The sequence below is a fragment of the Kribbella sp. C-35 genome (assembly GCF_046549195.1).
Lineage (GTDB): Bacteria > Actinomycetota > Actinomycetes > Propionibacteriales > Kribbellaceae > Kribbella.
On record NZ_JAJPWG010000006.1, the window covers coordinates 1 to 56,849 of the forward strand.

A 56,849-nucleotide genomic window follows, 5' to 3' on the forward strand; every position below is an offset into this window, starting at 1 on the left:
CCGAGCAGCGCCGCGCGGACGTGGCCGCCGACCTGTTCGAACACATCCTTCACAACGGCCTGGACTGGCTCGGCCGCCGGCTGCCGGACCAGCACCGCCGTCGCCCGCACATCGAGGTCGTCGTTCCCGCCTCCAGCCTGCTCGGCTTGGACGACGACCCCGCGGAACTGACCGGCTACGGACCCATCCCGGCCGAAATGGCCCGCCGCATCGCCGCCGACGGCACCTGGCGACGGCTCCTCACCGACCCCACCAACGGCGCCGTGCTCGAGGCAGCCACCACCCGCCACGACCCGGGTGTGCTGGTCACCGAGACCCTGCTCGCCCGCCACCCGGTTTGTGCCTGGCCCGGCTGCAACCGCACCTCCCGCGACTGCGACCGCGACCACCTCACCCCGTTCGCCCAGTCGGGTCGCACGAGTCTGACCGGAATGGCGCCGTACTGCGAATATCACCACGTCATCAAGGACACGAGAACCTGGGGATGGAAAACTACCGCCCACCCCGACGGCTCCCTTACCCTCACCACACCCACCGGCCACCGCTACACGACAATCCCACCCGCCCGCGGTCCCGTCACACGACAAGCCGACGCAGGTTCCGCTACCCAACAGCCTGGCCCCGGCACCGAATCAAACGCCTCTGCCGGCGCCATTGCGCGCACCGCTGCCGGTGACCCAGCTCCCTTCTGACTACGAACCGCGTCGGCTCGTCGGCGGTCCCACAGGACCCATGTACGCATCTAGCCACCAGCTCGCATGGGACTGGCCCACGCCCTCACAGCCGCCGAACTCCACCGCCGCGCCCAACGGTGTAGGCCCTGGTCAGACCGTTGCGAGGTATTCTTGAGTGTCGGGCTGCTTGAACCATTGCGCCCATCCGCGGACGTCGGCGTTGAACCGGGAGTCGGTCAGCGACAGGTCCGCGCCGTTCTCGACCAGGAACCGAAGGGTGTCGAGGGTGCCTGTTCCGGCTGCGAGGTGGGCTGCGGTGACGTTGTCCGCCGTCGGCTCGTTGACGGCGAAGCCCAGGCCCGCGAGTTGCGGGATGATCTCCCAGCGCTGTGCGGCAGCGGCCTCGGCGAGTAATGCGGGGTGGTCGGCCGGTGTGAGCTCACCGGCAAGGGCAGCCGCGAACGGGTCTTCGGCGCGCGCACCGCGGTAGAAGTCGCGAACGGTGCCCACCTCGGCGCCGTGGTGGATCAGCTCGTCGAGAATGTGCAGCGCGAACGAGGCCCCGTCGTTGTCGGCGTACGGGCCCGCGATCTCGCCCATCGGCCGGTCGAGGTCCTCTTGGCTGAGCGCGGCGAGGCGCCTGCGCCAGATCGCGTACGCGTGGTCCAGCGCTTGAAGGGCGTGCTCGGCTGATCCCGGAACCGCGGCCGCAGGGTCTGTGGCGGCAGGTTCGTGCCCGAACCAGGTCGCCGTCCGTTCGGCCTGCAATAGGTCGGCGATGTGTGTGATCCGCCAGGCCAGAGTGGTGAACGGCGGGGGAGCAGGAGGGATCCAGGCCCAGTCGGCCGCGTACCCGTCGTGGCTCTTGTGAACCGACCAGCAACCGTCGAACGGTTCCCAGAAGTACTCCGCGTCGGTCAAACCTTCGACCCGGTCCCGCAGTCGTTGCCAAGCGAAGTCCGAGAGGTCCAGCAGGTTCTGCGTGAGCGTCGTCATGTGATCACCGTAGAACGACCTGCGGACAGGGTCGGTCCGCAGGTCGAGGCAGAATGGATCCACGATGGATACCGCGGCCCGGCTGCTCCGTTTGCTGTCCTTGCTCCACTCGCGCCCTCAGTGGGACGGCGCTGAGCTGGCGGCGAGGCTCGAGATCACGCCTCGCACGGTACGGCGTGACGTGACGCGGCTGCGGTCGCTCGGCTACCCGATCGACGCCGAGGCCGGGATCGGCGGTGGCTATCGCCTCGGACCCGGCGGACGCCTGCCGCCGCTGCTGCTCGAGGACTCCGAAGCTGTGGCAATCGCGGTCGGCTTGCTCGTCGCGACGACCACGACGGTGACCGGAGTCGAGGAGGCGGCCATCTCTGCCCTCGCGAAACTCCATCAGGTACTGCCCGTGCGACTGCGCGAGCAGGTCGCCGCGATCGGGGCACACACCACGCAGTTCCCGCAGGGCGAGCTGCCGCCGGTGGACGGCGACGTACTGGTCACGCTCGCAGCCGGCTGCCGGCACATCGAAGGGATCCGGTTCCGCTATCGCACCCATGACGGCAGCGAATCCGAACGCAGCGTCGAGCCCTTGCAGATCGTGCACACCGGCCGGCGCTGGTACCTGGTCGCCCGCGACCGTGACCGGCAGGCCTGGCGAACCTTCCGGGTCGACCGCATCGAGCAGCCGGTGCTCACCGGCTCCCGATACCGCTTCGACGACCCGCCGGACCCGGTCGCACTGGTTGCCGAAGGCACCGGAGTCGCGCCGTGGGACATCGTCGCCCGCATCCGTGTGCAGGCCGACGCTGCCACGGTGACCAGGGCGATCCCGCCCGGCCAAGGCGTGGTCGAGCCGATCGACGCGGCCACCTGCGAGCTGCGCATCGCCGCCAACGAGCTGGGACCCCTCGTCGCCCAGGTCACCCGCATCTACTGGCCGTTCGAAATCCTCGACCCACCCGAACTCCGTGCAGCCCTCCACGAACACGCACGCCGGCTGCTCGACTCCTAGCTGTCGGCCAAGGCCTTGCGGATGCGCTTCTCGGAGACTGGGTACGGCGTGCCGAGGGTTTGGGCGAACAGGCTGATGCGGAGTTCCTCGAGCATCCAGCGAACCTCGAGCAGCTCGGGGCTCGGGTACTTGCCGGTCGGGACCGCGCGGAGCCTCTTGCGGTACTCGTCGGTGAGCATGTCGACGACGGCCATGCCGGAGCGGTCGCGCGCGGCGTTGGCGCCGAGCTTGTCCAGGCGCTGCTCCATGCCGCGCAGGTACCGCACCAGGTCGGGCAGTCGCTTCGCGCCGGTCTCGGTGATGAACCCCGGATGCACAAGCCCTTCGAGTTGGCCGCGAACATCCGACAGGGCGGCGAGCAACGCCGGGCTGGCCGCGCGGGAGATCTGCTTGTCCACGGTCCGCGCGTGCCCGAGCACCTGCTCGACCTGCTGCAGGATCGTCAGCACAGTGTCCGCGAGGTCCGACCGTACGGCGTCCCGCAGGATCGAGAATGCGGTGAGGTTCCACGCCGGCCCGCCCGCCGCTGCCATCAGCTGATCGACAGCAGCCGCGATCGCGTCGTCGAGCAGCTCGCCGACGTTCCGATGCGGCCCCGCCATCAACGTCATCTTCTGCTGATTGCTCAGATTCCGCTGTACGACGTCGATCACCGAGGGCATCGTCAGTAGCAGAAGCCGCCGCGTACCTGCCCACATCGCCGCAGCCTGGTCGCGTTCGGTCTCCTGCAGGCGGATCGCGACGCTCTTGCCCTCGTCGACGAGCGCCGGGTAGCCCGCGACCGTCAGCCCGTTGCGGTGCTCGGAGAAGCTACGGGGGAGGTCGCCGAACGTCCAGTCGGTCAGCCCGGCCTTCTCCAGCCCGCTGACGGCCTTGGACGCGACCTGCGAGATCGCGGCCTTCGTCTTCGGCTTCAGTTTCTCCTTCAGCTTGGCGAGATCCTTGCCCTCGGCCACTGTCTTGCGCTTGTCGTCCTCGACCCGGAACGTCATCCGCAGGTGCTCGGGCACCCGCGTCCAGTCCCAGTCCTCCGGCTCGATCACCACGCCGCGCAGCTCCCGCAGGGCGCGCGCCATCGCGTCGGTCAGTGGCCCGGACGCCGGGTCGAGCTCGGGAAGGATCTGCCGCGCGTGGTCGGGCGCGGGCACGATGTTGCGCCTGATGGTCTTCGGCAACGACTTGATGAGGGTTGTGACGAGCTCCTCGCGGAACCCGGGCACGCTCCACTCGAAGCCGTCCGAGGTGACCTGGTTCAGCACGAGCAGCGGAATATGCACTGTCACGCCGTCGGCGTCCGTCCCAGGCTCGAAGGCGTAGGTCAGGTCGAAGGTCATCCCGTTCTGCGTCCAGCGCAGCGGGAACTCGTCCTCCTTGACGTCCGCGCCCTCGCGGACGATCAGCGAACGCTCGAAGTCGAGCAGGTCGGCGTCGCGCTGACGTGCCGTCTTCCACCAGGTGTCGAAGTGCCGGCCGGTGACGACCTCGGGCCCGAGACGCTCGTCGTAGAACGCGAACAGCGTCTCGTCGTCGACGAGCAGGTCGCGTCGCCGGGTGCGCTCCTCGAGCTCCTCGACCTCTTCGATCAGCTTGCGGTTCTCGTGGAAGAACTTGTGGTGGGTGTCCCAGTCGCCCTCGACCAGCGCGTGCCGGATGAACAGCTCGCGCGACACCTCCGGATCGACTGTCCCGTAGTTCACCTTGCGCCGGGCAACGATCGGTACGCCGTACAGCGTGACCTTCTCGTACGCCATCACGGCGCCGGCCTTGCGTTCCCAGTGCGGTTCGGAGTACGAGCGCTTGATCAGGTGCGGCGCGAGATCCTCGGCCCACTCCGGCTCGATCTTCGCGTTCACCCGCGCCCACAGCTTCGACGTCTCGACCAGCTCGGCGGCCATCACGAACTGCGGCGGCTTCTTGAACAGCCCGGAGCCGGGGAAGATCGCGAACTTCGTGCCGCGCGCGCCGAGGTACTGGTGCTGGTTCGCGGGGTCCTTCATTCCGAGGTGGCTGAGCAGACCGGACATCAGCGCGATATGCACGCTCTGCGGGTCGGCCGGCTCGCCGCTGTTGAGTTTCACGCCGATCTGGGTGGCGACCTGACGGAGCTGCGCGAAGATGTCCTGCCACTCGCGGACCCGGAGATAGTTCAGGTACTCGCTGCGGCACATCCGGCGGAACTGGTTGCCGGACAGCTCCTTCTGCTGCTTCTTCAGGTAACCCCAGAGGTTCAGGTACCCGAGGAAGTCGCTGTTCGGGTCCCGGAACCGGGCATGCGCCTGCTGGGCCTGCGCCTCGGCGTCGGTCGGGCGTTCGCGCGGGTCCTGGATCGAGAGTGCGGCCGCGATCACCATGACCTCGCGGACACAAGCGTGTTTGTCGGCCTCGACGATCATCCGGGCCAGCCGCGGGTCGAGCGGGATCTGCGCGAGCTGGCGGCCGATCGGGGTCAGCCGGCCGCCCTTCGGTGTGTCGATCGCCCCGAGCTCAGTCAGCAGTTGCAGGCCGTCGGTGATGCTGCGCTTGTCGGGTTCGTCGATGAACGGGAACGCGGCGATGTCGCCGAGTCCGATCGCGGTCATCTGCAGGATGACGGACGCGAGGTTGGTACGCAGGATCTCCGGGTCGGTGAACTCCGGCCGGTTGGTGAAGTCCTCCTCGGAGTACAGCCGGATGCAGATACCGTCGCTGGTCCGGCCGCTGCGGCCCTTGCGCTGGTTCGCGCTGGCCTGCGACACCGGCTCGATCGGCAGGTGCTGGACCTTGGTGCGGTGGCTGTAGCGCGAGATGCGCGCCGTACCGGGGTCGATCACGTACTTGATGCCGGGCACGGTCAGCGAGGTCTCGGCGACGTTCGTGGCGAGCACGATCCGGCGGTTCGCGTGTGGCTGGAAGACCCGGTGCTGCTCCGCGTTGGAGAGCCTGGCGTAGAGGGGGAGGATCTCGGTCGTACGGCGTTCGCCGCGGAACTTGTCGTTCAGCGCGTCGGCGGTGTCGCGGATCTCGCGCTCGCCGGACAGGAAGACCAGTACGTCGCCGTCCGCCTCGTACTCGAGTTCGTCGACGGCGTCCAGGATCGCCTGGGTCTGGTCGCGGTCGATCGTGCGCGGGTCCTCGGGGTCGTTGACCGGGCGGTACCGCACCTCGACCGGGTAGGTCCGGCCGGACACCTCGACGATCGGCGCCGGGGTGCCGTCGGCGGCCGCGAAGTGCGCCGCGAACCGCTCCGGGTCGATGGTCGCCGAGGTGATGATCACCTTGAGGTCCGGGCGGCGGGGGAGCAGGCGTTTGAGGTAGCCGAGGATGAAGTCGATGTTCAGGCTGCGCTCGTGCGCCTCGTCGATGATGAGCGTGTCGTACCGCGTCAGGTCGCGGTCGCGCTGCAGCTCGTTCAGCAGGATGCCGTCGGTCATCAGCTTGACCAGCGAACGCTCGCTGACCTTGTCGGTGAACCGTACGGCGAAACCGATCGTCTCACCGAGCTCGGTGCCGAGCTCCTCCGCGATCCGCTCCGCGACGGTCCGCGCAGCGAGCCGGCGGGGCTGGGTGTGGCCGATCATCCCGTGGACGCCACGGCCGAGCTCGAGGCAGATCTTCGGGATCTGGGTGGTCTTCCCGGACCCGGTCTCGCCCGCGACGACCACGACCTGGTGGTCCCGGATCGCAGCGGCGATCTCGTCCTTCAGCTGGCTGACTGGGAGCTCTTCCGGGTACGTGATCTCGGGTACGGCGTTCCGTCGTACCTCGACCCGCCGCTCGGCCTGCTCGACCGCCCCGGCCACACTCTGCAGCTCGGCGGCCCGCTTGCGAGCATCCGACGTACGCCGAACCCGCTCGAGCCGCCGCCCGAGATGCTCCCGGTCGTACGCCGTCAGGTCGTCGAGCCGAGCCGCGATCTCACCGAGGTTCACGTCGGTGACAGGAGTCTCATCTGAGGACGGCTTCCGCCCACCACGCCGCCGCGACGGACGACGCCGCTTCGCTGGGTCCTGGGTGGGGGCTGGGGATGGACTCGTGGACTCGGTCCGGGCATCAGGCATAACCAGACCAGTTTAGGCGTCCCACCCCAGCACCTCACCCGGATTTCAGTCGTGGGGGGACGGGACCTTGACGGCGAGGACCGGGACGGGGGACTCGAGGAGGACGCGTTGGGCGGTGCTGCCGAGGATGAGCTTGCCAACCGGGCTGCGGCGACGCAGGCCGAGGACGATCAGGCCGACGTCCTCGGCCGCGGCCGCCTTCAGGAGCGCGCCGGCCACGTCGCCCTCGGACACCGCCTGCTGGATCGTCACCTCGACGCCGTGCTCGCGCAGCTTGGCCTCGGCGGCCGCCAACTCGTCGGCGTTGGCGTAGCGGGCGTCGATGTAGGCGTCGCCCCGGCTCGTGTTCAGCAGCAGGATCGAGGCCCCGCGCAGCTCGGCCTCGGCCGCCGCGGCGGTCAGCGCGGCCTCACCCTCAGGCGTTGGTACGTATCCGACGAGAATCTTCACGGCTCCACTCTCCCATCAATCGTCCTCGCCGAAGGTCAGGCGGTCGCGGGTGGGTTGGGTCCCGCGGATGCGCGCGACGATCCGCGGCAGGTACGGGACGAAGAGCGCGAGCACCGTCAGCACGATGATCACCGCGCTCAGTGGGCGGGTGACGAACACGCTCGCGTCGCCGTTCGAGATCACCAGCGACCGGCGGAACTGCTCCTCCATCGTCGGCCCGAGGATCACGCCGAGGATCACCGGCGCGATCGGGAAGTCGAGCTTCCGCATGAAGAACCCGACGACGCCGATCACGAGCGCCATCAGCACCTCGTAGCCGGAGCCGGACAGCGAGTACACCCCGAGGCACGCGAAGACCAGAATTCCGGCGTACAGCAACGGCCGGGGGACCTTGAGGACCTGGACCCAGATCTGGATCAGCGGCAGGTTCATGATCAGCAGGATCAGGTTGCCGATGTACAGCGAGGCGATCAGCGTCCAGACCAGCGTGCTCTGGTCCTCGAACAGCTGCGGCCCCGGCTGCACGTTGAAGATCTGGAACGCCGCGAGCATCACCGCGGCCGTCGCCGACGTGGGCAGACCGAGCGTCAGCAGCGGCACGAGCACGCCCGAGAACGACGCGTTGTTCGCCGCCTCCGGTCCGGCCACACCCTCGATCGCCCCGTCGCCGAACTCGTCGCGGCCCTTCTTGCGCGCCTGCCGCCGCTCGATCGAGTACGACAGGAACGTCGGTACTTCGGCGCCGCCGGACGGAATCGCCCCGAACGGGAACCCGAGCGCAGTGCCCCGCAACCAAGGCTTCCACGACCGGCCCCAGTCCGACTTGTTCAGGTACCCGGTCCGCAGCCGGCCCTTCTCCAGTACGGCGGGACGCTCCGGAGTCGACCGCAGCTTCGACGCGACGTGCAACGTCTCGCCGATCGCGAACAACCCGACGATCACGATCACCACGTCGATCCCGTCCAGCAGCCGCAGCGTGCCGAACGTGTACCGCGGCGCGCCGGACAGGCTGTCCAACCCGATCAGCCCGATGAACAGGCCGACGGTCAACGACAGCAGACCACGGACGAGTGAATGGCCGACGAGAGCGGTCACCGCGACCATCGCGAGCAGCGTGATCGCGAAATAGTCGGTCGCCTGGAAGTGGCTCGCCAGGCTCCCGATCGGCTTCGCGACGAACGTCAGCAGCACGGTCGAGATCGTCCCGGCCACGAACGACCCGATCGCCGCGGTCGCCAGCGCCGCCCGGGCCCGGCCCTTCAGCGCCATCTTGTGACCCTCGATCGCGGTCGCCACCGAGGCCGACTCGCCGGGGGTGTTGATCAGGATCGACGTGGTCGAACCGCCGTACATCGCGCCGTAGTAGATCCCGGCGAACATGATGAACGCGCCGATCGGGTCCGAGAAGTTGAACGTGATCGGCAGCAGCAGCGCGATCGTCAACGCCGGGCCGATCCCGGGCAGGATGCCGACGAGCATGCCGAGCGTCACGCCGAGGACCGCCCACAGCAGGTTCATCGGGTCGAGCACGGTGCCGAAGCCGTGCATCAGGTCGCCGAAAACACTCAAGCCGATCACAGGCCCAGCACCCCTCCCGGCAACGAGATGTCGAGGAACTGCGTGAAGGCGATGTACACGACCACGGCGAGTACGACGGCCACCACGATGTCCCGCACCAACTGCCGGCTGCCGAGCACGCGGGCGGCCGCGAAGAACAGCAAGGCAGTCGCGATGAGATAGCCGAGCGGTACGACGAGCAGCGCGTACAGGACGAGCAACGCCGAGACGGTGACCGGCTCGAACCAGCTGCGATCGGTTGTGCGGGCCGTCCTTGGCGACCGGAGTCCTTCGATCAGGTAGGCGATCGACAGCACCAGCCACGCCGACGTCACGAGCAGCGGGAAGAACCGCGGCCCGGCCGGGTCGAAGCCCTTCGGGCTGCGGATGTCGAACACGCCCACCAGGAACGTCACGCTCAACACGATCAGCACAAGGGCCGCGATGATCCGCACCAGCCGCGACGCCTCGACCTCGACATCCGAAGCCTTGACTGTTTCTTCGACTGCTTCCTCTGAAGTTCTCACAGGATCCCTAGCTCTTTCTCCAGGCCCTGGACGCGGGTGGTTTCCTCGGCGATGAACTTGGTGGCGTCGTCACCGGTCTTGAAGAAGTCGGTCCAGCCGTTCTTCTTCCGGATCTCGGCCCACTCGGAGGACTGGTTCACCGTCGTCACGAAGTCGATCAGCCGTTGCCGGTCCGCGGCCGGTACGTCGGGCGGTGCGACGATCGCGCGCCAGTTCTGCACCTCGGCGTCGTACCCCTCGGACTTCATCGTCGGGAGCTGCTTGCCGTTGAGCGTGACCGGCTCGGCGCCGGAGGTCGCGAGGACCCGCATCTTCCCGGCGGTGATCTGCTCCTCGAACTCGCTCAGCCCGGAGATGCCGACCGTCACGTCGCCGGACAGGATCGCCGCGGTCGCCTCGCCGCCGCCGGAGTAGCTGATGTACTTCACCTTCGACGGGTCCGCGCCGGCCGCCTTCACCAGCGTGCCGGCGGTGATGTGGTCGGTGCCGCCGATCGTGCCGCCGCCCCAGCTCACCTTCGACGGGTCGGCCTTGTACATCTCGACGAGGTCCTTGAGGGACTTCAGCGGCGAGTCCGACTTCACCACCAGCACCTCCTGCTCCGCGGTGAGCGTCGCGATCGGCGTGGTGTCCGAGACCGTGATCTGGGACTGGTTCAGGGTGAGCGCGCCGACCATCACCAGGCCGGTGATCATCAGTGTGTGCGGGTCCTTGCGGTTCTTCGTGACCAGCTTGGAGATGCCGACCGCGCCGCCGGCGCCGGTCACGTTCACCACGGAGACCGCTTTCTCGCCGAGCAACTTCTTCTCCTGGACCACGTGCTGGAACTGCCGTGCGGTCAGGTCCCAACCACCACCAGGCGCGGCGGGGACCATGATCTCGACGTTGCGGCTCGGGAAGTCGCCGGCGACGCTGCCGCCGTCGAGGGTCTTCTCCAGGGCCGAGCAGCCGCTGGTCAGCAGGCTGACCGTGAGACCCGCGGCGACCAGCACCGTTCGGGGTCGCGACATCACGAGCTACCTCCTACGGGGCGATGGTACTGCGGTGGACCGTAGCAGCATTCCACCAGGAGGTACAGAGATTCCGTTGTGTGGCACGCCAGGCTAACCTTCGGGGTATGAGTGAAGGTGACGGAGTACGGAGTGTGCACCGGGCGCTGGACCTGCTCGAGCGGTTCGACGACGAGCATCCGACCTGGTCGCTGGCGGCGCTGACGGCGGCGAGCGGGCTGCCGAAGACGACGGTGCTCCGGCTCGTGACCACGCTCGAGCAGCGCGGTCTGGTCGCGGCGATCGGTCCGGGAAAGTATGCGATCGGTCCGGGTTTTCTGCGCTGGTCGCGGCTGAGCAGCGCGACGATGGAGATCCCGCCGGCGGTTCGCGCGGCGATGGGCAAGCTGTCGGCCGACACCGGCGAGACCGCGAACCTGTACATCCGCGTCGGCCGGACCCGGGTGTGTCTCGCGCAGGCGCCGGGTTCGTTGAGCGTCCGGCACATGGTGGTCGTCGGTTCGTCGATGCCGTTGTGGGGCGGGGCTGCGTCGAAGGTGCTGCTCACGGATCCTCCGGTGCTCGACGTCGATCCGTCGTTGATCGAGGAGCTCGCGCTGGAGGCGCCGCGGCAGCCGGGGTTCGCGAAGAAGCTGCGGGCCGCGGTCACGGACGCGGCGGCGCGTGGGTTCGCGGTCAGTCACGGGGAGCGCGAGCTCGGTGCGTCGGGTGTCGCGGCTCCCGTACGGCGTGCTGACGGGCGGGTTGTTGCGGCGATCGCGATCGGCGGGCCGACGACCCGGTTCAGCGACGACCGGCTACCGCCGTACATCACCGCCGTACGCCGCTGCGCCGAAACGATCATCCGAACGGGGTGGAGCGGTTTCAGTGCCTCCTGACGCGGATTTGCTGGCCGGGGTGCGGGTGCTTGATCTGACCAACGTGCTTGCGGGGCCGTTTGCCGGGTATCAGTTGGCGTTGATGGGGGCCGAGGTGATCAAGGTCGAGGTGCCCGGGTCGGGCGACCTCGCGCGGAACCTCGGCGGCGACCCGGACCTGTCCAAGGACGGGCTCGGCATCTCGTTCCTCGCCCAGAACGCGGGGAAGCGCTCTCTCACGCTCAACCTGAAGAGCGCCGACGGCCGCGAGGTCTTCGAGCGGCTGGTCCGCGAGGCGGACGTGCTGCTGGAGAACTTCCGTCCGGGAGTGCTCGAGCGCCTCGGCTTCCCGGTCGACGTACTGCGCTCACTGAATCCCGGGCTCGTGTACTGCGCGGTGTCGGGCTTCGGCCAGACCGGCCCGATGCGCGGACGCCCGGCGTACGACCAGATCATCCAGGGACTGTCCGGGATCATGAGCGTCACGGGAACCCCGGAGACCGCGCCGATCCGGACCGGTTTCCCGATCGCGGACACGCTCGGCGGGTACGCGGCGGCGTTCGCGATCTCGGCGGCGCTGGTGAAACGAGCACGCACCGGCGCCGGGAGTTACCTCGACGTCTCCATGCTGGAAACAGCAGTCGCCGCGATGGGATGGGTGGTCTCGGACTACCTGGTCGCCGGCCGGAAACCCGGTGCCATGGGCAACGAGAACGCGACGTCGGCGCCGTCCGGCACGTTCCGGACCGCGGACGGGGCGCTGAACATCGCGGCCAACAAGCAGGAGCAGTACGTCGAACTGTGCACAGTGCTGGACCGCCCGGAGCTGCTCACGGACGAACGGTTCGGGTCACGGGAAGCTCGGAAGGTGCATCGAACCGAGCTGAAGGAAGAACTCGAGAAAACGCTCTCTCAGCGTTCCGCGGCGTACTGGGACGAGTTGCTCGCGGAGTCCGGCGTACCCGTCGCGCCGGTGCTGAACGTCGAGCAAACGCTCTCTCTGCCGCAGCTCGCAGAGCGCGAACTACTGCACACGGTGGAGATGCCCGACGGCCGGGACCGCGAGCTGCGCGTCCTCGGCAGCAGCGTGCACGTGAACGGCGGACCGGTCGGACCGTCAACGCGTCCACCCCGTCTCGGCGAGCACACCGACGAGATCCTCGCCGAACTCGGCTACACCCCGAACGAGATTGCAGACCTACGCACAAAAGGAGCCACATGAGTACTGAGGCTGCTGATTGGTGGGCTACGGGGATCTCGGATATCGAGCCTGGGGTGATTCGGTTTCATGGTTACCCGATTGAGGAGTTGATCGGGGGTGTGAGTTTTCCGCAGATGATCTGGTTGATGGTGCGCGGTGAACTGCCGACGCCGGGGGAGGCTCGGCTGCTCGAGCAGACGCTCGTCGCCGCGGTCGACCACGGCCCGCAGGCGCCCTCGATCGCCGCCGCCCGGATGGCCACGTCCTGCGGGCTGCCGCTCAACAACGCGATCGCCACCGGCGTGAACCTGCTCGGCGACGTCCACGGCGGCGCCGGACAGCAATGTCTCGAAGTCCTGTACGACCTGCGCAGCACCGTCGACGCCGGCACCGACCCGACGACCGCCGCGCGAGAGCTCGTTGCCTCGTACAAGGAGCGTAGGGCGTACGTCCCCGGCTTCGGCCACCGCTTCCACCCGCACGACCCACGCCGCGACCCCCTCATCGCCGCCGCCCAGCAAGCAGTTGCCGACGGCACCATCAGCGGGGAACACCTGGAGATCGCTCTCGCGCTGGAAACCGTCCTCGCTCCGGTCCCGATGAACGTGGACGGCGCCACAGCGACCATCTACGCCGAGCTCGGCCTCCCCGCCGACCTAGCCCGCGGCCTCTTCATCCTGTCCCGCTCCGTCGGCCTCCTCGCACACGCCCGCGAGCAGCAACAAGAACCCACGCGCATCAAGGGCCCTCTCCCGAAGTCCGTCATCCCCACCTACACCGGCCACCCACCCCGCTCACTCTGATCACCGCGGCCGGTTAGGGTCGAGCGCATGGTCGAACTCCAGGTGGTACTCCCGGACGAGTCGGCGTCGATGCCGCCCGAGCGACTGGTCGAGCTGGCGATCGCTGCAGAGGACCTGGGCTACGGCACGGCCTGGTTGCCCGACCACCTCCTCCCGCCAGGTGAGTTCGGCTCGACGTACGGCGGTGTGTACGAACCTCTCGTCGCGATCGGGTACCTCGCGGCCCGCACGACCCGGATCCGGTTCGGTACCTCGGTGCTCGTGCTGCCGTTGCGAAGCCCGTACGTGGTCGCCAAGCAGGCGGCGACGCTGCACCGCTTGTCCGGCGAGCGCGTCGTACTGGGGATCGGCGCGGGGTGGGCGAAGGCCGAGTTCGCGGCAGTCGGTGCCGTGTTCGAGGAGCGTGGCCGCCGGACGGACGAGTCGCTCGGGATCATCCGCGATCTCTTCGAAGGCCGGGACAGCGGCGGCGTGTTCGAACCCACGCTCCGGGCGCCGCTCCCGCTCATGATCGGCGGTACGACGGTGCCCGCGTTGCGCCGTGCTGCGCGGTACGGCGACGAGTGGCAGGGGCTCAACCTGGACGGTGCCGGATTCGCGGCGGCGGTGTCGCGACTCAGGTCGTTCGGAGACCGGCCGATCAAGGTCGGGACGCGGCTCGACTGGTCCGGCGGGGATCCCGATCCGGTCGTCGCCATGGCTCACGAGCTCGTCGACGCCGGGGCGGAGACAGTGGCGGTGTCCTTCGGCGATCACACCAGCGCGTTGGATCGCATGACGAGGTTTCGGGAACTGTTCACGGCGGGCTGAGTTTGCCGCGCAGGACCTTCCCGGTCGCGTTGCGCGGGAACTCGTCGAGAATCACGATCTGCCGCGGCGTCTTGTAGCGCGCAAGATTCGCCTTCACGTGCGTCAGCAACTCGTCCTCGGTCGTCGGCGAGTGGAGTACGACGTACGCGATCAGCCGCTGGCCGAACTCGTCATCGGGGACTCCGGCGACGACCGCTTCGGCGACGGCGGGATGTGCCGCGAGGCACTGCTCGACCTCGACCGGGTACACGTTCTCGCCGCCGGACACGATCATGTCGTCCTCGCGACCGTCGACGAACAAGCGCCCGGCAGCGTCGACGTGACCGAGGTCGCCGGTGCTCATCCGCCCGTCGACAACGGTCTTGCTCGAACCGTCGGAGTACCCGCCGAACACCAGCCCGCCGCCCGCGAAGATCCGGCCGGTCGTGCCGGTCGGCACCGAGCGGTCCTGGTCGTCGAGGATCCGGATCGTACTGCCGAGACAGGGCCGCCCGACGGTGCCGGGTGCGGCGAGCAGGTCGGCGGAGGTCGCGATCGTGGCGATGCCGACCTCGCTCGACCCGTACGCGTCGCACAGCACCGGCCCGAACCGTTCGATGAACCGCTCGGCCAGCGGCGCGCCGAGCTGGGACGCGCCCGAGATGACGGCTCGCAGGGAACGCAGGTCGTACTCCGCGATGGCGTTCGGACCGAGATCGAGCAGCCGGCGCAGCATCACCGGTACGGCGACGATCGCGCCCGCGCGGGTGGCTTCGACGTCGGCGAGCACGGTGGGGGCGTCGAACCGCGGGCGCAGGACGAGTGGCGAGCCGAGGAACAACGCGAGCATCGAGGTGAGCAGACCGAGCCCGTGGAACAGCGGCGGGCACACGACCATCGGCTCACCTGCCCGCAACCCGAACCGGCTGAGCGCACTCCCGGTCAACCCCGCCAACCCCGCCGCAGTCGGCACCCGAGGCGCCGCCTTGGGAGTACCAGTAGTCCCCGAGGTCAGGATCGTAATGTGCCCAGCAGCCTGAGGCGGCGGTGCAGACGGCGCAACATTCTCGGCAAGCTCGGCCAAATCAGAGACAACTGATGGGATGCCTGCCGGTGGGGTGAACTCGGAGTCATGCACCAAAAGATCCGGGCGGTGCCGTTCGAGGACGGCCTGGAGTTGGGGTGGGGCGAACTCGGTGTTCACGAAGAGGACGTCCGCGCCGACGCGGGACGCCGCGAGCGTCGCCTCGAGGAAGCCGCGGTGGTTCCGGCACAGCACCGCCACCTTGCTCCCGGCAACGATCCCGTACTGCGCCTGCATCCCGGCCGCGATCCGCTCGCAGCGCCGATCCAGCTCGGCGTACGTGATCTCGTCGTCCCCGGTGATCACCGCCGCCCGCTCCGGATACCGGATCGCCGCGATCACCCCCAGCGCCGCCATCGACTGACCCCAGGTCCGCAGCGCCCGCTCGATCCGCACGAGCTGCGCCGGCCCGGCCGACCGCCATACCCCGGACTTGATCAGCGCGACCGACAACCCACCGACCTCGGCCGCACTCTGCACCAGCCATTCCGGCGGCCGCAGCGGTGGGATCGGGCGGATCGTCCTCATCGCTTCTTCCCGCCTCCGGTACGCCGGAAGTACTGCTCGAGCAACCGATCCGTCGGCACCCGCAACAGGTTGCCGAGAGCATCGGCCGGCCGGACGAACGGCGGAGTGATGTTATGCGGGCGCTCCGCCACCGCCGTACACACCTGATCGGCGGCCTGCTCCGGCGTGAGCCCCGGCATCTTGTTGAGCAGCGGCGTCGGCTCACTCATCCGCGTATGCACCAGCCCCATGTAGACCGTCGACGTCGTCACCCCGTCGCCGCGGACCTCCTGCGCGACGCACCGCAGCCACACGTCGAACGCGCTCTTCGACGCCAGGTACGCCGACCAGCGCGCCATCGGCGGCGTACGGACGCCGGCCGTTGACACGTTCACGATGTGGCCGGACCCGCGTTCGCGCATCGACGGCAGCAGTTCGAGCACGAGCTTGGCCGGCCCGAGGTAGTTGACCGCGTTGGTCCGCTCGATGTCGTGGAACCGCTGGTACGTGTCCGCGACCGATCGCCGGATCGACTTGCCCGCGTTGTTCACGAGTACGTCGACCCGCCCGTGCTCCGCGAGCACGGTCCGCACGAGCTCCTCGACCGCGGCCGGCTCGGCGAGGTTCGCCGGGTACACGTACGCCGTACCGCCCCGCGACCGGATGTCGTCCGCCACGAGCTGCAACTGGTCCGCCGTCCGCGCCACGAGCAGCACCGTCGCCCCGGCAGCGGCCAGCCGCCGCGCGGTCGCCTCACCGATCCCGTACGACGACCCGGTCACCAGAATCACCTTGCCCCGAACGGCCGCGGCCAGCCGTTCGTCGGAGATCCCGGTCCGCCCATTCGTCAGCGCAACGAGCAACGGCCACCCCAGAGGACGCTTCCCATTGACCATGAGCCTGAGATTACCCGCTGTTGACATCCTCCCCGTCGTGATTGACGGAGACTCCTACGCGTCCCGGACAACGATCCGGATCCGTTCGGCGGGTTCCTGCTTCGTCCCCGTCCGCGCACGCGAGCATGCGTCTGATGTCGGGTCCACAGGCGTTTAGGGTCTCCGCAAGTCCTGCGGCGACCATGACGTTGGCTGCCGCGTTATAGTCGCGGTCCAACCGTAATCCACACTCCTGGCAGGTCCACTCCCGCACCGAAAGCGGTTTCCTGCCACCGAGGGTCCCGCATACCGAGCAGGTCTGCGTGGTCGGCTCCCAACGTCCGGCCTTCAGCACTGTGCGGCCTTGGGTCTCGGCCATCTCAGCGATGAGGCGGTACAGGAGCCCGATCCCTGCGTCGTGGACGGATTTCGCCAGTCGCGTCCTTCCGAGACCGGCCAATGACAATGTTTCGATGGCGATGATCGAATTGGCGGCAACGAGGCGATGGGCGAGCTTGCGATGGTGGTCCATCCGCGCGTCTCGGATATTGCGGTGGGCGCGAGCAACCCTCATCCGCTGACGCTCTTGGTTCGCCGATCCCGTGTTCTTGCGTGAAAGGGCGCGTTGGAGTCTCTTGAGCTTCCGCGCCCGGGCGCGCAGGTGGCGCGGATTCACCACCTTCTCGCGGGTGCCGTCCGAATAGGTGATGGCGAGGAGATCATTCCCCACACCCGCATCCAGGCCAGCCGTGCGGGCAGCCTGCGGCTCATGAGTGTGCACATCGGTGGGGGCGTCGACGACGAACGACACCCAGTCGGTGCCGTCGGGCTCTCGAATCACCGTCACCGATGTCGGCGTTGAAGGGAGTGGTCGCGTGGACCGGAGCTTCACCTCGCCCACGCCCGGCAGCCGAACCCAACCCCACTTGCATCCCTCTGCGGTACGGATCTTGAACTTTGCGTTGCGGGTGAAGCGTGCGGTCTGTCGGTGAGTACGCTTCTTGAACCGGGGTCTTCCGACCTTGCGCCTCGTCTTCGTAACTGTCAGGGAAGCGAAGAAGTTGGTGTAGGCCCGGACCATATCCCTCACCGCTTGCTGCAACGGCACGGCCGAGACCTCCGCCAGGAACGCCCGCTCGGGGGTTTGCTTTGCGATGGTCGTCACCAGGCGAGCGGTCTCATCGAACGACACACGCTTGTGCTCGCCCGCCCGATACAGGCGCTCGCGCTCAGCTAGGAAGTCGTTGGCGACGACGCGACAACATCCGAAGAGGCGAGACAGCGCTTGGTGCTGGCCCGCAGTCGGATACGCACGGTAGATATACCGCTTGGTCGCCATGACTCTTGTCCTTTCCTCATCAACGTCGATTCACGGTTGGGTCGGACGTGGGAGCGTTGGCTTGAGGACTCATTGGCGGGCGGCATCGAGATCGACCCGGTCCAGCCACTCGTTCACGAAGGCGCGGAGTAGCGCGGGTTGTTCGAGTTGGAGGTTGTGACCGGCGACGTCGAGTACGGCGTACGTCGCGCGCGGGTAGTGGGGGAGTAGCTCGTACAGATCCTCGTACCCGGTCACGGCGTCCTGCCGGCCGCAGACGATCAGGGACGGTCCGTCGTACGGCGGACCGCTCTCCGGTGCCGTCGTCAGCGCCCAGTTCTTCTGGATGCGTTCCATCGCCGCCGTGTCCGCGACCGCGAGACCGGGCGCGACATCCGCTCGGTACGCCGCCAGCGCGGCGGCGGTCTGTACGACAGCCAGGTCCGTGAAGTCCTCGCCCTCGGTCAGCGATTCGAGCACGCCGGGCTCGGTCCGCAGTACGGCGTGCTCGGGCAGCTTCCGGTCCTTGTGCCACAGCTCGCCGGTCGGACAGATCATCGCAAGACCGCGAATCTGCGACGGGCGCTCCGCCACCAGCCCGCGCGCGAGGTACCCGCCGTACGACTCGCCGATCAGCAGGAACGGCTCGTCGCCGATCTGCTCGTCGATGAATGCGCGCAGGGCCGCCATGATGCCGTCGGAGCTGTCGATGTCGCCGGCGGGACTTTGACCCATCCCCGGCAGGTCGGGGTAGAGGCGGCGGTAGCCGGGCAGCTCGGTGAAGATCGGCTCGAGGCAGCCCGTCATCAGCCGGTGGTCCGGCGTCCAGCCGTGCAACGCGAGAACCGGTACGCCGTCGCCGTGGGACAGGAAGTGCAGTGCCATGGAAATGCCTTTCGCCGAGCAGGGGTTGGAGCGAAGCCCAGTTGTAGCAGGCCGTTCCGACAGTTTTAGAGTCTGACCATGGCCCGTCGCTCAGTACTCCCTCCCGTCCTTGATGTCGCCGTCCTTCGTGCCCGCCTGGACCGTGCCCGCGAGGCCGCGGCCGGCACCGGTCTGGTGATCGCGCCGGGCTCGGACCTGCGATACCTGATCGGCCGGCCGGGCGGCTCGCTGGAGCGCCTCACCACGCTGGTGATCCCGGCCGACGGCGCCCCGGCACTCGTCGTACCGAAGCTCGAAGCGCCTGGGTTCAACGGGTTGGAGGAGCTAGGCGTCGACGTCGTGACCTGGGTGGACGGCGTGGACCCGTACAACCTCGTGGCCGAGCGGTTGAGCGGCGCCGAGCGGGTCGCGGTCAGCGACTTCACGCCGGCGCTGCACGTCTTCGGGTTCCGGGATGCGTTGCCGAAGGCGGAGCAGGTCCTGGCCGGGCCGATCGTCCGTGAGCTGCGGATGCGGAAGGACGCGGCGGAGATCGAGGCGCTTCGGAAGGCGGGCGCGGCGATCGACCGTGTGCATGCCCGCGTCGGTGAGTGGCTGCGTCCCGGCCGGACCGAGGCCGAGGTCGGCGCCGACATCGCGGCCGCGATGGTCGAGGAAGGCCACACCGCAGCGGACTTCGTGATCGTCGGCAGCGGCCCGAACGGCGCGAGCCCGCACCACGCCCTGTCCGACCGTGTGATCGAGGCCGGCGACGTGGTGGTCGTCGACATCGGCGGTCCGGTTGCCGAGGGCTACAACTCCGACTCCACGCGCACCTACGCCGTGGGTACGCCGCGGGACGCCGACGTCGCCGCGACGTACGCCGTACTGCAGGAGGCTCAGCAGGCCGCGGTGGATGCTGTTCGACCCGGTGCGACCGCGGAGTCGATCGATGCCGCCGCGCGGGACGTCATCGCGGCGGCGGGCTTCGGCGACTACTTCATCCACCGGACCGGGCACGGGATCGGGCTGGACGTGCACGAGGAGCCGTACATCGTGGCGGGCAACGACCTGCCGCTGGAGGAAGGTATGGCGTTCAGCGTCGAGCCGGGCATCTACCAGGCGGGTCGCTGGGGGGCGCGGATCGAGGACATCGTCGTGGTGACGGCGGACGGCGTCGAGTCGATGAACAACCAGCCTCACGACCTGGTCGTTCTGACCTAGCCCGCCCGGAACGTCTTGCGGTACGCGAGTGGAGAGACGCCCAGCTCAGACCGCAGGTGGTGTCGCAGCGAGGCCGCCGTACCCAGGCCTGCCTCCTCGGCGACGCGGTCGACGGAGAGGTCGGTGGTCTCGAGCAGCTGGCACGCGTGCCGCACGCGCTGCTGCAGCAGCCAGGTCCCGGGCGACTGTCCGGTCTCCGCCTTGAAACGCCGGCTGAACGTCCGCACGCTCATCCGCGCATGCTCTGCCATCGCCGCGAGACTGATGTCCTCACTGAGCCGTTCGAGCGCCCAGGCCCGCGTCGGCGACGTACCCTCACTGCCTTCCTCGGGTACGACGCGCTCGATGTACTGCGACTGCCCGCCGTCACGCCACGGCGGTACGACGCAGTGCCGGGCCGCCCGGTTGGCGACCTCGCTGCCGAAGTCGCGGCGGATCAGGTGCAGGCAGAGGTCGACGCCCGCGGCCAGGCCGGCCGATGTGAGTACGTCGCCGTCGTCGATGAACAGCTTGTCCTCGTCGAGCTTCACCTGCGGGTACACGCTGCGGAACAGCTCGGCCCGCTCCCAGTGCGTCGTCGCGGGCCGCCCGTCCAGGTAGCCGGCCGCGCCCAGGACGAAGGCTCCCGTGCAGATCGAGGCGATGCGGGTGCCCGGGCGGATGGTGGCGAGTGCGGCGGCGAGGTCGTCGGGCAGCGTGCCTTCGTACCGCGGCTGCGGGATGTAGGTTCCTGGGACGATCACCGTGTCCGCTTCGGCGAGGGCCTCGGGACCGTGGTCCGGAACGAGGTTGAACCCGGCGCCGGCCCGCACCGGTCCGCCCAGTCCGCAGATGCGGACGTCGTACAACTTGGTGCCGTCGGCCTTGGTCGCTGCGCCCAGGACCGTCGGCGGGATGGTCAGGTCGAACCCGACCACCGGCTCGAGCGCGAGGACGGCGACCACGTGCGGACCGACGGCGGCCAGATGACGACTCATGGCCATATCTTGACATAGGTTGTCTATCTGGCCACTAGTTCGATGACGGTCGAACCGTCATCCTTGGTCGGGTGACGCAGATTCTGGAGACGAAGAAGACCCCTCGGGTGCACCTGGCCTGGGCGGTCGCTGTGGTCGGATTCGTGACGCTGATCGGCGCGGCCGGGTTCCGGTCGGTGCCGAGTGTGCTGCTCGATCCGCTGCATGAGGAGTTCGGCTGGTCGCATGCGACGATCTCGGCGGCGGTGTCGATCAACCTGCTGCTGTTCGGCGGGATCTCGCCGTTCGCCGCCGCGCTGATGGACCGGCTCGGGCTGCGGAAGGTGGTCAGCGGCGCGCTGGTCCTGATCGCGTTGGGCAGCGGCCTGACCGTCTTCATGACCGCGTCCTGGCAGCTGCTGCTCTGCTGGGGTCTTCTGGTCGGTGTCGGCACCGGGTCGATGTCGATGACCTTCGTGGCGACGATCACCGGGCGCTGGTTCGTCCACCGTCGCGGTCTGGTGACCGGGATCCTCACAGCGGCCGGTGCGACCGGTCAGCTGATCTTCCTGCCGTTGATCGCGTCCCTGGCGTCGAACTACGGCTGGCGAGTGCCCGCGCTCGTAGCAGCCGGTGCAGCGCTGGCCGTCGTACCACTGGTGCTGTTCTTCCTGCGGGACTACCCGAGTGATGTCGGGCTGCGTGCGTACGGCGCTCCGGAGGGCAGTACGGCGGGGCAGCGGGTCGAAACGACCGGTAGTAGTGCCATGCGAGCGCTCAACGCTCTGCGGATGGCAGCACGGCGGCCCGCATTCTGGATGCTGGCGGGCGGGTTCGCGATCTGCGGCGCGTCGACGAACGGTCTGATCGGGACGCACTTCGTGACGGCGGCGCACGACCACGGTATGCCGGTTACGACCGCTGCGTCGTTGCTGGCGCTGGTCGGTGTGTTCGACGTGGGCGGGACGATCCTGTCCGGGTACCTGACCGACCGATGGGACCCGCGGTACCTGCTGATCGCCTACTACTCGCTCCGCGGCCTGTCGCTGCTGGTACTGCCGTCGCTGCTCGGACCGACCGCTGCGCCGAGCACCTGGGTGTTCATCATCTTCTACGGGCTGGACTGGGTGGCGACCGTGCCGCCGACCGTGGCGCTGTGCCGCGAGTGGTTCGGCGAGGACGGGCCGATCGTGTTCGGCTGGGTGTTCGCGTCGCACCAGGTCGGTGCCGCGCTGGCCGCGACCGGCGCCGGAGCGATCCGGGACGCGCAGGGCAGCTACAACCTGGCCTGGTACCTGGCCGGCGGGCTCTGCGCGGCGGCCGCGTTGATGTCCGCGAGCATCGGACGTCGCCTCGTCACCGCCTGACTCCTTCCGCTAGCCTCGATATAAGTTGAGGTTGGAGGGATGAGCGATGGACATCGAGCCGGGTGAGTTGACGGTCGGGCAGCTGTCGCAACGCAGCGGCGTGGCGATCTCGGCTCTGCATTTCTACGAGCGGCAGGGGCTGATCATCAGCCGCCGTACGTCGGGGAACCAGCGCCGCTACAAGCGGGACACGTTGCGGCGGGTGGCGTTGGTCAGGATCGCTCAGCGGGTCGGCGTACCGCTCGCGGAGGTGGCCGCGATCCTCAAACTGCTGCCGGAGAACCGGACGCCGACGCGCGCCGACTGGGAGCGCATCTCGGAGTGCTGGCAGGCGGAGCTCGACCGCCGCATCGTGCACCTCGAACAACTCCGCGACGACTTCAAGGACTGCGTCGGCTGCGGCTGCCTCTCCCTCGACCGCTGCGCCCTCGCCAACCCGTACGACGCCCTGGCCGCCAAAGGACCGGGCCCTCGCCGCCTGATGACGACCGAAGGCGAACCCTGCCATCCAGGCAAGTGCGCCTGACCGCGTTATCCACAGGTGCTCGGCTCGGGGGCGCGCTTTGGGGGTGCGGGCGTCTAGGGTCGTCGGCATGGGCGAGACCGAGGCGACACTGACTCTGACCGACGACCGGGCAAAGGTTGCGGGTGACCTGATCCGGGCGATCGCGGGAGACGAAGCGCGCCTGCGGACGGATCAGGAGACCGCGGTCGCCGCGTTGTGCGATGCGGCGGCGCGGGTGCTCGTGGTCCAGGCGACCGGCTGGGGGAAGTCCGCGGTCTACTGGGCAGCGACGGCGATCCGGCGAGCCGAGGGGTTCGGGCCGACGCTCGTGGTCTCACCGCTGCTCTCGCTGATGCGCGACCAGGTGGCCGCCGCGAGCCGTGCGGGCCTCCGCGCCGCGACGCTGAACTCGAACAACATCGACGAATGGTCGAGCATCGAACACGATCTGCGTTCCGGTGCGGTCGATGTCCTGCTGGTCTCCCCGGAGCGCCTGGCGAACCCGGGCTTCGGACGGCGCGTGCTGGACGGTCTGGCCGGGCAGATCGGTCTGCTGGTCATCGACGAAGCGCATGCGGTGTCGGACTGGGGCCACGACTTCCGCCCGGACTACCGCCGGGTGTCCGAGGTCCTGCAGCAGCTGAACCCGAAGACGCCGGTGCTCGCGACGACCGCGACCGCCAACTCGCGCGTGACGGAAGACGTCGCGAAGCAGCTCGGTGAGTCGACGTTGGTACTGCGTGGTCCGCTCGCGCGATCGAGTCTGCAGCTCGCGGTCGTGGACGCGCTGTCGCCGCTGGATCGGTTCGCGTGGGTCGTCGATGTACTGCCGACGCTTCCCGGGTCGGGGATCGTGTACGCGTTGACGGTGGCGGACGCCCAGCGGCTGGCCGTGGTGATCCAGGAGGTCCACGGGCGGGATGTACCGGTCGCGGCGTACACGGGTCAGCTGGAGGCGGGGGAGCGGGAGCGTCTCGAGGACGCGCTGCGCGCCAACCAGTTGAAGGCGTTGATCGCGACGTCCGCGTTGGGGATGGGGTACGACAAGCCGGATCTCGGGTTCGTCGTGCATGTCGGGTCGCCGCCCTCGCCGGTCTCGTACTACCAGCAGGTCGGCCGTGCCGGTCGCGGCATCGATCACGCGGTGGTGGCGTTGCTGCCGTCCGACGCGGACGCGGGCGTGTGGGACTACTTCGCGACCGCGACGATCCCGGTGCCGGAGAACGTTCAGCGGTTGCTCCGGGCTTTGGAGAGCTACGGGCCGGATCAGCCCGCGACCGTGCCGGCGTTGGAAGCCGAGACCGGACTGCGTCGGACCCGGGTCGAGCTGATGCTGAAGCAACTCGCCGTGGACGGAGCCGTCGACCGGGTCGAGCGCGGGTGGGTCCGGACCGGCGCCGACTGGACGTTCGACGCGGCGCACTACGACGGCATCGTGTCGGTACGGCAGCGCGAGGCCGACATCATGCGCGCGTACACCCGCGGTGATCGTTGTCTGATGCAACTTCTCCAGGAATCCCTGGACGATCCGTCGGCAGAGCCGTGCGGCCGCTGCTCGGTGTGCCTGGGTGTGCTGCCGGAGCCGTTGGTGGAGCGGCCCGATCCGGAGACCGTCGCGACCATCACGCGGTCGCTGCGTGGCGAGGTCCACGTCCTGGAGACGCGGAAGATGTGGCCGGGCGGCGCGTTCGGCGCCCGCGGGAAGATCCCACCGGCTCTCTCCGCGGAGCCGGGTCGCATCATCGTGTACGCCGACGCGCCCGAGTGGCGCGAGGTGTTGCAAGGTGCGTTCAGCGGATCGCCCGCGCCCGATGCAGTCGAGGCGTTACAGGCCGGTGCCGTCGCGGCACTCTCTCGGTGGCGTGGTTCGTGGTCGGCCCGGCCCGACGTCGTCGTACCGCTCGCTGCCGGCGGCTACCGGGAGCTCACGTCCGCGGTTGCCGATCACGTTGCCGGGGTCGGCCGGTTGGAGCGGGCGGAGTTGACCATCGACCGGACCGGCTACACGGACGACCTGTCGTCGGCCGAGGAGGCGAAGGTCTGGCGGGACGGCATCCAGGTGGACGGGACGACAGCGCAGGCCGTCACCGCGCGTACGGTCCTGCTGCTCGTCGACTCTACGTCATCACAGTGGCCGGTCACCGTCGCCGCAGCCAAGCTCCGCGAAGCAGGCGCCGCCGCAGTTCTCCCACTCGTGATCCACAAACGTCCTTAAGAGGCTCGCCAGCTGGTGAGGGTGTCGCTCCAGGTCTGGTTCGCCGCGATGAGGGCGGTGAGGACCTCGGGGTGTTCGGTGGCGAGGTTGTGGGACTCGGTGGGGTCGTCGACGAGGTTGTAGAGGTGAGTGCCCGGGGTCTGCGGAGCGCCCAGGCGTTCGGCCGGGTCGGTGACGAGCTTCCACGCGCCGCAGCGGATCGCCTGCTGCCCGGCGTACTCCCAGGTGAGAGTGCGCTCGGGCGTGCTGCCGGTGAAGAGCGCGGTGCCGTCGACATCGGCTGGCGGGGTGAGGCCGGCTGCGGTCAGCACCGTCGGCGTCACGTCCATCATCATCGCGGGCTCGGCGGACGTGACGCCGGACGCCGGCGTACGCGATCTCCTCGCCGCCGAGCCAGTTGCGTTCCTCCGCCGACGGCCCGTTGTCCGACGAGAAGAAGATGATCGTGTCCTCGAGCCGCCCGGTCCGCTCCAACGCCTCGACGATCCGCCCGACGCCGTCGTGCACCCGGCTGATCATCGCCGCCATCACCTGCTGGTCCCACGGCAGGTCCGCGAGCGCCGAGGATGGACTCGACTCCGGCGTGTGCGGGGTGCCGGCCGGTCAGCAGCGCGGCCCGCGAGGGCGAGCAGACGGGGGAGTTCGAGTACCAGTCGGTCATCCGGACGCCGCGCGCGGCCAGCGCGTCGAGGTGCGGCGTACGGATGTCCGGGCTGCCGTAGCAGCCGAGGTCGCCCCAACCGGGGTCGTCGGTGTAGATGATCACGATGTTCGGACGGGGCACGCGGTACTCCTACTGCACGGCGGCGACGGATGTCTCCAGCAAGGATTTCAGGTCCGCCAGCAGGGCCGGCCAGCCGTCCTGGATCATGGTCCGGATCATGCTGTCCGGTTCGAAGCCGCTGTGGATCACGGTGAGCTTCACCTGATCGTCGACCGGCTCGAGCTCGAACGTTGCCGTCGACAACGGCTCACGGCTGATCCGCTCGTACGTCGCCTCGTCGATCTCGTACTTCTTCGCGAACTCGGGCGTGATGTGGTGCCAGGCGTAGGACAGTCGTGTGTACGGCGTGTGCTCGACCACCACCTGTCCCGGTCCGGAGATCACGACATCGCCCTGGTGCCACACCATCGGGGAGCCGGGCTTCCAGTCGGTCTCGTGGTGGAGCTGCCAGTACTGCTCGGTGAACACCGGGTCGGTGAGCGCCTGCCACAACCGCTCGGGCGTGGTCCGGATGTAGGTGGTGTAGACGAAATCGTTCTCGGTCATCTCATTCTCCAAAGCCGTCTTCAGGTCGGCGAACAGCTGCACCCGCCGACGGTCGTACTGATGGATCCAGCGATCGGCGATCGCGTTGATCGGCTCCGCGTTCAGGTGGTGCAGCTTCTCCCGGCCGCGCCACACGGTGCTGACGAGGTTCGCGCTCTCGAGGACGGCGAGGTGCTTGCTGACGGACTGCCGCGCCATGTCGAGCTCGGCGCACAGTTCGCGCAGCGTCTGCCCGTTGCGCGCGTTCAGCAGATCGAGCAGCCGTCGCCGGCTGGGATCCGCGAGCGCCCGGAACACCTCGTCGTCCATCGCACTCCGATCGCTTCATGCAGCCCTTTGGCTGCCTTTTCACAATAGGCAGCCAGTTAGCTGCATGTCAACCGCGGACCGCCTGGGCGAGGATGTCCGCGTGGAGATCGTGAGCCTGGGCTATCGGACCGACCTGTTGCTGCTGGAGCTGAGTGGCAGCACCTTCCACGACACCGGCGAGTACGTCGTGATCCGTACGCCGGCCAACCCCGGCTTCTGGTGGGGGAACTTCCTGCTGTACCGCACGCCGTTCGCCCCGGACGACACCAAGATCCGCCTCGACGACTTCCGCCGGGAGTTCCCGGACGCGGACCACGTTGCCATCGGCATCGATACCGTCGACGGCGAGCTCGGGGCCGAGAACGAGCTGACCGCCGCCGGATTCACAGTCGACAGCAGTGTCGTGATGACGGCCGATCGGGTCCTGCAACCGCGACGGCCCAACGCGGACTCGACGTACCGCTTCCTGAGCAGTGACGACGACTGGGAGCAGCTCTACCACCAGAGCCTCGCCACCGCGTCCATGAAGGTCGACGCGGCGTACGAGGACTTCACCCGGCGCAGGTTGGCGGCGAAGCGCGAGCTGGTCGATGCCGGTCACGGAAAGTGGTTCGGCGCGTTCGACGGGGATCGGCTGCAGAGTGCGCTCGGGTTGATGTTCGACGGCAAGGGGCTGGCCCGGTTCCAAGATGTGCAGACGTCCCCGGAGGACCGTGGTCGCGGGCTGGCGACCACGCTCGTCCACCACGCGTCGACGTACGGGCTGACCGAAGGCGGTGCGCGGACCCTGGTGATGGTCGCGGATCCGGAGTACCTCGCGATCCGGATTTATCGCTCGCTCGGATTCACCGACTCGGAGACCCAGCTCGGGTTCGCGAAGCCGCCTGCGTGACCCCCACATGAAACAGTAGGCCCATGACTGACGGACGTGGGGTTGTACTGGTCACCGGTGGAAGTCGCGGGATCGGCGCGGCCGCGTCGCTTGCTCTCGCAGCGGACGGCTGGGATGTCGGGGTCAACTATCGGACGCAGGCCGACGAGGCCGCGCGGGTCGTGAAGGCGTGTGAGGAGCGCGGCCGACGCGCGATCGCCGTCCAGGCAGATGTCACCGAGGCTGATCAGATCGAGCGGCTGTTCGACACGGTCACCGCCGAGCTGGGTCCGATCGGTGCCGTGATCAACAACGCCGGCGTCGTCTCGCCGGCCGGGCGGGTCGCGGAGTACGACGCTGAACGGCTCGACCGGGTGTTCCGGACCAACGCGATCAGCGCCTTCCTCGTCGCCGGCGCCGCGGTCCGCCGGATGTCGACGGCGTACGGCGGGGACGGTGGCGTCATCGTGAACATCTCCTCGCGCGCCGCAGTGCTCGGATCGGCCGGTGAGTACGTCGACTACGCGGCGAGCAAGGCGGCCGTCGACGCGCTCACGACCGGTCTGGCGAATGAGGTCGCGAAGGAAGGCGTCCGCGTCGTCGGTGTCCGGCCCGGCCTGATCCAGACCGACATCCACGAGCCGGGCCGCCTGGACCGCCTCGGCGCGACGCCGCCCTTGGCCCGTCCCGGCAAGCCGGAGGAGGTCGCCGAGGTGATCGCCTTCCTCGCCTCGAACCGCTCTTCCTACATGACCGGTACGACGGTCGACGTCTCGGGCGGCCGGTAACGGATGGGACTGCGGCCGGTAGACCTCGCGCGCCGGGCCGGGGTGTCGACCCAGCTCGTGCGCAACTACGAGGCGGCCGGGATTCTGCCTCCCGCGCCGCGGTCGGACACCGGGTATCGCCAGTACGGTCCTGAGCATGTCCAGGCGCTGCTGACCTACCGCGCCCTCTACCCGGGCTTCGGTGCGGAGACCGCCACCGAGATCATGCGTGCCGTCCACAACGGCGACGAGGCGCTCGCCTACAGACTGGTGGACGCGGCCCACGCCGCCCTGCACGAGCAGCGACTCGCCACCGACGCCGCCAGTGAGGCGCTCGGCGCGCTGGCCGCGGAGTACGTCGACGAACAACCGGGCGCCGGCCCGTCCCTCCTCGTCGGCGAACTCGCACACCGCCTGGGCATCCGTACGTCGGCTCTCCGCGTCTGGGAGGCCGCGGGCCTGCTCGCACCATCACGCGAACCGGGCACGAAGTACCGGCGCTACGGCCCCGAGGAAGTTCGCGACGCGCGGATCATCCATATGCTCCGCCAGGGCAGGTACTACTTCGAGCAGATCAAGCCCGTCCTGGACGGTCTCCGCCGTACCGGCAGCACCGACGCCCTACGCACCGCGATCGCCGAGCGCCGCGCCGCCCACGACCGCCAAACCAAGGCGATGCTCCACGGCGCCGCCCTCCTCCACGAGCTCATCACTGCGGGACAGCAAGACGCGTCGGCACCGACCGCCCTCGCACAGTGATCAGATCGCTCTGCCGCCACTGATCGGACTCTGCGGGCGCCGCCTTCTCGACCGCGGTCATCGACGCGATGAGTCGTCCTGGGGCTGTCTTGGCCAGTTCGCTCAGGCGTGCCGCCTCGTTCACCGGGTCGCCGATCACTGTGTACTCATGGCGCCGTACGTCGCCCACTGTGCCGGCGACGACGATCCCCGCTGTGACACCGATCCCCGCGGTTGCCTCCGGCAACTCGTCGGCGAGCCGCCGGGCCAGCTCCCGTCCCGCACTCAGAGCGCTGCCCGCCGGATCCGCCAGTTCGGCCGGTGCCCCGAAGACCGCCAGCACCGCGTCACCGGCGAACTTGTTCACAAACCCGCCCTGCCGATCCACCTCGGCCACCACGATCGCGAAGAACCGGTTGAGCAACTGCACGACCTCGGCCGGCGGCCGCTGCGCAGCCAGCTCGGTCGATCCGACCAGGTCGACGAACAGCACCGCGGCGTACCGCTCCTCGCCGCCGAGGCTGTCGCTGGTCAGCGCCTCCTGCACGACGTCCGGCCCGACGTACCGCCCGAACAGGTCCCGGATCCGCTCCCGCTCGCGCAGCCCGTCCGCCATTCGGTTGAACCCGGCCTGCAGCGACCCGAGCTCGGTGCCGTCGAAGACCGGGATGCTCACGTCGAGCCGGCCCTCGCCGATCAGGCTCAACGCGTCCCGCACCGACCGCACCGGCGCAACCACGGACTTCGCCGACAACCAGGTGAGCAGGCAACCGTTGCCGAGCGCCACGATGCCCAGGGCAAGAATCACGACCGAGAGCCGGGTCGAGGTGACGTCGCCCTCGATCAGCGCGAGTACGGCGGCCAGCATCAGGCCGGCCACGGGTACGCCGGAGCCGACCGCCCAGAAGAACACGGTGCGGGCCTTCAACCCGGCCGCGAGCAGACGCCGCGGCGGCGGCGAGTCCTCGAGCGCCCGCGCGGCGACCGGCCGGAGAGCGAACTCGGTCAGCAGATACGAGACCGAGCAGGTGACGATCATCCCGTCGAAGACGGTGACCGCGATCTTCGGCGCGCTCTCGGGCTGCAGGGTGATGCTGAGCACGGTGAAGAAGGCACAGGCTGCGAGCCAGAGAAGGACTTCGATCAGGGTGAGTCGCAGCGGCAACTGCAGGGTGGCGATCTGCTCCTTGCGGGTCGCGGGCCGGTCCTCCAGCACCCAAGCGGTCACCCGGCGGGTGAGCCGGGTGCTCCAGACGCAGCCGATCGTCATCGCGATCACGAAGAAGCCCGGGACCGCGATCGCCTCGGTCACCTTGAGCCGGTGATCCATCGGCGGTCCGGGCAGGACGAACATGGCCAGCACGAACACCACGGTCGCGCCGATCAGGTTGGTGCCGATCGAGAACGTCGTCATGAGGACCTGCAGGCGGACCCGGAGCAGCCGCGGGCTCTGGTCGGCCGGACCGAGCAACCACGAGCCGAACGGCCGCCGTTTCAGCACCAGCTCCGGATCCCCGTGGGTCGCCATGGCCCCTAGTCTGCCGTGTCAGGACCGTACGAGGGTTTTGGCACGGTGGTGCGGCTGGCCCAGATTGGTCGTCCGATCCGACCGGGACGTAGGTAGTGTTCCTCGGACGCCTCACTCGGGGAGCATCCCTTGACGCACGATCGCCACTCCTACGCCGAGCCGAATGTGGTTCGGACCACCCACCTCGAGCTCGACCTCGCGCTCGACTTCGACGAGAAGGTGCTGGCCGGCAGTGCCACGCACACTCTCGCCTGGACCGGTGCGACCAGCCGGCTCGTCCTGGACACCCGCGACCTCACGGTGCTGGGTGTCGAGGGACTGACGGCCGACGGCTGGGAGCCGCTGGAGTACAGCCTCGCCGTTCCGGACCCGGAGCTCGGCTCCGCGCTGACCATCCGGACGGCGGGCCACCCGCGGGTCAAGGTGAGTTACCGGACCGCGCCGATCGCGACCGGTCTGCAGTGGCTGGAGCCGGCGATGACGGCGGGCGGCGTGATGCCGTTCATGTTCAGTCAGTCGCAGGCGATCCACGCGCGCAGCTGGGTCCCGGTGCAGGACACGCCGAGCGTGCGGTTCAGCTATGCCGCGCACGTGACGGCGCCGCCGGAGCTGATGGTGCTGATGAGCGCCGACAACGGTACGACGTCGCGCCGTACCGGCTCGTACGACGTGGTGATGCCGGAGCCGATCCCGTCGTACCTGCTGGCGATCGCGGCGGGCGACCTGGTGTTCGAGCCGCTCGGCGAGCGGTCGGGTGTGTGGGCCGAGCCCGAGATGGCGCGGCGGGCGGCGACGGAGTTCGCCGACACCGAGGAGATGATGCGGGTTACCGAGGAGCTCTTCGGCCCGTACCGCTGGGGCCGCTACGACCTGCTCGTGCTGCCGCCCTCGTTCCCGTACGGCGGGATGGAGAACCCGCGGATGACATTCGCGACCCCGACCGTGGTGATCGGCGACAAGTCGCTGGTCAGCGTGATCGCGCACGAGCTGGCGCACAGCTGGTCCGGAAACCTCGTCACGCAGGACAGCTGGGACGACATCTGGCTCAACGAGGGCTTCACGTCGTACGTCGAGAACCGGATCGTCGAGGCTGTCTACGGCACCGAGTTCGCGGTGATGGAGACCGCGATCAAGCAGCACGCGACCGTGGTGAAGCTGGACCCGCTGACGCCGGCCGAGCTGGCGGTCGAGCTGCCGGGCCTGCACCACCGCTCGGAGTACCACGGGAAGACGTCGACCGGGCCGCTGAAGGGGTCCTGGTTCCTGTCCTGGCTGGAGGAGCGGTTCTCGCGGGAGGTCTTCGATCCGTTCCTGCGCGGGTATTTCGACACGTTCGCGTTCCGCAGCATCAACACCGACAACTTCGTGGAGCACCTGCGGGAGCACCTGACCGGGCCGCATTCGGGCGTGGTGACCGAGGCCGAGCTGGCGGCCTGGCTGTACGAGCCGGGGATCCCGGCGTTCGCACGGCGCGCGGTGTCGGCGCGGTTCCAGGTCGTGGACGAGGCGCGCGGTCTGTGGCTGACGACGGGCGAGCTGCCGCACGGTGCGGAGCGGTGGACGACGCAGGAGTGGCTGCGGTTCCTCGACGCGGCTCCCGACGTACTGAGCCCGGTGCTGTTGCAGCAGCTCGACCGTGCGTTCGGCCTGACCGGTACGGCGAACGGTGAGATCGCGCGGCGCTGGTACCAGATCGTTGCCGCGAGCAGCTATGAGGCGTCGTACGCCGAGATGGCCGAGTTTCTGACCAAGGTCGGACGGATGAAGCTCGTCCTCCCGGTCTACCAGGCACTGGCCGGCACCGACCGTGCGTTCGCGGCGGAGGTCTTCGCGAAGGCGCGCCCTGGGTACCACCCGATCACGACTGCGGCGGTGCAGAAGATCCTGGGCCAGTAGACTAGGTCCATGATGACGCGAATTCCTGACGGGAGGATCGATCCCGCTGCTCGATGAGCGGGATCCGGGTGCGGAGCCGCAAGGACCTCAAGCACCAACGCCGCCGCAAGTCCCACTCGTGCTGGGACCATCTGCTGATCGCGCCGCTCTGGCCGATGTACGACGTGAACCTCGGGACACTGCTCCGTACCTGTGATGCGGTCGGCGCCTGTCTCGCCGTACCGAAGCTGCCGTGGGTGCCGGATGCGCTTGCCAAGGGCAACACGCTGCGCAGACGGACCTGCCTGCACTGGACCGGGCACGACCCGGTGCGCTGGCTGATCGATCAGCGGAGCAGACCGGACACGACGGTGATCGGGGTCGAGCTGGCCGACGAGGCGATTCGGCTGGCCGATCTGCCGCCGGCGCGGAACCGGACGATCGCCGTCCTCGGGCACGAACGCACCGGAATCCCGCCCGAGGCGGTCGACGAGCTGGACGTCGTGGTGGAGATCCCGATGATCGGGACCGGCGCCAGCCTGAACGTCGCGGTCGCCGGTTCGCTCGTGCTGTACCGCCTGGCCGGGCTGCTATAGGTCGAGCGTACGGCGGTGTACCTCGTACTGCGGCCGGTAGCCGAGCCGGTCGTTGGTGCGCCGCATGGCCGTGTTGGTGTCGACCGTGTCGGTGCGGAGGCCGTCGAGATCGGGGAACCGGCGACAGGTCTCGTGGATCTGGGCGGCCTTCATCCACAGCGCGAGTCCGCGGCCGCGATGCTCGGGGAGGACGGCGGTGCCGTAGTTCTGCCCGTCGCCCTTCCCGTCTCCCGCGACGACGACCTCGGTGAAGCCGGCGATGCGGCCCGTGCTGTCGATCGCCGCGACAACCGAGAGACGCTCGCCGCGCTGCTCGATCAGCTGTGCGGCGTACCTGGTCCGCTCGACGTCCCACACGTCCACACCGGCGTCGATCGTGCCCGACGGCGCGTCGTTCATCCCTGCGCGCGCGTCCGTGAAGGTCTGCACCAGTTCATCAGGCGGCGCACCCTCCCAGGACACCAGCCGGTAGCCCGGGACCTCCGGTACGTCGGGAGTCCTCGTCGACAGATCCAGCCGCGCGTAGATCAGCGTCAGACCGATCGTGAACCCGTGCCGCTGCAGGAACCGGTCGCCGACCGAGTTGACGTCGACATCCGTGACCAGCGTCCGTACGTCGTGCTCGCGGGCGCCGGTGACGACGGCGCCGAGCAGCAGTGAGCCGATCCCGCGGCCGCGCTCGGCCGGGTGCACGTTGATCTCCGCGTCGCCCAGGTGCGCATGGGTCTTGCGGCTGCTGAGGCGCAGGAACGCGGAACCGACCGGCGTACCGTCGGCCTGCGCGGCCAGCCAGGCGATCCGGCGGCTGAACGGCTTGTAGTCGGGATCGGTCAGGGGAATCAGTCGGATGCTCAAGCCGTCAACATAACGCTGTCCCGGGATCACGTGCCGGGTGGCGATCGATCCGCTAGCGTGGCGCGGAGGCCTAACGGGGAGCGGGGAGAGGAGCCAGGGTGGAGCAGCTGGACGAGGACGCCCGGCGGGACCGGATGATCCGCACGATCGGTGCCGATCACATCGCGCTCCGCGAGCAGGTCCTCGCGGAACTGCGGCGGCGGATCGTGGACGGTGAGTACCACGAGGGCGAGCGGCTGACCGAGACCCGGCTCGCGGACGACTTCGGGGTGTCACGGAACCCGGTCCGGGAGGCACTGCGCGTGGTGGAGGCCGAAGGTTTCGTGCAGATCCTTCCGCGCCGGGGCGCGGTCGTTGCGACCCTCGACGAGACCGCGGTCCGCGATCTGTTCGCCGTACGGGAGCAACTCGAGACGCTCGCTGCCGGCCTCGCGGCCGAGCGCGCGACGCCCCAGGGGATCGCGACGCTGCGCCGGCTGGTCGAGGAGGCGAACGCCGCCGCGAAGGCCGAGGACTTCGACCGGGTCGCCGAGCTGAACAGCGCGTTCCACCGGGCCGTGATCGAGGTCAGCGGGAACCGCTGGCTGCACTCGATCTCGACCGCGATGTACCACCACGTGCACTGGGTGTTCCGGGTCGGCGCGGCCCAGCGGGCGCCACACTCGACCGAGGAGCACATGCGGCTGGTCGAGGCGATCGAGGCCGGCGACGCGACGGCCGCGAGCACGGCCGCCCGCCTCCACGTCGAAGCCGCCGCCAAGGCCGCCCTCCGTCGAAAAGCCTGACTCAGCGGCCCACTGCGTAGCCCTGCATGCCGCGTGGGTTGGCCGCCGCCGCCAGCACCCCGTCGGCTTCCTTGCGGACCGCGCACAGCCGACCGAGGCTCCACGGATCGGACTCGGTCACGACGTGCCCGCGCCGTACCAGCTCGTCGCGGATGTCCTTGCCGACCCGGCTCTCGATCACGAGCCCACCCGGCTCCGTGGAGCGCGGGTAGAACGACGACGGGAAGCCGGTCGTATGCCAGGCAGGCGCGTCGATCGCCTCCTGCAGATCAACTCCCGCGCCGAGATGCCGCAGCAGGAACAGCAACTGCCACTGATCCTGCTGGTCTCCACCGGGCGACCCACACGCCATCACCGCCTGCCCGTCCCGCAAAACAAGCGTCGGCGTGAGAGTCGTCCGCGGACGCTTGCCAGGAGCGAGCGAGGCCGGCAGCCCCTCCTCGAGCCAGAACATCTGCGCACGACTGCCCAGGCAGAACCCGAGCTCAGGAATCGTCGGCGACGACTGCAACCAGCCGCCGCTAGGAGTAGCCGAGATCATGTTGCCCCAACGGTCGACCACATCCACATGACAAGTGTCGCCACGCGTCTCACCGATCGAGGACACGGTCGGCTCGCCAGTCGTCGCGTCACCCGTCTCGTTGCCGGTAGCAATTGAAGCCAGCTTCGGCGTCCGCCCGTCGGGGCTGCCCGGCCGCAGCTCCAGCGAGGCGTCCGAGCCGATCAGCTTCGCGCGCTCGGCGGCGTACCCGGGGGAGAGGAGCGTGTCGAGCGGTACGTCGGCGCCGTCGCCGTACCAGGCCTCACGGTCCGCGTACGACAGCTTCATGACCTCGACCGTCGTGTGTACGCCCTCGGCGGTGTCGAGGTCGACGTCACCGAGCTCCGCGAGTACGGCGAGGGACTGCAGCAGAGCCGGACCCTGACCCCACGGACCGGTCTTGGCGACCGTGTACCCGTTCCAGTCGTACGTCGCCGCGTCCTCCCAGGTCGCCTCGAATGCGGCCAGGTCGGCGCCGGTGATCAGGCCGGCGTGGTCCTCGCCGCTGGAGTCGCGATGCGGCAGCCGCGAGAACTTGTCGATCGCCTCCGCGACGAACCCTTCCCGCCAGGTCTTCCGTGCCTGTTCGATCTGCGCCTGCCGGTCAGCTCCGGCCGCCTCGCCCTCGCTGACGAGCTTCTCGAGCGTCGCGGCGTACGCCTCATTGCTGAACCGGCCGGTCACCGGGCTGCCGTCCTTGAGCCAGAGCGCGGCGGACGTCGGCCAGTGCTCCTCGAAGAGCTGCTGCACGGTGCCGATGGTGTCGGCGATCCGCGGTACGAGCGGGTGCCCGTTGCGCGCGTAGTCGATCGCCGGCTCGAGTACGACGCTCAACGGCAGCGTGCCGTGGTCACGCAGCAGGAGCAGCCAGGCGTCGACCGCGCCGGGAACCGTGGCCGCGAGCGGACCGGAGCCGGGCACCAACGTGAGACCGAGTGACCGGTAGTGCTCGATGGTCGCACCGGCCGGCGCGACGCCCTGACCGCACAGCACCCGCGGCGACGGGTCGTCGGCGGTCGCGATGATCGCCGGCACCTCACCGCCCGGGCCGTTGAGGTGCGGCTCGACCACGTGCAGTACGAACCCGGCCGCGGCTCCCGCGTCGAACGCGTTCCCGCCGAGCTCGAGGATCCGCATGGCCGACTGCGACGCCAGCCAGTGCGTGGACGAAACCATCCCGAACGTGCCACGCAGCGTGGGCCGGGTGGTGAACGTCATGGGGCAACTCCTTCAGTCGGTCGTACGTCGGGGCCGGTGCCGTCGTCGTTGACGAGATGACACGCGACCTGATGTCCACCTTCGCCGATCGTCCGCGGTTCCGGGACGACTGTCCGGCATGTGTCCACCGCGACCGGGCACCGGGTGTGGAAGCGGCAGCCGGGCGGCGGGTCGATCGCCGACGGGAGGTCGTCACCGAGCAGCACGGGTCGGCGGGCGCGCTGCTCAGCAGGATCGGGTACGGGCGCGGCGGACAGGAGCGCCTGCGTGTAGGGATGGGCCGGCTTCCCGAAGATTCTCGAGCGCGGGCCCTGCTCTACCAGCTGACCGAGATACATCACCGCAACCTCGTCGGCGAGGTACTCGACCGCGGACAGGTCGTGCGTGATGAACAAGCACGCGAACCCGAGATCGCGCTGCAGGTCGGCGAGCAGATTGAGTACGGCGGCCTGCACCGAGACGTCCAGCGCACTGGTCGGCTCGTCCGCGACCAGCAGCCGCGGTTCGGAGATCAGGGCACGCGCGATGCTGACCCGTTGCCGCTGACCGCCGGACAGTTCGTGTGGTGCGCGCTGCGCGACTTCCGGGCGGAGGCCGACCCGGCGCAGCGACTCGGAGACTTTGGCGGAGATGTCCTTGCGGCGCATCAGGCGGAGCGGTTCGCCGACGATGTCGCCGACGGACAGCCGCGGATCGAGCGAGCCGGCCGGGTCCTGGAACACGATGGACACGTCACGGCGGTGCGGCCGCAGCTGGCGGCGGCTGAGGTGGGTGATGTCGGCGCCAGCGAGACGGACGGTGCCGCCGGTCGGTTCGAGCAATCTGACGATGCAGCGGCCGACGGTCGACTTGCCGGAGCCGCTCTCACCGACGAGCGCGACGACGGACCCTTGCCGGATCCGTAGCGTCACGCCGTCGACCGCCCGGACTGGTCCGAAATGCATGACGAGGTCTTCGACCTCGAGGGCGTCGTCCATCAGACCTCCACTCGTTCGCGGACCGGGTTCCAGCACGCGACGCGGTGCGGACCGTCGGTGAGCTGCGGCTGGGACGACGTACAGGTGTCGACGGCCCGGGCGCAACGATCCGCGAACGTGCAGGCGTCGGGTTGCTCGCTGAGGACCGGGACGAGGCCGGGAATCTCGTTCAGTCGCTGGGATTCCGCGTGCCGGCCGGCCGCGGGGGAGGCGCCGAGCAGTCCGACGGTGTACGGGTGCTCAGGGTGTGCGAACAGGTCATGGACCTCGGCGGTCTCCACGACGCGTCCGGCGTACATGACCGCGACCCGGTCGGCGAGGTCGGCGACGACACCGAGATCGTGCGTGATCAGCACGATGCTGGTGCCGAGTCGTTCCCGCAGACCCCGCAGCACGTCGAGGATGCCGGCCTGGATCGTGACGTCGAGGGCCGTGGTCGGCTCGTCGGCGATCAGGACCTTCGGGTCGCAGGCGACCGCCATCGCGATCATTACGCGTTGCCGCATGCCGCCGGACAGCTGGTGCGGATAGTCGCCGACGCGGCGCTCGGCGGACGGGATGCCGACGAGCTTGAGCAGTTCGATCGCGCGGGCGTGCGCCGCCTGGCGGTTCAGGCCGATATGCGTCCGCAGTACCTCGATGATCTGGTGGCCGACGGTGAAGACCGGGTTCAGCGAGGTCATCGGCTCCTGGAAGATGTACGCGACCTCGCGGCCGCGGATGGAGCGGAGCGTGCGCTTGTCGGCGCCGATCAGTTCGGTCCCGTCGAGTTCGACGGAGCCGTTGACGGTCGCCGTACGGGGGAGCAGGCCCGCGATGCTCATCGCGGTGACGCTCTTCCCGCAGCCGGATTCACCGACCACCGCGAGCACTTCGCCGTCACCGACGTCGAAGCTGACCCGGTCGACCGCCGACAACGGCCCGTCCTCTGTCCGGAAAGTGACGGAGAGATCCTTTACTGCCAAGACAGGTTTCATCGTCGGCTCGCCTTCGGGTCGAGGGCGTCGCGGAGGCTGTCGCCGACGATGTTGAACGCCAGCGTGAGCAGCATGATCGCGACACCGGGCATCACCGCGGCCCACGGCGCCCGGGACGCGAACTGCTGCGCGTCGGCGAGCATCGTGCCGAGGCTCGGAGCGGGTGGCTGGATGCCGAGGCCGAGGAACGACAGCACCGCCTCGCCGAGGATCGCCGCCGGGATGCCGACGGTGGCCTGGACGATGATCGCGGAACCGGCGTTCGGGAAGATGTGCCGGCCCAGCACCCAGGCGTCACTCGCGCCCTCGACGATCGCCGCGGCGACGAAGTCGAGCGACTTGATCCGCAGCGTCTCGGACCGGACGATCCGGATCATGCCGGGGATCTGCGCGATGCCGATCGCGATCGCTGCGTTGCCAAGGCTGGCGCCGCGGATCGCGGCCAGCCCGACCGCGAGGATCAGGAACGGGAACGCCAGCACCAGGTCGGTGAGCCGGGAGATGAGCGCGTCGACGGTCCGGAAGTACCCGGCGATCAGCCCGAGCGGTACGCCGACCACCAGCGAGAACGCGACCGCGAGGACACCGACGTGCAGTGACGCGCGGAGCCCGAACATGATCCGCGAGAGCACGTCGCGGCCGAGGTCGTCGGTGCCGAGCAGGTAGCCGGCCGTGCCCGGTGGGGCGAACGCGCGGTCGAGGTGGGTCTGGGTGGGCTCGTGCGGTGCCAGCCAGTTCGCGAACACGGCGAGGATCACCGCGATCGCTAGCACTGCTAGCCCGGTGAGGGCGAGTGGGTTGTGCAGGATCCGGCGTGCCACTCGGCGGCGGTTGCTGCGGAGCGGTGCAGTCGGCACGGCTTCGGTTACTTCGGCGACTGCCATCAGGCCTCACCTCGCACGCGGATGCGCGGATCGATCACGGAGTACAGGAGGTCGACCAGCAGATTGATGACGATGTACGCCGTCGCGGTCACCAGGACGACCGCCTGGATGACGGGGTAGTCGCGCTGGAAGACGGCGTCGACGGTCAACTTGCCGAAACCGGGGAGTGCGAAGATCCGCTCGGTGACGACGGCGCCGGAGATGAGCGCGCCCAGTTGGAGGCCGACGATCGTGACGACCACGATCAGGCTGTTGCGCAGGGCATGCTTCCCGACGACGGCCTTGGGCGGGAGGCCCTTTGCTTCCGCCGTACGGATGTAGTCGGCGGACAGCGCGTCGAGCATCGACGACCTCGTTTGGCGCATGATCACGGCGGAGAGACCGGTGCCGAGGATCAGCGCCGGGAGGATCAGGTGGTGGAGGTTCGCGACCGGGTTGGTGAAGAACGGGACGAAGCCCGAGGCGGGGAAGAGGCCGAGGGCAACGGACAGGTACAGGATCGCCATCAGCCCGAGCCAGAAGTGCGGAACCGAAAGTCCTAGCAGTGCCAGCGCGTTCGCGGCCCATTCCGCCGGCCGCCCACGACGTACGGCGGCCACCACGCCGGCCCCGACTCCGATCACGCTCGCGATCAGAATCGCCAGCACCGACAGCTCGATCGTCACCGGCAACGCGCTGACGATCATCGACCGCACCGGCGTACCGGTCCGGATCGACTGCCCGAGATCACCGCGCGCCGCATGACTCACGAACTGCCAGAACTGCACGAGCCACGACTGGTCCAGGCCGTACTGTTCCCGGATCGCCCGCAGCGACTCCGGATCCCGATCCTCACCCGCCAGCGCCAGCGCCGGATCCCCCGGCAACGCCCGTACCCCGACGAACACCACGATCGTCGCGAGCACGAGCGTCACCGCGGACTGCCACAACCGATTGAGGAGATACCGCCTCACTTGGCGAAACCTGCGAAGGCGGTGCGGATCACGCCATCCGGGTAGACCTGGATGCCGAGGAGCTTCTTGGAGACGCCGGTCAGATTGCGCTGGCGGTACATGTAGATGATCGGGTCGTCCTGCTGCAGCAAGGTGGTGACCTGGCCGTAGAGCTTCACGCGCTCGGCCTGGTCGGTGGACTGGCGCGCGTCGGTGAGCAGCTTGTCGAGGGCCGGGTTGCTGTAGCCGGAGACGTTCTGGCTGCCGGTGGTGCCGACGAAGTTGAAGATGTTCGCGTCCGGGTCGACCCGGCCCGACCAGCCGAGCTGCAGCAACTCGAAGTCACCACGGTCCTGCTGGTCCAGCAGAGCGGCGTACTCGACCGGCTTGATGACCAGCTCGAACCCGGCGTCCTTCACCATCCCCTGCAGCGCCTGTGCAAGCCGCAGACTGTCCGGGTTGTTGGACGTGATCATCTCGACCTTGTACGGCGTCTTCACGCCGGCGTCGGCCAGCAACTGCTTGGCTTTCGCGGGATCGTGCGCCGGGCACACCTGCGCCGCGTCGGACGTGAACTCGCTCTTCGGCGAGATCGGCGAACAGGCGACCGTGTTGAGGCCGTTGAAGATCGACTTCACGAGCGCTTCCCGGTCAATCGCCAGCGCCAGCGCCTGCCGCACCTTCGGGTCCTTCGCGATCGGGGTGTCGAGCTGCTTCATCGGGGTGCCGATCCCGTTGGCGTTCCCGATGTTGATGGTCAGGCCCTGGTACCCGAGCGACTGCGACTGCAGCACGCTGACACTGTCGTCCTTCTGCAGCGCGGGCGCGTCCTGCGACGACAGCGAGTCCGCGACCTGCGCATCCCCGGACTTCAGGTTCGCGGACCGGATGCTGGAGTCGGTGATGATCCGGTACTCGATCGCGTCCAGGTGCACCTTGGCGGCGTCGTAGTACAGCGGGTCCTTGACGACCTTGATCGAGTTCTGCGCGACCCGGCTGGCGAACTTGAACGGGCCGACGCAGACCGGCGCGTTGGAGAAGTTCGCCCCGAGCTTCGCGACCGCGGCCGGACTGAGCACCATCCCGGCCCGGTCGGCCAGCGCGGCGGTCAGCGGGGCGAACGGCTTCGACAGCTTGATGACGACGGTCTTCGGGTCCGGCGTCTCGATCGAGGTGACCGGGCCGAGCTCGCTCTTCCGCGCCGAGCCGGCCAGCGTGAGATCCCGGTTCAGCGAGATCTTGACAGCGTTCGAGTCGAACGTGCCGCCGTCGGCGAACTTCACGCCCTCCTTCAGCGGGATCGTCAGGCTGAGGCCGTCGGACGAGACCGTCGGCAGCGCGGTCGCCAGCTGCGGGACCAGCTTGGCGTCCGGGCCGAGGTCGTACAGCTTCTCGCACATGGTGTGGAAGACGTACCGCGAGTACAGGCTGCGCGACAGCGTCGGGTCGAGCTTGTCCGGGTCGGCGGAGAGCGCGACCGTCAGCGTGCCGCCCTGCTTCACCTGCGCCGCGTCGGCCGCCTCACCGAACACGTCCTGCCCGGCTGACGACTGCCCGCTCGACGGATTGTCACCACCGGCCGGCTCGACCGGCGAGCAGGCCGTCGCCACCAGGGCCAACGCAACGACGGCCGCGCCGATCCCAGCCGCGGTACGGCGGCGGGTGCCGGAGGTAAAACGGTTCAGTCCGAGTCGACGAGTCATCGCTGTAGCTCCTGAGTAGGCGGGTTCTTGTCGACTGTTTCATGTATACAACCGGGGTGCGCAAGTGATTCGGCGAGTTTGGCTGAACCTTTTACGACCGCCCGCCGTACTCGTTCAGGGGAGTAGTCAGCCGGTGACCGGGTAGGTGAGCGTTCCGGTCGGGACGGTGTGGTTGCCGAGAGCAATCGCCATCAGGTTCGGGCCGTCGTACTGCGGGTGGTGGATGCCGAACCCGGTGGCCTGCCGGAAACCGAACCGCGGGTAGTACTCCGCGTGGCCGAGGACGACCGCCGCAGGCTCGGGCCGGTCACTCGCCGTCGCCAAAGCCGCTCGTACGGCGGCCCCGCCTGCGCCTTGCCGTTGGTACGCCGGAAGCACGGCGACCGGTCCGAGCGAAAGGACCGGTACGTCGTCGACGTGACAACGCGTGAGGAGCGCATACGCGATCGGCTCGTCGTCGGGCGTGGTGGCGACGAACGAGAGCCCGGGGATCCAGGCGACCGGGTCGGCGCGGAGCGCGTCCAGGAAGTCGACCTCGTACTGCCGGCCGAAGGCGTCGCGGGTCAGGTCGCGGAGAGGTTCGATGTCGGACCGAGTCTCGACACGGGTGTTCCAGGTGATGGACAACAGAGGTCCCTTTCGGAGGTTCAGTGGATGAGTTGATGGACCGATGGCGCTGCCGGGCGTGCCGCAGCGCAGGCCGACGCGGTCATCAACTCACCTCCTCCTTCTCCGAAGTCGCGGCCAACTTTAGCTGATCGCGAGGCGTCAATCATCCTGAATTCGTCAGCTGAACAAGGGGACTTCAGTGAACGTTCGTGCCAGTTGGAGAACATATGTCCTGGGGGCCGGCGCTGTCGCCGCACTCCTGACGACCGCCGCGTGCGGATCGACCAATGCGTCCGACGGGAGCAAGCCGTCGGACCGGACGAGTACCACGAGTTCGGCGAGCGCAACAACCTCGTCGACGGCGCCGACCCAGTCGAACACGGTGAAGCCGGTGACTGCGACGCCGTCGAAGAAGCCCACCGACGACTCCAGCGTCGACCTGTGCGTCATGGCGGACCTGTCCTTCACGGTCACGAACTACGACGCCCCGGGCGAAGACGTTCGGCACCTCATGCTCGTGGCGACCAACAAGAGCGCCAAGAAGTGCGACGTACAGAACTATCCCGAGGTCACGCTCGGCGACGCCAAGGACCACGCCCCGGCCAAGGAGGGAACCGGCGCTGACGAGGCAGTCACCCTCGCTCCTGGCGAGAAGGCGTACGCGGGCGTGCTCGCCACCGGCGGCCAGATGGACACCTATCCCGTGAAGTTCATGACCGTCAGCCTCGGCAGCCCCGGCGGCGAGGCCGAGGCGGAGAAGCCGGTCAAGGTGAAGATGCCTGTCACCTCGTTCGAGGCCGACGACGGCCAGCGCGTCACGTACTGGGCAGGCACCGAGGGCCTCGCCATGCGTCCCGTCACCCAGTCCTGACTCTTACCACTCGACGACCAGCGGATCCTTGGACGGCGGACCGGCCGGGATCCAGACCTCGTCGGCGAGCCGGTACGGATGCCAGCGACCGTTCCGGTCGAGGCGGAGCTGCGTGTCGGCGCCGAGCGTCAACTGGTTCGCCGACGTACTGATCGTCAGGTCGTCGTCCGCGGCGAGCAGCTCCGTCCGCGCCCGGTTGAGCTCGGCCGGATCGGGCGTCCAGGTGTGCTCGAGTACGTCGAGACCGGGCGCGCCGCCGTACTGCCAGGCTTGGACGCCGGGGGCAAGGTCCCGGCCGATGGACTCGGTCAACGGCGTGACCAGTTGCGGGAAATCCGTCGCCAGGCGAACGGCGTCCTGCCAGTCGTCGAGCTGCTGTGGTTCGGCGGTGCCATGAAGGAGCGCGTTCAGGATCGAACGGGCTCGGCGGGCGGCGTCGAGCACGAGCAACTGGAGAACCTGCGGCCCGAGGTCGCCGGGTGGCTCGATTCCGGCAACCGCAAGATCGTCGGGCGCAACTCGCGCTGGGAGCTCCGGCGGCTCAGGAAGGTCTCCGGGTGTGCCGGCGAGTACGTCGGCGACAGCGACCCCGGCCTCACCGGGCTGGACCTCAGCGCGCTGGGCCGACGAGGCCTGGAGTTCGTCGAGGAGGGCTTCGCGGGTGCGGCCGCGGAGGAGCAGCAGCACGAACGGGTCGGCATCGAGGAGCCACGCAACCTGGTAACAGAGGGCCGCCGCGTGCTGGCAGGGGAGTTCCCAGGCGTCGCACGTACAGCTCGGATCGAGATCGCCGATGCCCGGCAGCAGCGTGACGCCGGCGTCGGACGCTGCTTCGACCAGCTTGTGCGGCATCTCGCCGTCCAGCAACGCCGCGATGTGACCGGCGCGCGCAGCAACCTGCTCGTGGAACCGGCGCCAGTCGTCATCGCTCAGTTGATCGACGTGGACCACGGACTCGTACGTGTCCTCGGGTGCGTCAACAGTGGCCGCGATCCGTCCGGGGCTGACGGTGATCGTGCCGACCTGTCCGGAGTTCGCGTACCGGCGGCCCTTCTTGAGCTGACCGTTGTCCAGCGACGTGTCCTCCATCGCCTGCACCCAGGCTCGGGCCCACCACGACCTGCCCCGGGTGCTGCGGTGTTGCGCCGGGAAGGCCGGGAAGCCTTGCGCTTCAGTCATCGCGCACCTCCCCGCAGCTCGACCAGGTCGGCCAGCTCGGCGTCGGAGAGTTCGGTCAGCGCGGCCTCGCCGCCGGACAGCACGGCCTCGGCCAGCTCACGTTTCGCGGCGAGCATGCCGGCGATCCGGTCCTCGATGGTGCCTTCGGCAATCAACCGGTGAACCTGCACCGGCCGGGTCTGCCCGATCCGGTACGCGCGGTCGGTGGCCTGGTCCTCGACCGCGGGATTCCACCAGCGGTCGAAATGCACGACGTGATCCGCGCGGGTCAGGTTCAGTCCGGTCCCGGCCGCCTTCAACGACAGTAGGAACACACGTACCTCGCCGGCCTGGAACCGGTCGACCATCTCCTCGCGGCGGGCGACCGGCGTGCCGCCGTGCAGCAGCTGGGTCGGGATGCCGCGGTCGGCGAGATGCCGTTCGAGCAGTCGCGCCATCGCGACGTACTGCGTGAAGACAAGCACGGCGCCGTCCTCGGCGACGATTGTCTGGAGCAGCTCGTCGAGCAGTTCGAGCTTGCCCGAGCGACCGGTCAGCCGCGCGTCGCCGGGCTCCTTCAGGTACTGCGCGGGGTGGTTGCAGATCTGCTTCAGGCCGGTCAGGAGCTTCACGATCAGCCCGCGCCGCGCCATCCGGTCACTGGCCTGGACCTCCGCCATCAGCTCGCGAACCGTTGCCTCGTACAACACCACCTGCTCGCGCGTCAGGGACACCGCCTGGTCGGTCTCGGTCTTCGGCGGCAGCTCGGGCGCGATCCCCGGATCGGACTTCTTCCGGCGGAGCAGGAACGGTTTGACGAGCTTCGCGAGCCGCGCCGCGACCTCCTCGTCCTTGTCCGCCTCGATCGGCTGCGCCCACAGGTTCCGGAACGAGCCGAGCCGGCCGAGCAGCCCGGGCGTCGTCCAGTCGAGGATCGCCCACAGCTCGGACAGGTTGTTCTCGACCGGCGTACCGGTCAACGCCACCCGCGCCTTGGCCGGCACGGTCCGCAGCGCCTTCGCCGTACCGGACGACGGGTTCTTCACATGCTGCGCCTCATCGGCCACCACGAGCGCCCACGGATGCTCGGCCAGCCGTACGGCGTCACGCCGCAGCGTCCCGTATGTCGTCAGCACGAAGCCCTCCCGCGCGTCGTCGAGCGAACGGGATGTGCCGTGGAAGCGCCGTACCGGAGTGCCCGGTGCGAAGCGCTGCACCTCACGCTCCCAGTTGCCGAGCAGCGAGGCCGGGCAGACGACGAGTGTCGGACCGACGGTGTCGTCGGACTGCTGGCGGTGCAGGTGGAGCGAGATGAGCGTGATCGTTTTGCCGAGACCCATGTCGTCGGCGAGGCAGCCGCCGAGACCGAGCGACGTCATCCGGGACAGCCAGCGCAGGCCGCGCAGCTGATAGTCGCGGAGCGTCGCCTGGAGGCCGGCCGGCGCTTCGATCGGCTCGTCGGCGCGGTCCGGGTCGGCGATCTTCGCGCGGAGGTCGTCGAGCCACTTGGTCGGTGTGACGGTCACCTGCCGGCCGTCGATCTCGGTGGTGCCGGTGAGGGCGACGCCGAGGGCGTCGATCGCGGTGACGGGTTTGAGGATGCGTTCGCGGGCCTTGCGGGCGAGCTCGGGATCGATCAGCATCCACTGGTCCCGGAGCCGGACGACCGGGCGGGTCGCTTCCGCGAGCTGGTCGAGCTCGGCCTCGGTCAGCGGGTCGTCGCCGAGTGCCACCTGCCAGCTGAAGTCGAGGGTGCGGTCGCCGCCGAAGAAGCCGGGGAGATCGCTGGGCGGCCCGTCCGTCGACGTGATCGCGGCGCGTGCGGTGAGTTCGCGGCCGAGGCTGCGCGGCCAGTGCAGGTCGACGCCTGCCGCGGCGAGCCGCTGGGCGGAGCCGGCCAGCAGCTCGGCGACCTCTTCGTCCGCGAGGTCCATCCGGTCCGGTACGGCGGAGTCGAGCAGGCGGCTGAGTGGTTGCCAGACGCGCGCTGCGCGGCGGATCGCCAGGGTGGCGTCGATGCGTGCACGCGGTCCGAAGCCGGGGACGTCGTCGGACCAGACGTCGTCCGCGTCTCTGACGAGGGTTGGGTCCTTGAGGCTGTGCAGCTGGACGACGGCGCTGAACGCGAGCGAGTCGGCCAGCTCGATGCGGAGCGAGATCCGTACGCCGGTGTCGAGCCCGGCCGAGACTTCGTCGGCCCAGGTCCGCAGGCGGTCGGCGCGCTGGGGTGCGGTCGCTGTGAAGAGGTTGGTCCGGTGGGCCTTCGCGGCGGCGGGGGAGCGCGGCATGCCGTCGGCCACAGCATCCAGAAACTCCCGCAACAACTCCTCAGCAACAGGAACCCGAAGGTTGGTGAGTGGGAGGGCTCGGGCTGAGGCGGGCATTGCTTCGGCGAGTTCGAGAACGCGGGTGATGTCGTCGGGGTCGAGGGGGCCGACGCGCCAGGCGTCGTGACCTTCGGGGGTGACGCCGGGGAGGAGTTTGCCGCGGGCAACCAGTTGGAGAGCGACCAGGGAGGCTCCACCCCAGAAGGCCGCCGACGGGTGCGCCCCAGGCGCGCGTCGCATCCGCCCAAGGATCGGCACCGCCTCCGCCACCGGCAACTCAACAGCCTGAACGGCGTGCTGATGCAAGTCGCCGACTAGCTCCAGTTCGACCTGTTCGCCGACGCCGAGGGGGAGTGGGCTGCCGTCCGGAGACCAGAACGCCACTCGGCTCGTGCGTGGTGGATCGGCCGGCCGGAAAACCACCGCACATCCAGCCAGCTCCTGCCCCGTGCCCACCAACCCGACAACCTCCCACTCGCTCGCAACAACAACATCAACAACAAGAAACTCAGACCGGAACTGCTTCGGCGCCTTCCGCTCCGGGCTGGTCGAACTGGGTCCGGTGCAGTTCCTCGTACCGTCCGCCGGTCGCGAGCAGATCCGCATGCGTACCGCGTTCGACGATCTGACCGGACTCGATCACGAGGATCTGGTCGGCGGCCCGGATGGTCGACAGCCGGTGCGCGATCACCACCGCCGTACGCCCGGCAAGCGCCTCGGTCAGCGCCGCCTGCACCGCGGCCTCGTTCGTCGAGTCCAGCGCGGCGGTCGCCTCGTCGAGGATCACCACCCGCGGCTGCGCGAGCAGCAACCGAGCGATCGTCAGCCGCTGCCGCTCACCACCAGACAGCCGGTACCCACGCTCACCCACGACCGTCTCGAGCTGATCAGGCAGCGACCGGATCAACTCACCGAGCCGCGCCCGCTCCAGCGCATCCCACAGCTCGTCCTCCGTCGCCTCGGGACGTGCGAGCAGCAGGTTCTCCCGGATCGAGTCGTGGAACAGATGCCCGTCCTGCGTGACCATCCCGAGCGTCTCCCGTAACGACTCCGCGGACACCTCGCGTACGTCGACCCCGGCGAGCTTCACCGCGCCCGAGTCCACGTCGTACAACCGCGGAATCAGCTGCGCGATCGTCGACTTCCCGGCACCCGAGGAACCGACCAGCGCAACCATCTGCCCCGGCTCGGCGCGGAACGAGACGTCGTGCAGCACCTCGACGCCACCGCGCGTGTCCAGCTTCGCGACCTCCTCCAGCGACGCCAGCGACACCTTGTCCGCCGACGGGTACGCGAAGGTGACGCCGGAGAACTCCACCGCGACCGGACCCTCGGGCACCCGTCCCGCGTCCGGCTTGTCCTTGATCAGCGGCTCCAGGTCCAGCACCTCGAAGACCCGCTCGAAGCTCACCAGCGCGGTCATCACCTCGAGCCGCGCACTCGCGAGCGCGGTCAACGGCGAGTACAACCGGGTGAGCAGCAACGCCATCGCGACGACCGCGCCCGCGTCGAGCTGGTCACGCAGCGCGTAGAACCCGCCCAGCCCGTAGACGACTGCCAGCGCGAGCGCAGACACCAGCGTGAGCGAGGTGACGAAGATCCACTGCACCATCGCGGTCCGCACACCGATGTCGCGCACGCGCCGCGCCCGGACCGCGAACTCGAGGGACTCGCGAGCCGGCCGCCCGAACAGCTTCACCAACGTCGCACCCGGCGCCGAGAACCGCTCGGTCATCTGGGTGCTCATGGTCGCGTTGTAGTCCGCCGCTTCGCGCTGCAATCCGGCCAGCCTGGCCCCGATCCGGCGCGCAGGGATCACGAAGACCGGGAGGATGACCAGTGCGAGGAGAGTGATCTGCCACGACACGCCCAGCATCACCACCAGTGTCAGCACGAGCATCACCAGGTTGCTGACGACACCGGACAGGGTGTCGCTGAACGCACGCTGCGCACCGATCACGTCGTTGTTCAGCCGGGAGACGAGTGCGCCGGTCCGCGTCCGGGTGAAGAACGCGATCGGCATCCGCTGGATGTGGTCGAACACGGCGGTCCGCAGATCGAGGATCAGTCCCTCGCCGATGCTCGCGGACAACCAACGGGTGACCATGCTCAGCCCGGACTCCGCGACCGCGATCGCGGCGATCAGCAAGGAGAGTTGCAGCACGACGCTGAAGGCCTTGCCGCCGACGATCGCGTCGACCACCCGCCCGGCCAGCACCGGCGTGGCGACCGCGAGCACCGCGCCGCCGATGCTGAGCACCAGGAACGCGACCAGATACCGCCGGTGCGGCCGCGCGAAGGCGAGGATTCGTTGCAGGGTGGCTCGGGAGAAGGGTCTCTTCTCGTCCTGGGCGTTCATCGCGTGGTACAGCGAGTTCCACGCGGTCATTTCCATGCTCACGGCTGTGCTCCGCTGAATCGATCGGCTGGGACGGTCGATGATTCCGCACACCACCGACAAAACCTCACGCTAGAACCTCGACGGAACTTGAGGTCAACTGCGTACACTGTACGAAGAATAGCCGGTGACAAGGAATCACGCACATGAATCAGGAACACAGCGGCAGCGGAGACCCCGCGAAGAGTCTCGAGCTGCTGTGGCGCCGCCGTCCCGCGCCGACCCGCGGGCCGAAGCCGGCGCTGACCGTCGACGGGATCGTCACGGTCGCCCTGAGGATCGCGGACGCCGAAGGGCTGACCGCGATGTCGATGCGCCGGGTCGCCGACGAGCTCGGCGTCGGCGCGATGACGCTGTACCGCTACTTCCCGGGCAAGGGCGAGTTGCTCGACGTCATGCTCGACACCGTGTACGGCGAGCTGCCGCGTCGCGTCGTACCGGGGGACTGGCGGTCAGCGCTCGACGAGGTCGCTCGGGAGAACCGGGAGCTGTACCTGCGCCATCCCTGGCTACTCCAGGTCGCGATCAGCCGGCCACCGCTCGGGCCGAACGTGATGGCGAAGTACGAGTGGGAGCTGACCGCGATCGAGGGGATCGGGCTCACCGACCTTGAGATGGACGCGACCGTCGCACTCGTCAACGGCTACGTGCACGGCGCCGTCCGTGCGGCGGTCGAGGCGCGCCAGGTGATCCAGCGGTCCGGGATGACGGACAAGGAATGGTGGCTGGCGCACGTGCCGCACCTGGATCAGATCGGCGACCTGCGGAAGTTCCCGCTCTCGTCCCGGGTCGGGACGGCTGTCGGGAATGAGTTCGACGCACCTTATGATGCCGAACATGCGTTCGAGTACGGTCTCGAAAGGCTGCTCGACGGCGTATCCGCGCTGGTCGCGAACCGGACTGCGCCGGAAGGGTAAACGCAGTTGTGAGTGAGTACTCACTCAGTTACCTTTGACTGCGTGAGCCCACGAGCGACCCCACTGCCCCCCGAGGAACGGCGCGCTGCCATCCTCGCGGCCGCGATGCCGTTGCTGGAGGAGTTCGGCACCGAGGTCAGTACCAAGCAGATCGCCGAGGCGGCCGGGATCGCCGAGGGGACGATCTTCCGTGCGTTCGGCAGCAAGGACGCGCTGATCGAGGCCGCGATGGCGACGGTGTTCGACCCCTCGGACCTGATCCGGGCCCTCGAGCAGGTCGATCGCACCTTGCCGCTGCGGGAGCGAACGATCGTCGCTGTCGAGATCGGCCAGAAGCGGTTGCGCGGCGTGTTCAAACTGCTGTTCGCGCTGCGGATCCGCCGGCCACCTGAGTTCAAGCACGCGACACCGATGGACGAGGCCCGGCGCAAACGTCAGAACGACCTCGCCAACGCCGCGTTCGCCGACCTGCTGCGACCGGACGCCGACCAGTTCCGGGTGCCGCCGGAGGACGTCGTCCGGATGATCGGCCTGCTCACGTTCTCGGCCACCCACCCAATGATTTCCGGCGGCCACGTGCTGACCGCCGAGGAGATCGTCGACTTCGCCTTCGACGGTCTCCGCAAGCACCACACCGGTCAGCCACCGGCCTCCGAGGACATCGTCGGATTCGCGCTCGACGGTGCCCGCCATCACGACTCTGGGGATGATTGATGTTACTTCGCGTCTTGCGTACGCACTTGCGTCCGTACGCGGGAAACCTGCTCCTGGTGGTCGTCCTGCAACTGGTCGGGACGATCGCCTCCCTCTACCTACCCAGCCTGAACGCCGACATCATCGACAACGGCGTGGCCAAGGGTGACACCGGCTACATCATGAGCACCGGCGGCTGGATGCTCGGCGTCAGCCTCGTGCAGATCGCCTGCACGATCATCGCGGTGTACTTCGGTGCGAAGACGGCTGCCCTGTTCGGACGCGACGTACGCGCCGCTGTCTTCCACCGGGTCGGCGAGTTCTCCGCACGGGAGGTGAACCAGTTCGGGGCGCCGACGCTGATCTCTCGCAGTACGAACGACGTCACGCAGATCCAGATGCTCGTCGTCACCACCTGCACGATGCTGGTCGCGGCGCCGATCACGATGGTCGGCGGCGTGATCATGGCGGTCCGCGAGGACGTCGGCCTGTCCTGGCTGGTGGCGGTCGCCGTACCGCTGCTGGCGATCTGCATCGGGTTCATCGCGAGCCGGATGGTGCCGCAGTTCCGGAAGATGCAGAAGAACATCGACGGGGTGAACCGGGTGCTGCGCGAGCAGATCTCCGGTATCCGGGTGGTCCGGGCGTTCGTCCGCGAGCCGCACGAGGTGGAGCGCTTCGGTGAGGCGAACCAGAACCTGACCGACACCGCGATCCGGGCCGGCCGGCTGATGGCGCTGGTGTTCCCGACGGTGATGCTGATCCTGAACGTGTCGAGTATCGCGGTGCTGTGGTTCGGCGCCTCCCGGGTGGAGAACGGGACCATGGAGGTCGGCGCGCTGACCGCGTTCCTGAGCTACCTGATCCAGATCCTGTTCTCGGTGATGATGGGCGTGTTCGTGATGATCATGGTGCCGCGGGCCGCGGTCTGTGCGGACCGGATCTCCGAGGTGCTGGACACCGACTCGTCGGTGCGGCCGCCGGTCACGCCGATCGGCACCTTCACCGGTCGTGGCCAACTGGTCTTCGAACGCGCCTCGTTCAAGTACCCGGGCGCTGCCGAGCCGGTGCTGCAAGACATCAGCCTGGTCGCGTCACCGGGCCAGACGACCGCGATCATCGGCAGCACCGGTGCGGGCAAGACAACCCTGCTTTCGCTCGTGCCGCGGTTGTTCGACGCGACCGAGGGACGGGTGCTCGTCGACGGCATCGACGTACGGGAGATCGAGCCCGAGGCGCTGTGGGAGCGGATCGGTCTGGTGCCGCAACGCCCGTACCTGTTCTCCGGGACGATCGCCAGCAACCTGCGGTACGGGAACCCGGACGCGACCGACGAGGAGCTCTGGGAGGCACTGGAGATTGCCCAGGGCAAGGACTTCGTCGAGGCGATGGCGGAAGGACTGAACGCGCCGATCGCGCAAGGCGGCACGAACGTGTCCGGCGGTCAGCGGCAGCGGCTCGCAATCGCGCGGGCGCTGGTCCGGAAGCCGGAGATCTATCTGTTCGACGACTCGTTCTCGGCGCTCGACCTGTCGACGGACGCCCGGCTGCGGGCGGCGTTGCGGCCGGTCACTCGGGACGCGTGCGTGGTCGTCGTCGCCCAGCGGGTCTCGACCATCATCGACGCCGACCAGATCGTGGTGATCGAGGACGGCGCGATCGTCGGCAAGGGCACCCATCAGGAGTTGCTCGACACCTGTCCGACGTACGTCGAGATCGTCGAGTCCCAGCGTTCCGCGGAGGAGGCGGCATGAGCGAGTCAGAGCAGCCTGTTGCGGACGGCACGGCAGTGGACAAGACAGAGAACAAGACGGTCAAGGCGACCGAGCGGCCGACCACCGGGCGCGCGTTCGGGCCTCCGGGAGGTATTCCGGGGGACAAGTCGATGGACTTCCTGCCCTCGGCGAAGCGGCTGCTCAAGCGGCTGCGTCCGCACCGGGTGCAGGTGTCGGGTGTCGTCCTGCTCGCGGTCTTCAGCGTCGGCCTGTCGGTGCTCGGCCCGAAGATCCTCGGCCGCGCGACCGACATCATCTTCGCCGGCGCGATCGGCAAGAGGTTCCCGAGCGGCCTGAGCAAGGAGCAGGTCATCGAGCAGACCCGCGCGTCCGGCAACGGCCGGCTGGCGGACCTGCTGCAGGGGATCGACCTGATCCCGGGCGTCGGGATCGACTTCGATGCCCTGCGCAACGTCCTGCTACTGGTACTGGCGTTGTACGCCGGCGCGTTCTTCCTGTCCTGGGCACAGGGTTACATCCTGAACGGCGTGGTACAGCACACCATTCTCGACCTGCGGTCCGAGGTCGAGGAGAAGCTGAACAAGCTGCCGCTGAGCTACTTCGACGGCGCGCCGCGCGGTGAGCTGCTCAGCCGGGTGACGAACGACATCGACAACATCTCGACCAGCCTGCAGCAGACGCTGAGCCAGTTGCTCACGTCGCTGCTGACCGTGATCGGGGTGGTCACGATGATGTTCGTGATCTCGCCGGTGCTGGCGCTGATCGCGCTCGTCACGATCCCGATCTCGATGGTGCTGACGGCGGTGATCGCCAAGCGCTCGCAGGCACGGTTCGTCGCGCAATGGCGGCATACCGGCGCCTTGAACGGGCAGATCGAGGAAGCGTTCACCGGGCACGAGCTCGTGAAGGTCTTCGGCCGGCAGAAGGAGATCGAGGCGAGCTTCGCGGAGAAGAACGAGGAGCTGTACAAGGCCGCGTTCGGGGCGCAGTTCATCTCCGGCCTGATCATGCCGCTGATGATGTTCATCGGAAACGTGAACTACGTGGTGATCGCGGTCGTCGGCGGTCTGCGGGTCGCCTCCGGCACGATGTCGCTGGGTGACGTCCAGGCGTTCATCCAGTACTCGCGGCAGTTCACCCAGCCGCTGACCCAGGTGGCCTCGATGGCGAACCTGCTGCAGTCGGGAGTGGCGTCGGCGGAGCGCGTGTTCGAGGTGCTGGACGCCAAGGAGCAGGTGCCGGACGACGCGACACCGGAGAAGGTCTCCGATTCTCGCGGGCGGGTCGAGTTCGAGCACGTGTCGTTCTCGTACGACCCGGAGAAGCCGCTGATCACCGACCTGAGCCTGGTCGCCGAACCCGGCCAGACGGTCGCGATCGTCGGCCCGACCGGTGCCGGCAAGACCACGCTGGTCAACCTGATCATGCGGTTCTACGAACTGAACGGCGGCCGGATCACGCTCGACGGCGTCGACATCACCGAGCTGACCCGGCACGACCTGCGCTCGCGGATCGGCATGGTGCTGCAGGACACCTGGCTGTTCGGCGGCACGATCCGCGACAACCTCCTCTACGGCAACCTCAAGGCGACCGAGGAGGACATGCTGGCGGCAGCGAAGGCGACGTACGTCGATCGCTTCGTGCACAGCCTGCCGGACGGGTACGACACGGTCATCGACGAGGAAGGCAGCAACGTCAGCGCCGGTGAGAAGCAGCTCCTCACCATCGCCCGCGCGTTCCTCGCCGACCCGCAGTTGCTGATCCTCGACGAGGCGACCAGTTCGGTCGACACCCGCACGGAGGTCCTGGTGCAACGCGCCATGGCCGCCCTGCGCTCCGACCGCACCAGCTTCGTCATCGCCCACCGCCTCTCCACCATCCGCGACGCGGACCTGATCCTCGTCATGGAAGACGGCGCCATCGTCGAACAGGGCAACCACAGAGAGCTGTTGACCGCGAACGGCGCCTACGCCCGCCTCTACAACGCCCAGTTCAGCGGCGCAGTAGTAGACATCGACGAAGAAGCCGCCGCCCTACCAACCCCAACCCCAGCCGGCCGCCCCATGGCCCGCTGACCTCACCAGAACGGGGACGCCAACTAGGCGTCCCCGTCCTGCTGCCTATGGATAACTTCAGCGGCGGCATCGTCAACTGTGCGGTACTTGAGGGCCGCCATCCCGCACTGGATGGCGGCCCTCCGTTCGTCAGTTCTGGGGCTGCACGAGGTGGGGGCGGAGGGCCAGTAGGGCGCCTAGGGTGGCGTAGCCGATCAGGAGATGGAAGCCGCCGACCCAGCGGGCGACGCTGTCGCCGATGAGGATGGCGGACGGGACGGTGATGATCGCCCAACTCTCGGCGACCAGCGGCCACCAGCGGAGTGCGCCGCGCCAGCGCCCGGCGACGGCGATCTTGATCGCGATCACCATCATGCCGAGCATGGACAGCGGCCAGCAGATGTCCATCGGGATCAGCCACGCGGCGTCCTGCAGATTCGACGGCAGTACGCCGTGCAGCAGCGACCAGACGCTGGCGATACCGAGGATCACCGCCTCCACCTTCAGCAGGACCGTGGACGGTCCCGTTGCGCGGGTCCTGAACTGCACAGCCAGCAGGCAGAACACCCCGAGCTGGAACGCGAGACCGGTCAGGTCCCCGATCCTCTCGGGCACCCCCTCGTTGACCGTGCTGAACGCGAAGATGCTCGCCGCCCAGGCCAGCGTGCCCGCGGTCAGTCCGAGTCCCAGTCGCCGGATCGTGCCCTCCGCCAGGCCGGTCGCGGCCCCGAGCGTCGGTGTTACGTCGGTGCGGGCCCTGGCAGGTGTGGTTGTCATTTCGATTCCTCCCCCTGAGGTTTGTCTTGGCGCCGAGTCTTCGCGGCACACCGACCCGGGAGGCAGGGTCTGGTGTCCCGCGCAATGTCCCGATTCGAGAAGGGACAACTGACCCGCGACGGCGGGACACACTCTGGGTGACAATGCATCGGTGGGGGAGGAGACACGGAGGGGATGGGGGCCGGCTGCACTCGGTGCGGCCGGGCTCCTGCTGACGGCTGCCACGATCGTTCTCGACCTCCGCAACGGCACGAACGCACCGGCCGACGCACAGCTGGACGAAGGCTGGACGTCGGCTCTGTCCGGCCTCGCACAGGTCGTGCCGGGTGTACTTCTCCTGCATCGCCTTCCGCGGCACCCGATCGCGTGGATCCTGACCGGCTCCGGTCTGTTGTGGGTGGTCGACGGGCTCGCTTCGAGCTGGGCGACGTACTCGATCTACACGTCCCCGGGACTGCCCGGCGGGTCGGCGGCGTACTGGTTCTACTCCCGGTTCGGCGCGTTCCTGCTGCTCGGGCTGCCACTGCTCATCCTGCTCTTCCCGGACGGGAAGCTGGTCACGGCGAGAGCATGGCGCTGGCTCTCGATCGTCAGCCTCGCCCTGACCCTGCTACTCCCAGTTCTCCTGCTGGTCGCGCCCATGGGCGTGATGCAGCGCTACCACAGCGCCGAGCTGCCGCCGGAGATCACCAGGCTGGCACTCGACCCGTTCAGCATCGATGTCCCGTACGACGTCTGGGCGGGACTGCTCCGGGTTGCCTACGCGGGCGTGATCGTCAGCCTGGTCGTGCCGTTCGCCGTCGCCGTTCACCGCTACCGCGCGGCCTCCCGGGAGAGCAGAGCGCAGCTCCGGTGGCTGATGTGGGCCGCCCTGGTGGACATGATCGTCCTGATCGTTCCGTTCGAGAATCCGCCCGCGGTCCCGGCGATCATGTTCGGCCTGGCGATCGCGGTCACGTCGGCGGCCATCGTCGTCGCGGTCGCCAAACACCGCCTGTACGCCATCGATCGGTTGCTCTCGGCCACCTTCCTGTACGGCGTACTCGCGGTGCTCGTCGTCGGCATCGACCTCGCCGTGTTCGCGATCGCCGGCGGGATGCTCGGCGAGCGGGACGCCGCACTGGTCGCGATCGCCGTCGTCGCCGTGGTCTACGCGCCGCTGCGGACCCGGCTCTGGTGGTGGGTACGGCGCCTGGTCCGCGGCTCCCGCGACGATCCGTACGCGACCATGTCGACCTTGGCCGAGCGCCTCGAGTCGGCCGCGGACCCGGATCAGCAACTCCACGCGGTCGCGCGCACGGTTGCCGACGCGTTCCGGCTGCCCTATGTGCGGGTGGAGATCGAGCGTTCCGGCGGCGGGCTGGCGATCGTCGAGCACGGACACGCATCGGGTCCGACGCATGCGCTGCCGGTCGGTTACCGCGGTGAGCCGGTCGGCCGGCTGGTGTTCTGTCCGGGCGACGGGACGGCGTTGTCCGAGCGCGACCAGCGACTGCTGGGCGATCTCGTCCGGCAGGCGGCCGCGGCCGCACGCGCGAGCGAGCTGAGCACGGAGCTGCAGCGGGGCCGCAGCCGGCTGGTCGCCGCTCGTGAGGAGGAACGGCGGCGGATCCGCCGGGACCTGCACGATGGTCTCGGCCCGAGCCTCGGCGCCGTGGCGT

General features: G+C 68.7%; 49 protein-coding genes and 2 pseudogenes (1 of these 51 running past the window's edge). 22 read left to right on the forward strand and 29 right to left on the reverse strand.

What is annotated here, in order from left to right:
* A partial coding sequence (locus ACLJOO_RS34625) for an HNH endonuclease signature motif containing protein (RefSeq protein ID WP_410791894.1) occupies positions 1–692 on the forward strand: 692 nt, incomplete at its 5' end.
* A gap of 132 nt (positions 693–824) precedes the next feature.
* On the opposite strand, the gene ACLJOO_RS34630 is transcribed toward ACLJOO_RS34625, so the two are convergent.
* Entirely contained in the window at positions 825–1,670 is an 846-nt protein-coding gene (locus tag ACLJOO_RS34630) for a DinB family protein (protein WP_410791895.1), read from the reverse strand.
* 64 nt (positions 1,671–1,734) lie between these two features.
* Here ACLJOO_RS34630 and ACLJOO_RS34635 point away from each other — a divergent pair, with 64 nt between their 5' ends.
* A complete protein-coding gene (locus tag ACLJOO_RS34635) occupies positions 1,735–2,676 on the forward strand; it encodes a helix-turn-helix transcriptional regulator (protein WP_410791896.1) in 942 nt (313 codons plus the stop codon).
* On the opposite strand, the gene hrpA is transcribed toward ACLJOO_RS34635, so the two are convergent.
* From hrpA to ACLJOO_RS34660, 5 genes are all read right to left on the reverse strand, one after another.
* Positions 2,673–6,584 (reverse strand): ATP-dependent RNA helicase HrpA, encoded by a 3,912-nt coding sequence (hrpA, locus tag ACLJOO_RS34640; RefSeq protein ID WP_410791897.1) that lies wholly within the window; start codon positions 6,582–6,584, stop codon positions 2,673–2,675. The two genes, ACLJOO_RS34635 and hrpA, sit on opposite strands and share 4 nt — an antisense overlap.
* 174 nt (positions 6,585–6,758) lie before the next feature.
* Positions 6,759–7,163 (reverse strand): universal stress protein, encoded by a 405-nt coding sequence (locus ACLJOO_RS34645; RefSeq protein WP_130385540.1) that lies wholly within the window; start codon positions 7,161–7,163, stop codon positions 6,759–6,761.
* A gap of 15 nt (positions 7,164–7,178) precedes the next feature.
* A complete protein-coding gene (locus ACLJOO_RS34650) occupies positions 7,179–8,741 on the reverse strand; it encodes a tripartite tricarboxylate transporter permease (RefSeq protein WP_410791898.1) in 1,563 nt (520 codons plus the stop codon).
* Positions 8,738–9,247 carry a tripartite tricarboxylate transporter TctB family protein gene (locus ACLJOO_RS34655; protein ID WP_410791899.1) on the reverse strand — a complete coding sequence of 170 codons (510 nt, stop codon included), beginning with the start codon at positions 9,245–9,247 and terminating at the stop codon, positions 8,738–8,740. Before ACLJOO_RS34655 ends, ACLJOO_RS34650 begins: the two co-directional genes overlap by 4 nt.
* Positions 9,244–10,257, reverse strand: coding sequence for a Bug family tripartite tricarboxylate transporter substrate binding protein (locus ACLJOO_RS34660; RefSeq protein ID WP_410791900.1), 1,014 nt, complete (start codon positions 10,255–10,257; stop codon positions 9,244–9,246). The genes ACLJOO_RS34655 and ACLJOO_RS34660 overlap by 4 nt, the downstream gene beginning before the upstream one ends.
* 107 nt (positions 10,258–10,364) lie before the next feature.
* On the opposite strand from ACLJOO_RS34660, the gene ACLJOO_RS34665 reads away from it, so the two are divergent.
* Genes ACLJOO_RS34665 through ACLJOO_RS34680 form a run of 4 tightly spaced genes read left to right on the forward strand, consistent with a single transcriptional unit; the run spans position 10,365 to position 13,928 of the window.
* A complete protein-coding gene (locus ACLJOO_RS34665; protein WP_410791901.1) occupies positions 10,365–11,135 on the forward strand; it encodes an IclR family transcriptional regulator in 771 nt (256 codons plus the stop codon).
* Complete coding sequence (locus tag ACLJOO_RS34670) at positions 11,125–12,336, forward strand: CaiB/BaiF CoA transferase family protein (protein ID WP_410791902.1); 1,212 nt, start codon at positions 11,125–11,127, stop codon at positions 12,334–12,336. The genes ACLJOO_RS34665 and ACLJOO_RS34670 overlap by 11 nt, the downstream gene beginning before the upstream one ends.
* Entirely contained in the window at positions 12,333–13,118 is a 786-nt protein-coding gene (locus ACLJOO_RS34675; protein WP_410791903.1) for a citryl-CoA lyase, read from the forward strand. Before ACLJOO_RS34670 ends, ACLJOO_RS34675 begins: the two co-directional genes overlap by 4 nt.
* 27 nt (positions 13,119–13,145) lie before the next feature.
* On the forward strand, positions 13,146–13,928 hold the full coding sequence (locus ACLJOO_RS34680) for an LLM class flavin-dependent oxidoreductase (protein ID WP_410791904.1): 783 nt from the start codon (positions 13,146–13,148) through the stop codon (positions 13,926–13,928).
* Here ACLJOO_RS34680 and ACLJOO_RS34685 read toward each other — a convergent pair.
* The 4 genes from ACLJOO_RS34685 to ACLJOO_RS34700 form a co-directional block, all read right to left on the reverse strand.
* Positions 13,915–15,519, reverse strand: a complete 1,605-nt coding sequence (locus ACLJOO_RS34685) for an AMP-binding protein (protein WP_410791905.1) — start codon at positions 15,517–15,519, stop codon at positions 13,915–13,917. The two genes, ACLJOO_RS34680 and ACLJOO_RS34685, sit on opposite strands and share 14 nt — an antisense overlap.
* Positions 15,516–16,394, reverse strand: a complete 879-nt coding sequence (locus ACLJOO_RS34690) for an SDR family NAD(P)-dependent oxidoreductase (protein ID WP_410791906.1) — start codon at positions 16,392–16,394, stop codon at positions 15,516–15,518. The genes ACLJOO_RS34685 and ACLJOO_RS34690 overlap by 4 nt, the downstream gene beginning before the upstream one ends.
* A 10-nt stretch (positions 16,395–16,404) precedes the next feature.
* Entirely contained in the window at positions 16,405–17,712 is a 1,308-nt protein-coding gene (locus ACLJOO_RS34695; RefSeq protein ID WP_410791907.1) for an RNA-guided endonuclease InsQ/TnpB family protein, read from the reverse strand.
* A gap of 69 nt (positions 17,713–17,781) precedes the next feature.
* Positions 17,782–18,576, reverse strand: coding sequence for an alpha/beta fold hydrolase (locus ACLJOO_RS34700; protein WP_410791908.1), 795 nt, complete (start codon positions 18,574–18,576; stop codon positions 17,782–17,784).
* Positions 18,577–18,654: 78 nt separating this feature from the next.
* Here ACLJOO_RS34700 and ACLJOO_RS34705 point away from each other — a divergent pair, with 78 nt between their 5' ends.
* On the forward strand, positions 18,655–19,779 hold the full coding sequence (locus ACLJOO_RS34705; RefSeq protein WP_410791909.1) for a M24 family metallopeptidase: 1,125 nt from the start codon (positions 18,655–18,657) through the stop codon (positions 19,777–19,779).
* Here ACLJOO_RS34705 and ACLJOO_RS34710 read toward each other — a convergent pair.
* A complete protein-coding gene (locus ACLJOO_RS34710; protein WP_410791910.1) occupies positions 19,776–20,756 on the reverse strand; it encodes a GlxA family transcriptional regulator in 981 nt (326 codons plus the stop codon). The genes ACLJOO_RS34705 and ACLJOO_RS34710 overlap by 4 nt on opposite strands.
* A 71-nt stretch (positions 20,757–20,827) precedes the next feature.
* On the opposite strand from ACLJOO_RS34710, the gene ACLJOO_RS34715 reads away from it, so the two are divergent.
* The 3 genes from ACLJOO_RS34715 (at position 20,828) to ACLJOO_RS34725 (ending at position 24,822) form a co-directional block, all read left to right on the forward strand.
* Positions 20,828–22,102: an MFS transporter gene (locus ACLJOO_RS34715; protein ID WP_410791911.1), complete on the forward strand. Its 1,275-nt coding sequence runs from the start codon at positions 20,828–20,830 to the stop codon at positions 22,100–22,102.
* Between the two features lie 46 nt (positions 22,103–22,148).
* Positions 22,149–22,628 carry a redox-sensitive transcriptional activator SoxR gene (soxR, locus tag ACLJOO_RS34720; protein WP_327634983.1) on the forward strand — a complete coding sequence of 160 codons (480 nt, stop codon included), beginning with the start codon at positions 22,149–22,151 and terminating at the stop codon, positions 22,626–22,628.
* Positions 22,629–22,695: 67 nt separating this feature from the next.
* Positions 22,696–24,822: a RecQ family ATP-dependent DNA helicase gene (locus ACLJOO_RS34725; protein ID WP_410791912.1), complete on the forward strand. Its 2,127-nt coding sequence runs from the start codon at positions 22,696–22,698 to the stop codon at positions 24,820–24,822.
* Here ACLJOO_RS34725 and ACLJOO_RS34730 read toward each other — a convergent pair.
* From ACLJOO_RS34730 to ACLJOO_RS34745, 4 genes and pseudogenes are all read right to left on the reverse strand, one after another.
* Complete coding sequence (locus ACLJOO_RS34730; RefSeq protein WP_410792485.1) at positions 24,819–25,157, reverse strand: hypothetical protein; 339 nt, start codon at positions 25,155–25,157, stop codon at positions 24,819–24,821. The two genes, ACLJOO_RS34725 and ACLJOO_RS34730, sit on opposite strands and share 4 nt — an antisense overlap.
* A gap of 109 nt (positions 25,158–25,266) precedes the next feature.
* Positions 25,267–25,350, reverse strand: a pseudogene (locus tag ACLJOO_RS34735) (hypothetical protein); the annotation flags it as partial.
* A gap of 55 nt (positions 25,351–25,405) precedes the next feature.
* A pseudogene (locus tag ACLJOO_RS34740) lies at positions 25,406–25,606 on the reverse strand (sulfatase-like hydrolase/transferase); the annotation flags it as partial.
* Positions 25,607–25,615: 9 nt separating this feature from the next.
* A complete protein-coding gene (locus tag ACLJOO_RS34745) occupies positions 25,616–26,401 on the reverse strand; it encodes an ArsR/SmtB family transcription factor (RefSeq protein ID WP_410791913.1) in 786 nt (261 codons plus the stop codon).
* A gap of 100 nt (positions 26,402–26,501) precedes the next feature.
* Between ACLJOO_RS34745 and ACLJOO_RS34750 the strand changes: the two genes are divergently transcribed.
* The 3 genes from ACLJOO_RS34750 to ACLJOO_RS34760 are packed head-to-tail and all read left to right on the forward strand — an operon-like array spanning position 26,502 to position 28,798.
* The gene (locus ACLJOO_RS34750; RefSeq protein ID WP_410791914.1) at positions 26,502–27,293 is read left to right on the forward strand and encodes a GNAT family N-acetyltransferase; all 792 of its coding nucleotides are present in this window, start codon (positions 26,502–26,504) and stop codon (positions 27,291–27,293) included.
* Positions 27,294–27,316: 23 nt separating this feature from the next.
* Positions 27,317–28,060, forward strand: a complete 744-nt coding sequence (locus ACLJOO_RS34755; RefSeq protein ID WP_410791915.1) for an SDR family oxidoreductase — start codon at positions 27,317–27,319, stop codon at positions 28,058–28,060.
* A gap of 3 nt (positions 28,061–28,063) precedes the next feature.
* Positions 28,064–28,798 (forward strand): MerR family transcriptional regulator, encoded by a 735-nt coding sequence (locus ACLJOO_RS34760; RefSeq protein WP_410791916.1) that lies wholly within the window; start codon positions 28,064–28,066, stop codon positions 28,796–28,798.
* Here the strand turns inward: ACLJOO_RS34760 and ACLJOO_RS34765 are convergent.
* Positions 28,749–30,305, reverse strand: a complete 1,557-nt coding sequence (locus ACLJOO_RS34765) for an adenylate/guanylate cyclase domain-containing protein (protein WP_410791917.1) — start codon at positions 30,303–30,305, stop codon at positions 28,749–28,751. The genes ACLJOO_RS34760 and ACLJOO_RS34765 overlap by 50 nt on opposite strands.
* A 129-nt stretch (positions 30,306–30,434) precedes the next feature.
* Here ACLJOO_RS34765 and ACLJOO_RS34770 point away from each other — a divergent pair, with 129 nt between their 5' ends.
* Both ACLJOO_RS34770 and ACLJOO_RS34775 read left to right on the forward strand, forming a co-directional pair.
* Positions 30,435–32,201 carry a M1 family metallopeptidase gene (locus tag ACLJOO_RS34770; RefSeq protein WP_410791918.1) on the forward strand — a complete coding sequence of 589 codons (1,767 nt, stop codon included), beginning with the start codon at positions 30,435–30,437 and terminating at the stop codon, positions 32,199–32,201.
* 53 nt (positions 32,202–32,254) lie between these two features.
* On the forward strand, positions 32,255–32,776 hold the full coding sequence (locus tag ACLJOO_RS34775) for a TrmH family RNA methyltransferase (protein WP_410791919.1): 522 nt from the start codon (positions 32,255–32,257) through the stop codon (positions 32,774–32,776).
* Here ACLJOO_RS34775 and ACLJOO_RS34780 read toward each other — a convergent pair.
* On the reverse strand, positions 32,771–33,631 hold the full coding sequence (locus tag ACLJOO_RS34780; RefSeq protein ID WP_410791920.1) for a GNAT family N-acetyltransferase: 861 nt from the start codon (positions 33,629–33,631) through the stop codon (positions 32,771–32,773). The genes ACLJOO_RS34775 and ACLJOO_RS34780 overlap by 6 nt on opposite strands.
* Before the next feature lie 98 nt (positions 33,632–33,729).
* Between ACLJOO_RS34780 and ACLJOO_RS34785 the strand changes: the two genes are divergently transcribed.
* On the forward strand, positions 33,730–34,416 hold the full coding sequence (locus ACLJOO_RS34785) for a GntR family transcriptional regulator (protein ID WP_410791921.1): 687 nt from the start codon (positions 33,730–33,732) through the stop codon (positions 34,414–34,416).
* A 1-nt stretch (position 34,417) separates the two neighbouring features.
* Here ACLJOO_RS34785 and ACLJOO_RS34790 read toward each other — a convergent pair whose 3' ends face one another.
* From ACLJOO_RS34790 to ACLJOO_RS34825, 8 genes are all read right to left on the reverse strand, one after another.
* Positions 34,418–36,175 carry a gamma-glutamyltransferase family protein gene (locus ACLJOO_RS34790; RefSeq protein WP_410791922.1) on the reverse strand — a complete coding sequence of 586 codons (1,758 nt, stop codon included), beginning with the start codon at positions 36,173–36,175 and terminating at the stop codon, positions 34,418–34,420.
* Entirely contained in the window at positions 36,172–37,152 is a 981-nt protein-coding gene (locus ACLJOO_RS34795; protein ID WP_410791923.1) for an ABC transporter ATP-binding protein, read from the reverse strand. The genes ACLJOO_RS34790 and ACLJOO_RS34795 overlap by 4 nt, the downstream gene beginning before the upstream one ends.
* Complete coding sequence (locus ACLJOO_RS34800; protein WP_410791924.1) at positions 37,152–38,129, reverse strand: ABC transporter ATP-binding protein; 978 nt, start codon at positions 38,127–38,129, stop codon at positions 37,152–37,154. The genes ACLJOO_RS34795 and ACLJOO_RS34800 overlap by 1 nt, the downstream gene beginning before the upstream one ends.
* The gene (locus tag ACLJOO_RS34805; protein WP_410791925.1) at positions 38,126–39,013 is read right to left on the reverse strand and encodes an ABC transporter permease; all 888 of its coding nucleotides are present in this window, start codon (positions 39,011–39,013) and stop codon (positions 38,126–38,128) included. Before ACLJOO_RS34805 ends, ACLJOO_RS34800 begins: the two co-directional genes overlap by 4 nt.
* Complete coding sequence (locus ACLJOO_RS34810; protein ID WP_410791926.1) at positions 39,013–39,966, reverse strand: ABC transporter permease; 954 nt, start codon at positions 39,964–39,966, stop codon at positions 39,013–39,015. The genes ACLJOO_RS34805 and ACLJOO_RS34810 overlap by 1 nt, the downstream gene beginning before the upstream one ends.
* On the reverse strand, positions 39,963–41,648 hold the full coding sequence (locus ACLJOO_RS34815) for an ABC transporter substrate-binding protein (protein WP_410791927.1): 1,686 nt from the start codon (positions 41,646–41,648) through the stop codon (positions 39,963–39,965). Before ACLJOO_RS34815 ends, ACLJOO_RS34810 begins: the two co-directional genes overlap by 4 nt.
* Before the next feature lie 126 nt (positions 41,649–41,774).
* Entirely contained in the window at positions 41,775–42,275 is a 501-nt protein-coding gene (locus tag ACLJOO_RS34820) for a GNAT family N-acetyltransferase (RefSeq protein ID WP_410791928.1), read from the reverse strand.
* A 159-nt stretch (positions 42,276–42,434) separates the two neighbouring features.
* Positions 42,435–42,707, reverse strand: coding sequence for a hypothetical protein (locus tag ACLJOO_RS34825; protein WP_410791929.1), 273 nt, complete (start codon positions 42,705–42,707; stop codon positions 42,435–42,437).
* Between ACLJOO_RS34825 and ACLJOO_RS34830 the strand changes: the two genes are divergently transcribed.
* Entirely contained in the window at positions 42,706–43,128 is a 423-nt protein-coding gene (locus ACLJOO_RS34830; protein ID WP_410791930.1) for a DUF4232 domain-containing protein, read from the forward strand. The genes ACLJOO_RS34825 and ACLJOO_RS34830 overlap by 2 nt on opposite strands.
* Positions 43,129–43,131: 3 nt before the next feature.
* Here the strand turns inward: ACLJOO_RS34830 and ACLJOO_RS34835 are convergent, their stop codons facing one another.
* The 3 genes from ACLJOO_RS34835 to ACLJOO_RS34845 form a co-directional block, all read right to left on the reverse strand.
* On the reverse strand, positions 43,132–44,307 hold the full coding sequence (locus ACLJOO_RS34835; protein WP_410791931.1) for an SWIM zinc finger family protein: 1,176 nt from the start codon (positions 44,305–44,307) through the stop codon (positions 43,132–43,134).
* On the reverse strand, positions 44,304–46,670 hold the full coding sequence (locus ACLJOO_RS34840) for a DEAD/DEAH box helicase (RefSeq protein ID WP_410792465.1): 2,367 nt from the start codon (positions 46,668–46,670) through the stop codon (positions 44,304–44,306). Before ACLJOO_RS34840 ends, ACLJOO_RS34835 begins: the two co-directional genes overlap by 4 nt.
* Before the next feature lie 451 nt (positions 46,671–47,121).
* Positions 47,122–49,002 carry an ABC transporter ATP-binding protein gene (locus ACLJOO_RS34845; protein ID WP_410792467.1) on the reverse strand — a complete coding sequence of 627 codons (1,881 nt, stop codon included), beginning with the start codon at positions 49,000–49,002 and terminating at the stop codon, positions 47,122–47,124.
* A gap of 155 nt (positions 49,003–49,157) precedes the next feature.
* Here ACLJOO_RS34845 and ACLJOO_RS34850 point away from each other — a divergent pair, with 155 nt between their 5' ends.
* The 4 genes from ACLJOO_RS34850 to ACLJOO_RS34865 are packed head-to-tail and all read left to right on the forward strand — an operon-like array spanning position 49,158 to position 54,432.
* Positions 49,158–49,928 carry a TetR/AcrR family transcriptional regulator gene (locus ACLJOO_RS34850; protein WP_410791932.1) on the forward strand — a complete coding sequence of 257 codons (771 nt, stop codon included), beginning with the start codon at positions 49,158–49,160 and terminating at the stop codon, positions 49,926–49,928.
* Positions 49,929–49,970: 42 nt separating this feature from the next.
* On the forward strand, positions 49,971–50,642 hold the full coding sequence (locus ACLJOO_RS34855) for a TetR/AcrR family transcriptional regulator (protein WP_410791933.1): 672 nt from the start codon (positions 49,971–49,973) through the stop codon (positions 50,640–50,642).
* Entirely contained in the window at positions 50,642–52,375 is a 1,734-nt protein-coding gene (locus tag ACLJOO_RS34860) for an ABC transporter ATP-binding protein (RefSeq protein ID WP_410791934.1), read from the forward strand. The genes ACLJOO_RS34855 and ACLJOO_RS34860 overlap by 1 nt, the downstream gene beginning before the upstream one ends.
* A complete protein-coding gene (locus ACLJOO_RS34865) occupies positions 52,372–54,432 on the forward strand; it encodes an ABC transporter ATP-binding protein (RefSeq protein WP_410791935.1) in 2,061 nt (686 codons plus the stop codon). Before ACLJOO_RS34860 ends, ACLJOO_RS34865 begins: the two co-directional genes overlap by 4 nt.
* Positions 54,433–54,561: 129 nt before the next feature.
* Here ACLJOO_RS34865 and ACLJOO_RS34870 read toward each other — a convergent pair whose 3' ends face one another.
* Positions 54,562–55,188, reverse strand: a complete 627-nt coding sequence (locus ACLJOO_RS34870; protein ID WP_410791936.1) for a hypothetical protein — start codon at positions 55,186–55,188, stop codon at positions 54,562–54,564.
* A 151-nt stretch (positions 55,189–55,339) separates the two neighbouring features.
* Between ACLJOO_RS34870 and ACLJOO_RS34875 the strand changes: the two genes are divergently transcribed.
* Positions 55,340–56,849: the 5' portion of a sensor histidine kinase gene (locus ACLJOO_RS34875; protein ID WP_410791937.1), read on the forward strand. Its footprint extends 545 nt past the window's final position; only the first 1,510 of its 2,055 coding nucleotides appear in the window; it begins with the start codon at positions 55,340–55,342; its stop codon lies beyond the right edge, outside the window.

Bases quoted from the DNA above. Each gene is read 5' to 3' on its own strand.
- ACLJOO_RS34815 (WP_410791927.1), bottom strand. From the start codon at position 41,648: ATGACTCGTCGACTCGGACTGAACCGTTTTACCTCCGGCACCCGCCGC.
- ACLJOO_RS34865 (WP_410791935.1), top strand. From the start codon at position 52,372: ATGAGCGAGTCAGAGCAGCCTGTTGCGGACGGCACGGCAGTGGACAAG.
- ACLJOO_RS34705 (WP_410791909.1), top strand. From the start codon at position 18,655: ATGGCCCGTCGCTCAGTACTCCCTCCCGTCCTTGATGTCGCCGTCCTT.
- ACLJOO_RS34695 (WP_410791907.1), bottom strand. From the start codon at position 17,712: ATGGCGACCAAGCGGTATATCTACCGTGCGTATCCGACTGCGGGCCAG.
- ACLJOO_RS34665 (WP_410791901.1), top strand. From the start codon at position 10,365: ATGAGTGAAGGTGACGGAGTACGGAGTGTGCACCGGGCGCTGGACCTG.
- ACLJOO_RS34840 (WP_410792465.1), bottom strand. From the start codon at position 46,670: ATGCCCGCCTCAGCCCGAGCCCTCCCACTCACCAACCTTCGGGTTCCT.
- ACLJOO_RS34690 (WP_410791906.1), bottom strand. From the start codon at position 16,394: ATGGTCAATGGGAAGCGTCCTCTGGGGTGGCCGTTGCTCGTTGCGCTG.
- ACLJOO_RS34725 (WP_410791912.1), top strand. From the start codon at position 22,696: ATGGGCGAGACCGAGGCGACACTGACTCTGACCGACGACCGGGCAAAG.
- ACLJOO_RS34825 (WP_410791929.1), bottom strand. From the start codon at position 42,707: ATGACGCACAGGTCGACGCTGGAGTCGTCGGTGGGCTTCTTCGACGGC.
- soxR (WP_327634983.1), top strand. From the start codon at position 22,149: ATGGACATCGAGCCGGGTGAGTTGACGGTCGGGCAGCTGTCGCAACGC.
- ACLJOO_RS34730 (WP_410792485.1), bottom strand. From the start codon at position 25,157: ATGATGATGGACGTGACGCCGACGGTGCTGACCGCAGCCGGCCTCACC.
- ACLJOO_RS34630 (WP_410791895.1), bottom strand. From the start codon at position 1,670: ATGACGACGCTCACGCAGAACCTGCTGGACCTCTCGGACTTCGCTTGG.
- ACLJOO_RS34710 (WP_410791910.1), bottom strand. From the start codon at position 20,756: ATGAGTCGTCATCTGGCCGCCGTCGGTCCGCACGTGGTCGCCGTCCTC.
- ACLJOO_RS34675 (WP_410791903.1), top strand. From the start codon at position 12,333: ATGAGTACTGAGGCTGCTGATTGGTGGGCTACGGGGATCTCGGATATC.
- ACLJOO_RS34745 (WP_410791913.1), bottom strand. From the start codon at position 26,401: ATGGACGACGAGGTGTTCCGGGCGCTCGCGGATCCCAGCCGGCGACGG.
- ACLJOO_RS34660 (WP_410791900.1), bottom strand. From the start codon at position 10,257: ATGTCGCGACCCCGAACGGTGCTGGTCGCCGCGGGTCTCACGGTCAGC.
- ACLJOO_RS34860 (WP_410791934.1), top strand. From the start codon at position 50,642: ATGTTACTTCGCGTCTTGCGTACGCACTTGCGTCCGTACGCGGGAAAC.
- ACLJOO_RS34635 (WP_410791896.1), top strand. From the start codon at position 1,735: ATGGATACCGCGGCCCGGCTGCTCCGTTTGCTGTCCTTGCTCCACTCG.
- ACLJOO_RS34870 (WP_410791936.1), bottom strand. From the start codon at position 55,188: ATGACAACCACACCTGCCAGGGCCCGCACCGACGTAACACCGACGCTC.
- ACLJOO_RS34760 (WP_410791916.1), top strand. From the start codon at position 28,064: ATGGGACTGCGGCCGGTAGACCTCGCGCGCCGGGCCGGGGTGTCGACC.
- ACLJOO_RS34765 (WP_410791917.1), bottom strand. From the start codon at position 30,305: ATGGCGACCCACGGGGATCCGGAGCTGGTGCTGAAACGGCGGCCGTTC.
- ACLJOO_RS34790 (WP_410791922.1), bottom strand. From the start codon at position 36,175: ATGACGTTCACCACCCGGCCCACGCTGCGTGGCACGTTCGGGATGGTT.
- ACLJOO_RS34830 (WP_410791930.1), top strand. From the start codon at position 42,706: ATGGCGGACCTGTCCTTCACGGTCACGAACTACGACGCCCCGGGCGAA.
- ACLJOO_RS34805 (WP_410791925.1), bottom strand. From the start codon at position 39,013: ATGGCAGTCGCCGAAGTAACCGAAGCCGTGCCGACTGCACCGCTCCGC.
- ACLJOO_RS34800 (WP_410791924.1), bottom strand. From the start codon at position 38,129: ATGAAACCTGTCTTGGCAGTAAAGGATCTCTCCGTCACTTTCCGGACA.
- ACLJOO_RS34775 (WP_410791919.1), top strand. From the start codon at position 32,255: ATGAGCGGGATCCGGGTGCGGAGCCGCAAGGACCTCAAGCACCAACGC.
- ACLJOO_RS34685 (WP_410791905.1), bottom strand. From the start codon at position 15,519: ATGAGGACGATCCGCCCGATCCCACCGCTGCGGCCGCCGGAATGGCTG.
- ACLJOO_RS34680 (WP_410791904.1), top strand. From the start codon at position 13,146: ATGGTCGAACTCCAGGTGGTACTCCCGGACGAGTCGGCGTCGATGCCG.
- ACLJOO_RS34845 (WP_410792467.1), bottom strand. From the start codon at position 49,002: ATGACCGCGTGGAACTCGCTGTACCACGCGATGAACGCCCAGGACGAG.
- ACLJOO_RS34700 (WP_410791908.1), bottom strand. From the start codon at position 18,576: ATGGCACTGCACTTCCTGTCCCACGGCGACGGCGTACCGGTTCTCGCG.
- ACLJOO_RS34795 (WP_410791923.1), bottom strand. From the start codon at position 37,152: ATGGACGACGCCCTCGAGGTCGAAGACCTCGTCATGCATTTCGGACCA.
- ACLJOO_RS34755 (WP_410791915.1), top strand. From the start codon at position 27,317: ATGACTGACGGACGTGGGGTTGTACTGGTCACCGGTGGAAGTCGCGGG.
- ACLJOO_RS34850 (WP_410791932.1), top strand. From the start codon at position 49,158: ATGAATCAGGAACACAGCGGCAGCGGAGACCCCGCGAAGAGTCTCGAG.
- ACLJOO_RS34835 (WP_410791931.1), bottom strand. From the start codon at position 44,307: ATGACTGAAGCGCAAGGCTTCCCGGCCTTCCCGGCGCAACACCGCAGC.